The 57,671-nt window shown below is 42.0% G+C and carries 54 protein-coding genes, 1 other RNA gene and 1 pseudogene; 21 read left to right on the top strand and 35 right to left on the bottom strand.

All coding sequences use genetic code 11. From position 1 onward, the window contains the following. Positions 1-181: 181 nt before the first annotated feature. Positions 182-2,011, top strand: coding sequence for an NAD(P)/FAD-dependent oxidoreductase (locus CXF81_RS10500; RefSeq protein WP_198556379.1), 1,830 nt, complete (start codon positions 182-184; stop codon positions 2,009-2,011). Positions 2,012-2,163: 152 nt separating this feature from the next. Here CXF81_RS10500 and CXF81_RS10495 read toward each other — a convergent pair whose 3' ends face one another. From CXF81_RS10495 to CXF81_RS10485, 3 genes are all read right to left on the bottom strand, one after another. Then, complete coding sequence (locus tag CXF81_RS10495) at positions 2,164-2,448, bottom strand: pyrimidine/purine nucleoside phosphorylase (protein WP_101181314.1); 285 nt, start codon at positions 2,446-2,448, stop codon at positions 2,164-2,166. A gap of 131 nt (positions 2,449-2,579) precedes the next feature. Further along, positions 2,580-2,966: a DUF4389 domain-containing protein gene (locus CXF81_RS10490; RefSeq protein WP_101181313.1), complete on the bottom strand. Its 387-nt coding sequence runs from the start codon at positions 2,964-2,966 to the stop codon at positions 2,580-2,582. 234 nt (positions 2,967-3,200) lie between these two features. Further along, positions 3,201-3,959, bottom strand: a complete 759-nt coding sequence (locus CXF81_RS10485) for an SDR family oxidoreductase (protein ID WP_101181312.1) — start codon at positions 3,957-3,959, stop codon at positions 3,201-3,203. Between the two features lie 233 nt (positions 3,960-4,192). Between CXF81_RS10485 and CXF81_RS10480 the strand changes: the two genes are divergently transcribed. Next, a complete protein-coding gene (locus CXF81_RS10480) occupies positions 4,193-4,900 on the top strand; it encodes a TIGR02466 family protein (protein ID WP_101181311.1) in 708 nt (235 codons plus the stop codon). A gap of 15 nt (positions 4,901-4,915) precedes the next feature. Here the strand turns inward: CXF81_RS10480 and CXF81_RS20685 are convergent, their stop codons facing one another. From CXF81_RS20685 to CXF81_RS10405, 15 genes are all read right to left on the bottom strand, one after another. Then, positions 4,916-5,107, bottom strand: coding sequence for a heavy metal translocating P-type ATPase metal-binding domain-containing protein (locus tag CXF81_RS20685; protein ID WP_157825549.1), 192 nt, complete (start codon positions 5,105-5,107; stop codon positions 4,916-4,918). Then, positions 5,100-5,525: a Fe-S cluster assembly sulfur transfer protein SufU gene (gene sufU / locus CXF81_RS10470; RefSeq protein ID WP_101181309.1), complete on the bottom strand. Its 426-nt coding sequence runs from the start codon at positions 5,523-5,525 to the stop codon at positions 5,100-5,102. The genes CXF81_RS20685 and sufU overlap by 8 nt, the downstream gene beginning before the upstream one ends. Then, positions 5,525-6,808 carry an aminotransferase class V-fold PLP-dependent enzyme gene (locus CXF81_RS10465; protein WP_101181308.1) on the bottom strand — a complete coding sequence of 428 codons (1,284 nt, stop codon included), beginning with the start codon at positions 6,806-6,808 and terminating at the stop codon, positions 5,525-5,527. The genes sufU and CXF81_RS10465 overlap by 1 nt, the downstream gene beginning before the upstream one ends. 3 nt (positions 6,809-6,811) lie before the next feature. Beyond that, positions 6,812-7,663: an XdhC family protein gene (locus CXF81_RS10460; RefSeq protein ID WP_101181307.1), complete on the bottom strand. Its 852-nt coding sequence runs from the start codon at positions 7,661-7,663 to the stop codon at positions 6,812-6,814. Between the two features lie 41 nt (positions 7,664-7,704). Beyond that, the gene (locus tag CXF81_RS10455; RefSeq protein ID WP_157825548.1) at positions 7,705-8,349 is read right to left on the bottom strand and encodes an NTP transferase domain-containing protein; all 645 of its coding nucleotides are present in this window, start codon (positions 8,347-8,349) and stop codon (positions 7,705-7,707) included. 8 nt (positions 8,350-8,357) lie between these two features. Next, positions 8,358-9,245: an XdhC family protein gene (locus CXF81_RS10450; RefSeq protein WP_101181305.1), complete on the bottom strand. Its 888-nt coding sequence runs from the start codon at positions 9,243-9,245 to the stop codon at positions 8,358-8,360. A 19-nt stretch (positions 9,246-9,264) separates the two neighbouring features. Next, positions 9,265-10,464, bottom strand: coding sequence for a VWA domain-containing protein (locus CXF81_RS10445; RefSeq protein ID WP_101181304.1), 1,200 nt, complete (start codon positions 10,462-10,464; stop codon positions 9,265-9,267). Between the two features lie 14 nt (positions 10,465-10,478). Beyond that, the gene (locus CXF81_RS10440; protein ID WP_006009539.1) at positions 10,479-11,372 is read right to left on the bottom strand and encodes a MoxR family ATPase; all 894 of its coding nucleotides are present in this window, start codon (positions 11,370-11,372) and stop codon (positions 10,479-10,481) included. A gap of 15 nt (positions 11,373-11,387) precedes the next feature. After that, positions 11,388-11,972 carry an SRPBCC family protein gene (locus tag CXF81_RS10435; protein ID WP_101181302.1) on the bottom strand — a complete coding sequence of 195 codons (585 nt, stop codon included), beginning with the start codon at positions 11,970-11,972 and terminating at the stop codon, positions 11,388-11,390. A gap of 83 nt (positions 11,973-12,055) precedes the next feature. After that, complete coding sequence (locus CXF81_RS10430; RefSeq protein ID WP_101181301.1) at positions 12,056-14,458, bottom strand: aerobic carbon-monoxide dehydrogenase large subunit; 2,403 nt, start codon at positions 14,456-14,458, stop codon at positions 12,056-12,058. Positions 14,459-14,469: 11 nt separating this feature from the next. Then, positions 14,470-14,946 (bottom strand): (2Fe-2S)-binding protein, encoded by a 477-nt coding sequence (locus CXF81_RS10425; protein ID WP_101181300.1) that lies wholly within the window; start codon positions 14,944-14,946, stop codon positions 14,470-14,472. A gap of 2 nt (positions 14,947-14,948) precedes the next feature. After that, positions 14,949-15,812 carry a xanthine dehydrogenase family protein subunit M gene (locus CXF81_RS10420; protein ID WP_101181299.1) on the bottom strand — a complete coding sequence of 288 codons (864 nt, stop codon included), beginning with the start codon at positions 15,810-15,812 and terminating at the stop codon, positions 14,949-14,951. A 287-nt stretch (positions 15,813-16,099) separates the two neighbouring features. Continuing rightward, positions 16,100-16,819: an OmpW family protein gene (locus CXF81_RS10415; protein ID WP_101181298.1), complete on the bottom strand. Its 720-nt coding sequence runs from the start codon at positions 16,817-16,819 to the stop codon at positions 16,100-16,102. A gap of 470 nt (positions 16,820-17,289) precedes the next feature. Further along, positions 17,290-18,525 (bottom strand): gephyrin-like molybdotransferase Glp, encoded by a 1,236-nt coding sequence (gene glp / locus CXF81_RS10410; RefSeq protein WP_101181297.1) that lies wholly within the window; start codon positions 18,523-18,525, stop codon positions 17,290-17,292. A gap of 166 nt (positions 18,526-18,691) precedes the next feature. After that, the gene (locus CXF81_RS10405) at positions 18,692-18,991 is read right to left on the bottom strand and encodes a MaoC/PaaZ C-terminal domain-containing protein (protein ID WP_232771886.1); all 300 of its coding nucleotides are present in this window, start codon (positions 18,989-18,991) and stop codon (positions 18,692-18,694) included. 271 nt (positions 18,992-19,262) lie between these two features. On the opposite strand from CXF81_RS10405, the gene CXF81_RS10400 reads away from it, so the two are divergent. Then, complete coding sequence (locus tag CXF81_RS10400; protein ID WP_101181296.1) at positions 19,263-19,847, top strand: CIA30 family protein; 585 nt, start codon at positions 19,263-19,265, stop codon at positions 19,845-19,847. 686 nt (positions 19,848-20,533) lie between these two features. Here CXF81_RS10400 and CXF81_RS10395 read toward each other — a convergent pair. The 8 genes and pseudogenes from CXF81_RS10395 to zapE all read right to left on the bottom strand — a co-directional run bounded on the left by CXF81_RS10395 (position 20,534) and on the right by zapE (position 28,399). Beyond that, positions 20,534-20,935 (bottom strand): carboxylesterase family protein, encoded by a 402-nt coding sequence (locus tag CXF81_RS10395; RefSeq protein ID WP_101181295.1) that lies wholly within the window; start codon positions 20,933-20,935, stop codon positions 20,534-20,536. 636 nt (positions 20,936-21,571) lie between these two features. Beyond that, positions 21,572-22,675: a GTP 3',8-cyclase MoaA gene (gene moaA, locus CXF81_RS10390; protein ID WP_101181294.1), complete on the bottom strand. Its 1,104-nt coding sequence runs from the start codon at positions 22,673-22,675 to the stop codon at positions 21,572-21,574. Between the two features lie 40 nt (positions 22,676-22,715). Then, entirely contained in the window at positions 22,716-22,850 is a 135-nt protein-coding gene (locus CXF81_RS20490) for a hypothetical protein (RefSeq protein WP_255409445.1), read from the bottom strand. 134 nt (positions 22,851-22,984) lie between these two features. Continuing rightward, positions 22,985-24,354, bottom strand: a pseudogene (locus CXF81_RS10385) (IS3 family transposase). Between the two features lie 340 nt (positions 24,355-24,694). Beyond that, positions 24,695-25,660 carry a tyrosine-type recombinase/integrase gene (locus tag CXF81_RS10380; RefSeq protein WP_198556378.1) on the bottom strand — a complete coding sequence of 322 codons (966 nt, stop codon included), beginning with the start codon at positions 25,658-25,660 and terminating at the stop codon, positions 24,695-24,697. A gap of 368 nt (positions 25,661-26,028) precedes the next feature. Further along, an RNA gene (rnpB, locus tag CXF81_RS10375) (RNase P RNA component class A) lies at positions 26,029-26,388 on the bottom strand. A 14-nt stretch (positions 26,389-26,402) separates the two neighbouring features. Beyond that, entirely contained in the window at positions 26,403-27,119 is a 717-nt protein-coding gene (locus CXF81_RS10370) for a YebC/PmpR family DNA-binding transcriptional regulator (RefSeq protein WP_101181292.1), read from the bottom strand. Positions 27,120-27,301: 182 nt separating this feature from the next. Continuing rightward, a complete protein-coding gene (gene zapE / locus CXF81_RS10365) occupies positions 27,302-28,399 on the bottom strand; it encodes a cell division protein ZapE (protein WP_101181291.1) in 1,098 nt (365 codons plus the stop codon). Positions 28,400-28,653: 254 nt separating this feature from the next. Here zapE and CXF81_RS10360 point away from each other — a divergent pair, with 254 nt between their 5' ends. The 3 genes from CXF81_RS10360 to CXF81_RS10350 all read left to right on the top strand — a co-directional run bounded on the left by CXF81_RS10360 (position 28,654) and on the right by CXF81_RS10350 (position 31,775). Further along, positions 28,654-29,115 (top strand): YhcB family protein, encoded by a 462-nt coding sequence (locus CXF81_RS10360; protein WP_101181290.1) that lies wholly within the window; start codon positions 28,654-28,656, stop codon positions 29,113-29,115. Between the two features lie 70 nt (positions 29,116-29,185). After that, entirely contained in the window at positions 29,186-30,556 is a 1,371-nt protein-coding gene (locus CXF81_RS10355; RefSeq protein ID WP_101181289.1) for a DegQ family serine endoprotease, read from the top strand. 133 nt (positions 30,557-30,689) lie between these two features. Continuing rightward, on the top strand, positions 30,690-31,775 hold the full coding sequence (locus CXF81_RS10350) for a trypsin-like peptidase domain-containing protein (protein ID WP_101181288.1): 1,086 nt from the start codon (positions 30,690-30,692) through the stop codon (positions 31,773-31,775). A 68-nt stretch (positions 31,776-31,843) separates the two neighbouring features. Here the strand turns inward: CXF81_RS10350 and murA are convergent, their stop codons facing one another. The 7 genes from murA to CXF81_RS10315 form a co-directional block, all read right to left on the bottom strand. Continuing rightward, the gene (murA, locus tag CXF81_RS10345) at positions 31,844-33,106 is read right to left on the bottom strand and encodes a UDP-N-acetylglucosamine 1-carboxyvinyltransferase (RefSeq protein WP_101181287.1); all 1,263 of its coding nucleotides are present in this window, start codon (positions 33,104-33,106) and stop codon (positions 31,844-31,846) included. 53 nt (positions 33,107-33,159) lie between these two features. Continuing rightward, entirely contained in the window at positions 33,160-33,411 is a 252-nt protein-coding gene (locus tag CXF81_RS10340) for a BolA family protein (RefSeq protein WP_101181286.1), read from the bottom strand. Between the two features lie 18 nt (positions 33,412-33,429). Continuing rightward, positions 33,430-33,738: a lipid asymmetry maintenance protein MlaB gene (locus CXF81_RS10335; RefSeq protein ID WP_101181285.1), complete on the bottom strand. Its 309-nt coding sequence runs from the start codon at positions 33,736-33,738 to the stop codon at positions 33,430-33,432. A 13-nt stretch (positions 33,739-33,751) separates the two neighbouring features. After that, positions 33,752-34,363 carry a phospholipid-binding protein MlaC gene (locus tag CXF81_RS10330; protein ID WP_232771896.1) on the bottom strand — a complete coding sequence of 204 codons (612 nt, stop codon included), beginning with the start codon at positions 34,361-34,363 and terminating at the stop codon, positions 33,752-33,754. A gap of 89 nt (positions 34,364-34,452) precedes the next feature. Beyond that, positions 34,453-34,941, bottom strand: coding sequence for an outer membrane lipid asymmetry maintenance protein MlaD (gene mlaD, locus CXF81_RS10325; RefSeq protein ID WP_006009512.1), 489 nt, complete (start codon positions 34,939-34,941; stop codon positions 34,453-34,455). A gap of 8 nt (positions 34,942-34,949) precedes the next feature. Further along, the gene (gene mlaE, locus CXF81_RS10320; RefSeq protein WP_101181284.1) at positions 34,950-35,726 is read right to left on the bottom strand and encodes a lipid asymmetry maintenance ABC transporter permease subunit MlaE; all 777 of its coding nucleotides are present in this window, start codon (positions 35,724-35,726) and stop codon (positions 34,950-34,952) included. Next, positions 35,723-36,526, bottom strand: coding sequence for an ATP-binding cassette domain-containing protein (locus CXF81_RS10315; protein WP_101181283.1), 804 nt, complete (start codon positions 36,524-36,526; stop codon positions 35,723-35,725). The genes mlaE and CXF81_RS10315 overlap by 4 nt, the downstream gene beginning before the upstream one ends. A 591-nt stretch (positions 36,527-37,117) precedes the next feature. On the opposite strand from CXF81_RS10315, the gene CXF81_RS10310 reads away from it, so the two are divergent. The 12 genes from CXF81_RS10310 (at position 37,118) to mgtE (ending at position 46,587) form a co-directional block, all read left to right on the top strand. Beyond that, the gene (locus CXF81_RS10310) at positions 37,118-38,074 is read left to right on the top strand and encodes a calcium/sodium antiporter (RefSeq protein WP_101181282.1); all 957 of its coding nucleotides are present in this window, start codon (positions 37,118-37,120) and stop codon (positions 38,072-38,074) included. Between the two features lie 89 nt (positions 38,075-38,163). Continuing rightward, the gene (locus CXF81_RS10305) at positions 38,164-39,138 is read left to right on the top strand and encodes a KpsF/GutQ family sugar-phosphate isomerase (protein WP_101181495.1); all 975 of its coding nucleotides are present in this window, start codon (positions 38,164-38,166) and stop codon (positions 39,136-39,138) included. Continuing rightward, positions 39,138-39,692 carry a 3-deoxy-manno-octulosonate-8-phosphatase KdsC gene (gene kdsC, locus CXF81_RS10300; protein ID WP_101181281.1) on the top strand — a complete coding sequence of 185 codons (555 nt, stop codon included), beginning with the start codon at positions 39,138-39,140 and terminating at the stop codon, positions 39,690-39,692. Before CXF81_RS10305 ends, kdsC begins: the two co-directional genes overlap by 1 nt. Then, positions 39,689-40,252, top strand: coding sequence for an LPS export ABC transporter periplasmic protein LptC (lptC, locus tag CXF81_RS10295; protein WP_101181280.1), 564 nt, complete (start codon positions 39,689-39,691; stop codon positions 40,250-40,252). The genes kdsC and lptC overlap by 4 nt, the downstream gene beginning before the upstream one ends. Beyond that, positions 40,221-40,778: a lipopolysaccharide transport periplasmic protein LptA gene (gene lptA, locus CXF81_RS10290; RefSeq protein ID WP_101181279.1), complete on the top strand. Its 558-nt coding sequence runs from the start codon at positions 40,221-40,223 to the stop codon at positions 40,776-40,778. Before lptC ends, lptA begins: the two co-directional genes overlap by 32 nt. Further along, positions 40,775-41,500, top strand: a complete 726-nt coding sequence (lptB, locus tag CXF81_RS10285) for an LPS export ABC transporter ATP-binding protein (RefSeq protein WP_101181278.1) — start codon at positions 40,775-40,777, stop codon at positions 41,498-41,500. The genes lptA and lptB overlap by 4 nt, the downstream gene beginning before the upstream one ends. Before the next feature lie 57 nt (positions 41,501-41,557). Next, entirely contained in the window at positions 41,558-43,036 is a 1,479-nt protein-coding gene (locus tag CXF81_RS10280; RefSeq protein ID WP_101181277.1) for an RNA polymerase factor sigma-54, read from the top strand. Positions 43,037-43,059: 23 nt separating this feature from the next. Continuing rightward, on the top strand, positions 43,060-43,347 hold the full coding sequence (hpf, locus tag CXF81_RS10275) for a ribosome hibernation promoting factor (RefSeq protein ID WP_101181276.1): 288 nt from the start codon (positions 43,060-43,062) through the stop codon (positions 43,345-43,347). Between the two features lie 13 nt (positions 43,348-43,360). Then, positions 43,361-43,804, top strand: a complete 444-nt coding sequence (gene ptsN, locus CXF81_RS10270; protein WP_101181275.1) for a PTS IIA-like nitrogen regulatory protein PtsN — start codon at positions 43,361-43,363, stop codon at positions 43,802-43,804. Positions 43,805-43,868: 64 nt separating this feature from the next. Further along, entirely contained in the window at positions 43,869-44,762 is an 894-nt protein-coding gene (rapZ, locus tag CXF81_RS10265) for an RNase adapter RapZ (protein WP_101181274.1), read from the top strand. After that, positions 44,759-45,031: an HPr family phosphocarrier protein gene (locus CXF81_RS10260; protein WP_101181273.1), complete on the top strand. Its 273-nt coding sequence runs from the start codon at positions 44,759-44,761 to the stop codon at positions 45,029-45,031. Before rapZ ends, CXF81_RS10260 begins: the two co-directional genes overlap by 4 nt. A 197-nt stretch (positions 45,032-45,228) precedes the next feature. Beyond that, complete coding sequence (gene mgtE / locus CXF81_RS10255; RefSeq protein ID WP_101181272.1) at positions 45,229-46,587, top strand: magnesium transporter; 1,359 nt, start codon at positions 45,229-45,231, stop codon at positions 46,585-46,587. A gap of 61 nt (positions 46,588-46,648) precedes the next feature. Here mgtE and CXF81_RS10250 read toward each other — a convergent pair whose 3' ends face one another. Further along, a complete protein-coding gene (locus tag CXF81_RS10250; protein WP_101181271.1) occupies positions 46,649-47,263 on the bottom strand; it encodes a YigZ family protein in 615 nt (204 codons plus the stop codon). 41 nt (positions 47,264-47,304) lie between these two features. Continuing rightward, entirely contained in the window at positions 47,305-49,656 is a 2,352-nt protein-coding gene (gene arcB, locus CXF81_RS10245) for an aerobic respiration two-component sensor histidine kinase ArcB (protein ID WP_101181270.1), read from the bottom strand. 560 nt (positions 49,657-50,216) lie between these two features. Between arcB and gltB the strand changes: the two genes are divergently transcribed. The 3 genes from gltB to CXF81_RS10230 all read left to right on the top strand — a co-directional run. Beyond that, complete coding sequence (gene gltB, locus CXF81_RS10240; protein ID WP_101181269.1) at positions 50,217-54,683, top strand: glutamate synthase large subunit; 4,467 nt, start codon at positions 50,217-50,219, stop codon at positions 54,681-54,683. A gap of 15 nt (positions 54,684-54,698) precedes the next feature. Beyond that, positions 54,699-56,114, top strand: a complete 1,416-nt coding sequence (locus CXF81_RS10235; RefSeq protein ID WP_101181268.1) for an FAD-dependent oxidoreductase — start codon at positions 54,699-54,701, stop codon at positions 56,112-56,114. Between the two features lie 437 nt (positions 56,115-56,551). Further along, positions 56,552-57,671, top strand: a 1,120-nt coding sequence (locus CXF81_RS10230; protein WP_157825547.1) for a hypothetical protein, incomplete at its 3' end; no start/stop codon positions are given.

The raw sequence follows: 57,671 nt of genomic DNA, 5'->3' as shown, positions 1-57,671 counted from the left end.
ATTAAAAATAAAAGAATCTAAAAATCAGATAGCTATCATCCTAAATAAATAAGCACCGGCAGTCAGGCACAGTTACTGCACTATCCTTTCAGACAACCCACTACAGGTTTAATTATCAAGCGGGTAACGAAAGTAATAGCCTTAACGCTATCACAAAAAATAATCTGCATTGGAGATACTGATGAGCAATACCCCATTAAAAAGTCCCGAACTTGACTCGGTTCATTCACCAACGCTTTTAGCACAAATGTGGTTAGAAAAATTAGCCGCTAAACTTAGTTCAGCTACCCCAACAGATGCCGCTGATTTGTTTGAAAAAACAGGCTTCTGGCGTGATCTAATCGTTTTTACATGGAATATAAAAACGCTTGAAGGAAGCGATGCTATTAGTCATATGATCGCGGCAACAATAGATAATGTCCGTCCTTGTAACTGGAAAATTGAAGGAGATGCTACTGAAGCTGACGGCGTTATCGAAGCATGGATCACCTTCGAGACCGTCGTTGCAAAAGGACGCGCATATGTGCGCTTGCGCAATGGACTCGCATGGACATTTTTAAGCACGATGACAGAGCTAAACGATTACCCGGAAAAACGTAATAAACTGCGCCCCAAAGGCACAGAACATGGCGCCAATAAAAACCGTCAAACGTGGCTAGAAAAACGCCAGCATGAAGAAGCTAATCTTGGCTACACGGAACAACCCTACTGCCTGATTATTGGTGGTGGACAAGGGGGCATAGGATTAGGCGCTCGCCTACGGCAACTGGATGTCCCGACAATTGTTATTGACGCCCTACCTAAACCGGGTGACACATGGCGTAATCGCTATAAATCACTTTCGCTGCATGATCCAATCTGGTATGACCACATGCCTTATCTACCTTTTCCTGAAAATTGGCCTGTATTCACCCCAAAAGACAAGGTCGGCGATTGGTTAGAGATGTACACCAAAGTAATGGAGCTAAACTTTTGGGGATCAACACGCTGTACTCGCGCTCAATATGATGAAGAGAAACAAGAATGGACGGTAGATGTTTTTCGCGATGGAGAGAACCTTACACTCCGCCCTAAGCAGTTGATCTTGGCGACTGGCATGTCTGGTATACCGAGTACACCCGACATACCGGGAATGGATACCTTTGAAGGAGAGCAACATCACTCTAGTAAACACCCCGGTGGCGAAGCCTTTAAAGGTAAAAAATGTGTCGTACTAGGCGGCAACAACTCTGCGCATGATATCTGCTGTGCGTTATGGGAAAACGATGCTGACGTAACTATGGTCCAGCGTTCATCCACCCACATTATAAAATCTGACTCGCTGATGGAACTGGTATTAGGAGGCTTATATTCAGAAGAGGCGGTTGAAAGTGGGATGACAACCTATAAAGCCGATTTAACTTTTGCTTCATTGCCTTTCCAGATTATGCCACAGTTCCATATACCGGCTTATCAAGCAGTTGCAGAACGCGATGCTGAATTTTATCAACGTTTAACTGATGCGGGTTTTTTACTCGACTTTGGTGAGGACGGTTCCGGACTGTTTATGAAATATCTGCGTCGCGGTTCAGGTTACTACATTGATGTTGGTGCATCAGACCTAGTCGCTGATGGCCATATTAAACTTAAATCCGGCGTTTCTATTGAAAAAATTAAACCAAAATCGGTGGTATTAACCGACGGAACCGAGCTAGCAGCTGATTTAATTGTTTACGCTACTGGCTATGGTTCAATGAACGGTTGGGCGGCCAAGATAATCTCTCAAGAGGTGGCCGATAAAGTTGGGAAATGCTGGGGTATGGGGTCTGATACGAACAAAGATCCTGGTCCATGGGAAGGTGAACTACGCAATATGTGGAAACCCACGCATCAAGAGGCTCTCTGGTTTCATGGAGGTAACTTGCACCAGTCCCGACACTACTCTCAGTACCTGTCACTGCAGATAAAAGCACGTATGGAAAACATTGATACACCGGTTTACGGAATGGAGCCTGTACACCACCTAAGCTAATGCCGTAGTCCATGAGCAGATATAAATAGGTAGCTTACATAAGCTACCTATTTGTCACGATGCTAGCTTTTTATTGCAATTACAATTGCATTCAGAGGACTGTCGCTCCATCATGTATCCTAAGCAGAAGGCAAAAAAATTCAGCCAACAAATCACTGACCATAAGTACAAAGATAAGCAGTATCGACGGTAGTAGTGACCTTGAATTTTTTATTTGCCTCAATCGTAAACACCTCTGAAGCTGTAAACGTTTTCCACTCTTGTTGTTCTGGTAGTAACACCGTTAATGCCCCACTAACAACCGTCATAGTTTCAAATTCGCTAGTACCAAACTCATACTCACCCGGAGCCATAACCCCAACCGTTGCAGACTGAACAGCAGTATTAAAGGCAATTGATGCTACCTTGCGCTCAAAATATTCGTTTACGTTAAACATATTTATCTTTCCAATTCAAAACTAAAGACCCAGTAGTCTACATTTTTGCGACCTGACTGTAAGCAATGGCAATTAATTTAATTTATTCGAGCACCCATGCTAGCTTCCTTTCGCTCTCTTTATCTGTTTCTTTATTTTTTGATATCGTCATCTGTTACATCAACAGTTTCTTCATCACTTTTCGTCCTAGTTTGCGCAGTGGCGACGTTTTCCGTGTTAAGCCCATTGTCCATTGATGCCGGTGTTCCATCTGGGAAAGCAACAAAAGGAAACGGCATTTCGTTAGTTTTGAAGGTTAAAAATAAGGTGATTTGATAGATATAAGTACTCAAATTTTGACCAAAAGGTATCACTGCTTGATTTACCTCTCCTTTAAACAGAAGTGTCAGAAATTGAAAAATTGCCGTCAAGGATACGATAAATTTTGCCACACCTGAAAATATGCTGAACAGAACCATGAATAAGCCTCGCTTCCACGTATCCACATTAGTTAATCTTGCTTTAATTTTTTCGTCCATTTAATTCTCCTAAAAACAGTATTGTAAGTTGTTCATTCTTCTTAACTATAGCAATAATAAAGCCAATAATATTTACAATTAAATCATATAGTTAAGTTTAATCTTTGACAATAAAATACAAAAATAACGAATTATTGTTTTTTATCGCCACATTATGACGAAAATCACCAACATCATAACAAGCGTAAATTCTAACAAAATTAAGGTCGACCAAGCATCTAACAGAGCACCATTTTAAATAGCGGTTGAGCCCCCATCCACTGGCAGAGCGACTCCTGTGGTAAAGCAGGCTAAGTCTGAACACAAATATAACACAGCCCCAGCGACTTCTTCAGGTTGACCAATACGTCCAACGGGATGGAGATTTTTTACATACTGCTGTTTTTGCGGATCGTTCTGTGTTGCCCGCTTATACATATCGGTATCAATAACGGCCGGACAAACGGCGTTAACACGTAGACCTTTTTTACCATATTCGACAGCGGCTGATTTGGTTAGCCCAATCACAGCATGTTTGCTGGCGCAGTAAATACTCATTTTCGGTGCTGCACCCAAACCAGCAATAGACGCCGTATTTACAATGGCCGAAGATGGTTGTAGCAGCATCGCCGGAATTTGATATTTCATGCAGCGCCAAACGCCTTTGACGTTGACGTCCATTATTTTGTCATAAACAGCTTCGTCGCCATCGGCCAATTTACTTTGTTCAATTTCGATACCTGCATTATTAAAGGCGATGTCTAATTTTCCGTAGATTGCTAAGGTGCCATCAACCAGTGCTTTAACATCTTGATCTTGTGTTACATCGCAAAGAATGAATGTAGCAATGCCGCCGGCTTGAGTGATTTTCGACGCTGTTTCTTCACCATCGGCTTGATTAATATCAGCTACCACCACACTGGCACCTTGTTGCGCAAATGCTAGGGCCGTTGCGCGACCAATACCGTTACCAGCACCCGTTATTAAAACTACTTTATTATTAAAATTATTCAACGCATTAACCCAAATGTATGTAAGTCCCTAGACCTTAGAGTGTTTACTCAAATAGTGGAAATTATTTACTTTCATGGGAGTCTATTAGTCTGAATAATTATGAATAGTCCGCGCAGTCGAACGCTGAGATGCAGACCTTTGCAATGCTGGATTGGATCAGCGCTTTGCATCACTAGACATTGGTAATGTGGCTGAGTATCCTATACCTAATCCAACACTAAATTGATATTGTTATGACCGATACTCAACACAACCCAGACCTTCATTTATTGTGGCCGACGCCATTTCTGCGAACCAAGTTCGCTGATAATGTCGAAGTTAATAAAGCACTGGTAACACTTTTTGTTGCGCATCGAAATAATAATGACAAGCTAAAAGCGCCTGTTTATTCTAGTAGTGACGACTTATTAATGCGCTATAGCCATCCAGAACTGAACGCATTATTTACATTTATTTCTGACCAACTATTTCAGATGTCGACTCAAGTGAACGCTAAACTTTGGCAGTTCAGTTCCTCTAAAAAGCTACAAATGAATGTTGTTGGCGCTTGGTTTCAAATCCAAAATGGTCACGGTCTTCATGAGACGCATAATCATGGCAATTGTGCTTGGTCTGGCGTTTATTATGTGCAAGTTGATGATGAAGAAAGTCGTGTCGCTAATAAAGAATTGGGTGAAATGAATGGTGTAACCCGATTTTATGGTCACCAAATGGATATAATTGGTGGAGGCTATATGGATTCGGGCAATCTATACCTGCAAGACAATAGTTTTGACTCGCCACCTGAAGAAGGCGTTTTGTGCATTTTCCCCTCACACCTGAAACATATGGCAATGCCCTATATTGGTAAAAAAGACCGAATTGTTGTGTCGTTTAATGTCCAGGTACATGGCGACCAAGGGGATGGCTTGTTTGACCATAGCTTTACCAACAAACTGTAAATCGACACTAATAGGCTATGGTGTTTTGGCATAAAAGTCTGAATAATATAAGCCAACAAGCATTTCCGCCGCATAGACGCATCCAAGGCAGCACATTGACAACTCTTGGTCATGGATTACAACGGTTTCGGTTGGTTTTCCATGGCTGATCAGCTTGCAGTGAGCGCACTCATAACTTAGCGCTCTGCATGCCGATGTATTAGACATTGCATTCATCCATACCTTCGACTAGTGCATGCCAGGCCAGCATCACGCATTTTTTCCGCGCAGGATGTCGGCGCACGGCCTCGAGTGGTAACAGCATATCAGGTATATTGACGTCTTCTCCGGCTATCCATCGTTGCATTTGAGCAGCTATACTTTTTACATACTCAGCCGACTGTCCTTTAGTGGATTCAGTCATCATTGAAGCCGACGCGATGCACACGGAACAACCTCGACCTCTAAATTGAATCGAGTGTATAATATTCCCAGTCAGGCTAAAACCAACTTCAATGTCATCCCCACAGCGCGGATTAGAGCCTCTTTTAACAATTTGCATTGTGCTTAACTCTCCGACTACTTTATTTCGAGGTTTCTTAAAGTGATCCAGCAACTGTGCTTTATATAACTGCGAGTCTGACATTAGGCAAAGACCTTCTCAGCGTACTCTAGTGCATTCACCACAGCCCTAATATCATCGTTAGTGTTATACACAGAAATACTGATACGCAATGTTGAGCTGACTCCCAGATGTTTTAATAGTGGTTGAGCACAATGGTGACCAGCTCGAACAGCAACACCAGAGTCGCCCATAATTTGGGCAAGGTCATGAGCATGGATCACATCATGATAAAAGCTAACAATGCCTGAAGACAGATGCTTGGCAGGTGAAACTAGGTGCAGATTTGGATAATGTGATAGTTGTTGATATAGACTACTCGCCAATTCTCCAATATGCGTCTTAATGTTTGCTTGACCCAAGGACTCGACAAAGTCGCACGCTGCTGCAAAACCAACGGCACCCACAAGATTAGGTGAGCCCGCTTCAAAACGATGCGGCGCTTCACTCCAAGTGGTGTCAGCGATGTGGTCGGCGGCAAAGTCGACCATACCTCCTCCTAGTCTTACTGGTTGCACTTGATCAAGTCTATCTGGCGCTATATACAGCAGCCCAATGCCAGTTGGTGCAAACATTTTATGTGCAGAGAAGACCAAAAAGTCACAGCCAAGCTGTTGCACATTAATCGTATTACTCACCACCGCCTGAGCGGCATCAATGAGAACCGGGATATGCATTTGCTTGGCTTGCTTGCAGATGGCTCCTACATCATTGGTCGTGCCCAATACATTGGATGTTTGGGTCAGTGCAATCATCGCTGTCGTATCAGAAAATATATCAAGGTGTCGGTCTAGGTCTAATTCGCCAGCACTGTTGAGCTCGATTATGCGCAGATTCGCCCCCGATTTTTCACACACATCTTGCCAAGGTAGATAGTTTGAGTGATGTTCCATGCGTGTTACCCACACATTTTGTCCTGGTTTTAAGCGCGCTAGCAAAAAGCCTTGTGCCACTTGGTTGATACTGTCCGTTGCTGAGGCAGTAAAAATCACTGATGTATCAGTTTCAGCGCCTATAAAACTTTTGAGTCGTTCTCGCGCTTGTTCATATCGCGTCGTTGTTTGTTCAGCCAAAGGATAAAAGCCGCGGTTAACAGGGCTATGAAATAGCCGCATGGCATCATCCATTGCCTGCATCACCACCTCTGGTTTTTGCGAGGTGGCTGCGTTATCTAAATAACTCAAGTTTCGCGTTAATTCATTATTTCTAAAAATAGGAAAAAGCGCTTTAACACGTTCAGGATTAATCCGCCCGCCTAGGTTACTTTGCTTGTCAGTCCGGGTCTTAGATAAAGTCGCAGAATTCATTTTTTATTCACCAGCCGCCAGTTTATGAGCTTGGTGTAGTGTCGCGACCGCCCCGCCCGCATCTTCCACCAACAATTTATCTCTGTTTCTTATGCCTGTGCCACCGCGACGCAACAATGTAATTTCACTCAAAATACACAACGCAATTTCTTCTGGTGTTTGCGGACCTAAATCTAAGCCTGAGGGTGCAACGACGCGACTAATCTCATCTTCACTAACGTGTTCTTCGCGTAAATAATCCAATACCAGTCTTGCACGCTTGCGGCTAGCTATAAGCGCTATATAACCCGCATCGCAACTCAGTGCTTGTTTAATAGACTCATGGTCGCCTTTATGTTGTGTCGCTATTATTACATAGTCATTTGGCTTAGGTGTTAATTGACTATAATCTAGATCATCGGTAATGATATGCTCGGCAGCAGGAAATTTATCCCGCGTAGCACCAAGGTCATTTACGATCACTCGATAGCTTAGTATATCGCCCATAGCACAAATTACTTCAGCTACTTTGCCATGCCCCATAACCCATATAGTAGGCTCCGGTAACACAGGCTCTACATAGACTTTCATACCGCCTCCACAAGGCATTCCTGCACCCAACATTTCATCATCTAAGTCAATTTCCATCATCGCTGTTTGATTTGTTTCAATACATTCAATGGCCTTTTCGCAAGTGCTTGATTCGGCACAGCCCCCTCCTATCCAGCCGCTGACGACTCGACCCTGAGCATCAATAATAGCTTTGGAAGCTGTTTTTGCTGAAACTGAACCATAGGTGTCTACAACCGTTGCCACAGCAAATGGTTCTTGCCTCTGTTGCATATCATTCATGATGTCGAAAATACTACGAGCCATAATTATTTCTCTTTAAGTACATACTTATTTATGCATTACGGTCATGCATTGCGAGCACGCGGTTGTTTTGTATCATACTCTTTGTGCTGCAATCGTTGCCTGACATTCTGCAGTGCTTCCGGCGTATCTAAATCAAAGGTAACGTGGTCGTTTTGAGCTTCAAATACAGTGACTTCTTGAGGTTGTTTTTGGATTAACTTACGACACCCCAAGTTTTTCTCACCGTTGAGGATAGCTTGACGCTGCGAATGATCCAAAATAATCGGATTGCCCCTTTCACCTAAATATTGTGGAACCAATATCGATGTTGTACATTTATCAAACGCTAAGTGCATTGCGTATAAATCTGCCTTATCAAGTAATACTAAATCTGCCAGGCAAATAATAATGCCGTCTGTATTTTTAGTTAGTGATTTTATACCAGTATACACGGAAGTCATTTGGCCTTCACGATAGTCGTGGTTTTCTACTAAACTGACAGGCAAATCAATTAACTCACTGGCAACTAACGTAGCTTCGTGTCCAACAACCACGACAATTTCATCCAGTCCGTAGTCAACCAATAATTGTGCCGTTCTGCGAACCAGTGATTGTCCTTCGATATTGATTAGCAGTTTATTTTGTTCTCCCATCCTCGACGAAAGGCCGGCGGCCAATAACACGCAAGATAATCGTTTTGAAGTCATTATATTTGTCATTTAGATGAGCAGCAACTGCTCGATTCAGGCGGCTTGGCTGCTAACTCAGAATTCGTATTAGCGCTCTCGTTTTGTATGTCAGGCGGAGTATACATACTCTCGCTTCTAGCATTTTTAAACTGTATAAGCTCAGCTAACAGCGCAACAGCGATTTCTTCTGGCGTATTGGCTCCGATTTTAAGGCCTGCTGGATACCGAACATTGTTGATTGCGTCCGACGAAAACGTTGTCACAGCCACCTTTTCTAATAGCTTTATCGCTTTTTTTGAACTAGCCACCAATGCAGTATAGGGTGACGCGATTTTCAATGCCGCTTTTAGGCCCGCTTCATCCCGTTTTCCTTGAGTTGACACAACAACGTATGGCATACGATTAAAATGTCCGTCCGATATTTCAAGGCTGTCGAGCACACTCACCGCACTGGAAAAAAGCGCATTAGATGTGTCTTCTGCCGCAACAGTAACCTCAAAACCAGACATAGAGGCAATTTTTGATAAGGCTTGGGCAACCGGAGAGGCCCCTATAATTAACAATAATGGTTTCACAGTAATTGGCTCTATAAATATATCTAAGGTCCCACCTGAGTGGCACGCCATATTAAATTTGACGATACCATCTTCCAACGCAGTTTGATGCGTCGGGGTGACTCTAATCAGCTGTGGTTGTCCTGTCTTAATGCATTCTCGTACGGTTTTAATAACAGCTGGCTGTGCACAACCGCCTCCTATCCAACCAAAAATGTCCCCTTCAAAAGTAACTATTGCTTTTGCCCCCGGTTTTGCTGACGTTGGTGATTCGCAACGAACTACTGTGACCAAAGTAAAGTGCTTCCCTTGTTGAAGTAATTGTTCTGCTTTTAGTTCCAGTTCGGTTGAATTAATCATGCTGTTTTTCCTTAACGTGCTACCAAGTTTTAGTTAACGCACCTTCAAGTGCAGCCAGTGATTCTAGGTTGTTGGCTGGAGCGAATAAATCAATAAAAGGCAACGCTGCAGACATACCAGCAGCGATTGGTTCATATCCATCATGGCCTAGTAATGGATTTAACCAGACAATTTTTCTGCAACGTCGTTTTAGTATTTGCATCTCGCTGGTAAGCTCTTCGCATGGACCAGCGTCAAGGCCATCGCTAACAATCATGACTAAAGAGCGTTTATTAACACTCTGCCCATATTGTTGATTAAACTTATGCAGACTTTCGCCAATTTTAGTGCCCCCAGACCAATCATCCGACATCATCGCTAGGCTATTTCTAACTCGCATTAAATCGGTTTGTTTTAAGGCATTGGTGATTGGCAAAAGCTGTGTGTTATAGGCATAAGCTTGGACATCTTTAAACACATTAATGAGTCCCCTTGCAAAACGTAAAAACAAAAAACTATACATAGCCATTGAGCGACTCACGTCGACAATAATAATGAGTTTCGGCGTCTGTGGCTTTAGCCGTTTTTTGCAGAGTTCAAGAGGTGTACCCCCGTAACGTAAACTCTTGCGTATGGTTCTGCGAAGGTCGATTTTGCCTTTGTTTGCCTGATATTGGTAACGTCGGGAAATTCGTTTTTTCATTTTTTTCGCTAGACGTTCTATCAAGCGCTCCATTTTACGCATTTCATCGGGATCTTTTATTGAATGAAAATCTTCCTTGGCAAGATTTGCTCGTGAGCTTGCACCTTCTTTGGTGCCGCTCGCTTCTGGCACATCCTCGCCTTCTTGCTCAGCGGCTGTATCGGCTGACGATGGTTTAGGCGTTTGCTTTCTATCTCCTTCAGATTGTTGCTTTTGCTGCTCAGGTGACTTTTTCTTCGCCGCAGGAGATTGATTTGCTTGAACGAATTGTTTGGTATTTGATGACAACCAATACGCATTAAAAACCTCATCGAATTTTTTCCAATCATCTTCATTCGAGCAAATTAATGCTTTTAAGCCTAATTTAAAGGAATATTTGTCGCTTATATAACAATACTCAGCAACTTTGAGTGCGTCGACTTGCTCAGCAATACCAACGCGAAAATTATTGTTACGCGCATGACGAATGAACTCAACAACCCGGCGAGTTAAATGTTCAGAAAACTCATCACAATATACTTTGTTTGATTGTGTCATCAATCAGCTCTAAATTAGACTGCGCGAGCGATCAGTCGCTCTATTTCAAAAGGCTCTAAGCGCATCGAATCTTCTCGTGTTTTTAATAGACAAACTAAGCTGTCTTGAATGACCTCCATATCCTCGTCTAAGCTAGTAATACCTAAATTCAACAGTGCAGCAGCCCAATCGAGTGTTTCCGCAACTCCGGGCACTTTTTGTAAATCAATCTTGCGTAAATCCTGAATGAAAGCAACCACCTGCCGAGCAAGTTGAGGACCAATTTCAGGTACGCGTTTATTGACAATTTGAAGTTCTTTATCGAAGCTAGGGTAGTCAACATAATGATAGAAGCACCTACGCCGAAGCGCGTCGCTCAACTCTCTTGTACCGTTCGATGTTAATACCACGAAAGGAATAGATTTGGCCTTTATAGTTCCTATTTCAGGAATACTCACTTGAAATTCTGAAAGTAGTTCTAACAAATAAGCTTCAAATTCTTCATCTGCTCTGTCAATTTCATCGATCAGTAAAACAGGTGACTTTTCTTGCATGATAGCCGCTAGCAACGGCCGCTGTAATAAGTATTTTTCACTAAAAAGCTCACTCTCCATCGAGCCATTTGGGTTATTCTGCTGTCGCTCTTCGAGCATTTTAATTGAGAGTAGCTGATGCTGATAATTCCACTCGTAAACCGCCGAGTTAACATCTAGACCTTCATAACATTGCAAACGAATGAGAGGACAATCATAAAGCTGAGAGATAACCCTCGCTATTTCAGTTTTACCAACACCCGCATCGCCTTCCAGCAATAATGGACGTTTCATATCTGAAAATAGTAAGAGACTTGCTGATAAATTACGTTCGGCTATGTAGCCAAGCTCCGACAATTTCCCCTGAAACTCAGCGATGCGATTAACTTTAGTCATCAGTATTTAATCACTCTATTTTTTCGAATTAAAAAGACTACCAAACCAACCCACAAAAACGGACCAAGCGAATGCGAGTCCATTTAATTCCGCAGGTTGCTCTGCAATTTTATCCCGCGCCATTTCAGCTTCTTCACCTTCACCCATGCTGGCAACATTATTGGCAAAACTTTTTCCAAATTGATTTAGCATTTGATCCGCAACTTGGGTCATCATTCGACCTCCTAGACTGGCCGCTTTGCCATTTACGGTTACTGTTGCAACACCTTGAAGAACACTTTTACCATCGTCACTGTCTTCTACCCATGCTCGTAAATCCATGGTGGCAGAGGATGAACCTTTAGTGTCCTGTCCTTTCCCAATCATATGCAATTCACGTTTTGCGGCATCTATATTTTGGATAATAATATCGCCATTGAAGGACATAGTTGCCGGTCCAATTTTTGCCTTAACTTTACCTTTATAATTTCCATCGCCTAGGTCTTCCGTAATCTCAGCACCGGGCATACAGCTAGCAACACCTCTAATATCTTGCAAGAAAGTCCAGGCTTGGAGGCCAGTACCAGGCAGTGAAAACTCTTTGTTTAAATCGACTTTCATTTTTTAATAATTCCAATATAAAGAAAATAACAAACCAGTCCTGATAGCTATCAGGACTGGTTTGAGACGGGCTAACGAATTAGCTAATTGTCTAGTAATCCAAGTGCTTTAATTTGCTTCCAAACGCGATAGGCATTGTGAGGCATATCCATGTGAGTGACGTCTAAATGCGCAAAGGCGTCAACCATAGCGGAAGTGAAGGTTGGAATACTGCCAACATGGGGTGACTCAGCGACACCTTTGGCACCAATTGGATGGTGTGGTGAAGGTGTAACGGTATAGTCTGTTTCCCACTTGGGTGTTTCAACGAAGGTTGGTAAAAAATAATCCATTAAGGTATTACCTAGCAGGTTACCTTCCTCGTCGTATGGCATTTCTTGTCCCATTGCGACAGCATATCCTTCAGTAAGACCACCATGAATTTGGCCATCAATAATCATCGGGTTTATGCGTGTACCGCAGTCGTCTAGGGCATAGAATCGACGTATGTCAGTTACGCCGGTGTCTTTGTCGATGTCGACAACACAGAGGTAGGCACCAAATGGAAAAGTGAAGTTTGGTGGATCATAGTAATCAACCGCTTCAAGACCAGGCTCCATTCCTTCTGGTACATTATTATATGCCGCCCATGCGATGTCCTTCATGGTTTTTTCTTGACCCGGAACACCTTTCACTTTAAAGCGATCAACTTCCCACTCAAGATCGTCTTCACTTACCTCTAGTAGATGAGCCGCTATTTTCTTTGCTTTCGCTTTAATTTTACGCGCAGCTACCGCTGTTGCAGCACCACCTACAGGCGTAGAACGAGAACCATAGGTTCCCAGTCCATAGGGTGAAGTATCGGTATCACCTTCCTCAATTGCAATTTCGTCAGATGTAATACCCAATTCAGAAGCAATGATTTGTGCATATGTTGTTTGATGGCCTTGTCCTTGGGTAATAGTGCCCATGCGGGCCATCACTGAACCTGTAGGATGAACCCTAATTTCAGCACTATCGAACATACCAACGCCCAGAATATCGCAAGATTTAGAAGGCCCAGCACCAACCACTTCAGTAAACGTGACTAAGCCAATACCCATTAACTCGCCGTTCGCTCGTTTTTCTTCTTGTTCTCGCCGCAGGCCTTTATAATCGACCGCATCGAGCACTTTCTCCAGCGCAGTATGGTAGTCGCCCGAATCCAACTCGAAACCTAAGCAAGTTGTATACGGAAATTGTTCTTTTTTAACGAAATTACGGCGACGGATCTCTGCTTTATCAATACCAAGTTTCTGTGCTAGAACATCAATGGTGCGCTCAATAACGTAAACCGCTTCAGTCACACGGAATGAGCATCGATAAGAAACGCCACCCGGGGCTTTGTTTGTATACACGCCATCGACATTCAAATGCGCGACGGGAATATCGTAAGAACCCGTGCATATATGCATGAACCCGGCAGGAAATTTAGATGGATCAGCACATGAATCAAATGCACCATGATCGGCTAACACGTTGACTCGCAAAGCTTTGATGATACCGTTGCTGTCTGCAGCGAGTTCGCCACGCATATGATAGTCACGGGCAAATGCCGTAGTCGAAATGTTTTCCATACGGTCTTCGACCCATTTAACTGGGACGCCCAAGACGATAGAAGCGACGATAGAAGCCACATAACCCGGATAGATACCGACCTTATTACCAAAGCCGCCGCCAATATCAGGGGAAACGATGCGTACGCTGCTTTCAGGAAGACCAGAAAGCATAGATACCACGGTACGAACAACATGTGGTGCTTGTGATGTTAAATAAACCGTTAGCTTGCCGTTTATTTTATCCATCGACGCAACACACCCACAGGTCTCTAATGGACATGGATGTACTCGATGATAGACCATATCCTGTGATACGGTCACTTCTGCGGCATCAAAAACACGGTCAGTTGCATCTTTCTCACCGGCTTGCCAGTTAAAGATATGGTTGTCATGTTTACGCGTGCTGTGCGCGCCTTCCATTTTGCCAACAAGATCTTCACGTAAAATTGGAGCTTCCGTGGTCATTGCCTTGTGTGGGTCAACCAACACGGGCAATTCTTCATATTCTACTTCAACGAGATCGATTGCGTCGGCAGCAATGTAGCGGTCATCGGCAACAACTAAAGCGACTTCTTGATATTGGAAGTGGACTTTTTCGTCGGCTAAAACAGCTTGCACATCACCCGCCAAAGTTGGCATCCAGTGAAGATTAAGGGGCTTCAAATCTGCTGCGGTTAAAACAGCGTGTACGCCGGGTAACGCTAATGCTTTTTCTGTATTAATGCTTATGATTCGGGCATGAGCATACGGACTTCTGACCATATCTGCGAACAACATACCAGGCATTTTAATGTCGTCGGTATAATTGCCTTTACCTTGAATAAAACGAGCATCTTCTTTGCGTTTGCGCGAGCAACCAACACCATTTAATGAGTCTTCGCGTTTTTGCTTATCTGCTACTGTATCCATTACTCAGTACCTCACGCTTGCTGTAAGTTTTTAGCGGCTGTTTTTACCGCATTGATGATGTTCTGATAGCCAGTGCAACGACATAAATTACCAGACATGCCCCAACGAATTTCTTCATCGTTAGGATCTGGGTTCTCTTGCAAGAACCGATAGGCGCGCATTAGCATGCCGGGAGTGCAAAAACCGCACTGCAAACCATGTTCATCAACAAATGCTTGCTGAATAACATGAAGTCCATCGGCAGTTGCCATACCTTCCACACTTTTGACGTCAGAACCAGCGGTTTGAACAGTCAATAATGTGCACGATTTAACCGATTCACCATCAATATCGACAGTACATACGCCGCAGTGTGACGTTTCACAACCAATGTGTGCGCCTGTTTGGTTTAAATTTTCTCGGAGCGTATGGATCAATAGCTCACGTGGCTCAACGAGTACGTCAACGGTTTTGCCGTTGAGTGTAAATGAAACTGCTTGCTTAGCCATGATTACTCCTTTGCGTTTTCGATAGCTTGGATAATTGCTCGGCGAGCCATGATGGCTGCCATATGAGACTTGTACTCTTCATCACCGCGCAAATCGACGGCGGGATCACATGCCGCAACAATCGCTTTTTCAACGGCCTTTAACAAAACGTCGTCAACTCGGTTGCCTCGAATTAAATCTTCAGCGGCTTCGGCACGAATTGCCATAGGAGCAACGTTGGTTAATCCAATCCGAATATCACGCACAACATCACCGTTCATTTCAACCACTACGGCTGAGCCTGCGACTGCATAGTCACCGGTTTTACGTTTTAGCTTATGATAACCATGCCCAGTGCCCGACTTTAATGCCGGCACTTTGATAGCAACCAAAATCTCGTACTCGTCAAGAGCAGTCCAGTAGGTTCCCAAGAAAAAACCATTTGCTGGGATCGTTCGTTCGCCATCGGGGCCATGAATAACCAGCTGCGCATCCAATGCTAGCATGACGGCTGGATGGTCATTTCCGGGATCTCCGTGCGCGACATCGCCACCAATAGTGCCTTTATTTCGAACTTGAGGGTCAGCTACGAGCTTTGCAGCCTCCACTAGCAGTGGACAATACTGTTGCAACGTATCCGATCTGATCAGTTCACTTTCTGTGGTCATTGCACCAATAGTAATGGTGTCACCATCGATACTAATGCCCTTTAGACCCTCTATACCATTGATGTCGACTAGATAGGGTGCTTCAGAAAAACGTAACTTCATCATAGGAAGCAAGCTGTGCCCACCGGCAAGTAGCTTAGCATCCTCATTGTCCTGTAGTTTCGCGATGGCATCAGCGATGCTAGTCGCTTTGTGGTATTCAAAACACGATGGAATCATGTAGACCTCACATTGTTGAGTTGCTATTAATCGAAGGAGTCAAAACGTGAACCTTTATTTTTTATTTTTATATGCTTTTTAGAGTAAAACACAAATTGTTAAAAAAAAACCTAAATTGTTAATAAAAACTTAATTATTAATAACTTAATTTTAACATTCGAGAAAAGGCGTCTTATTTAAGAGAAAACGTTTCTCTTTATTTACGAGAGAATCATTATTCATAAAATAAGCACTCAAAGTGCTTTCTAGCGAACGATTCCCCAGCTTAATTTATTATCAACAGCCGTCTAAAATTTATATCCTACAGATACCGTGTAAACCCAAGGATCGATGTCTACAGTGACATTACCCGCGGCATTATCTGCACCTAAAGTCACATTATCTAGAGTAAAGTTAGCGTCCGTACTAATGTCAATGTAACGAACGGAGGCATTAACAAACCATTCGTTATCAATCATGTAATCAAAGCCGACTTGCGCAGAAATACCAAAAGAGGCGTCTAAATCTAAATCGCTAAAACCAAGTGATTTATTAGCAGCGGTAAATTTTTCATCAAAAAAGATTGTGTAATTTAGACCAACACCAACGTAGGGTTGAAACGCAGCGCCGCTATCAGCAAAGAAGTAGTTTGCCGTAACCGTAGGCGGCAAATGCGTGACCTCGCCAAGTTGGGCTAAACCTAATGGGTTGGTGTTGACATTAACATCGTGCGTGAAAGGCGTTGCCGCGAGCACTTCTATATTCCATTTATCGGTAACAAAATAAGCAAAATTAAGCCCCACTTGCGTATTGTTATCAACGTTTAAAGCAAATCCCAAGTCACCACCGCCAACAAAAATATTGGAGCTCGATTCGTCTGGTGCAACCGTCGTTAAACCGATGCGAACGAGCATATCGCCTTTTTCATGAGCTTTTGCGTTAGGGCTAAACAAGGCGGTAGCGCTAAAAAGTGCGGTAGCACCAAAAAGAGCAGTTGCAGCGGATAGTATTGGTATTGATTTTTTCATATGTTGTGTTCCCTAAGTAAATGGTGACCATCATAATGAAGTTACACATCCAAAATACTAAACGTTAATATTTTGTTAATAACCGAGCTCGAGTATAAGAAAAAATTATTAATATAGTCAACGGGATAACACAAACAAGGTTACAAAAAATTTCCTATTGATGCGAAATATGATGTTTAGCAGTGGTCTTTTAGACGGAACACAGAGAGTGAATGTCGAACACAATTAAGTTGATTTCTGTGCTTTAGGAACTGTGTAACTTGACTTTATTGGTCTATTGCAAAGGTTGGTAAAGAAGTGCCCGCGTGAACGGAGATTACTAGACAGGTAAAGTTAACAATCATTCGTGTAAAGCTGAATGTACAGTTTTGATGTTAACTAGCATCAACATCAAGGCAAGTGGGACCTGCGTGGTTTTCATAAGGGTTAGCTATAAGGTAAGTTTTCTTACCTTATTTGCATTTTTTGCATCAGAGTAGAGTGAAGTCAAAAAGTTGAATTTGCACCGTTTCACCCGCTTGAACATGGCCTCGGTCTGTTTCTAGGACAATATAGCAATTGCTGTTTGCGAAGCTTGAAAATACACCAGAACCTTGCGCCCCTGTAGACTCTACTGCTAATTGACCAGATTTATTGATGTAACATTTTCCTCTTTGATAGTCTGTCCTGCCAGGCTGTTTTTTGAGTTCCCCAACACTAACTGCAGGTAATATATGAGCTAAACTGACTGTTTCACCCGCCATTTGTTTTAATGCGTCAGTCGCTATTTGATTAAATGTGACGAAAGCTGATACTGGATTGCCGGGTAATCCAAAAAATATGCTGTTTGGTAAACGACCAAAAGCGAGCGGTTTCCCAGGTTTGATCGCAATTTTCCAAAAATCTACTTGTCCAAGTTCAGCTAATATGTCTTTAACAAAGTCAGCTTCTCCTACCGAAACACCACCGGACGTGATCACACAATCGGCTTGAACATCGGCTTGCAGAACAATTTTTCGTAATTCATCTTTGTCATCGGCCACTATCCCGAAATCGATTATTTCACAATGCATTTTTGTCAGTAGTGCGATAATAGCAGGACGATTGCCGTCATATATCTTATGTGCTTGATAATCATCGCCAGCTCGCATTAATTCGTCGCCGGTGGAAAATACAGCGACTTTAAGCTTCCTATAAACTCGGACCAAATCACACCCTAACGAAGATAATAGGCCAATATCAGACGCGGTTAACTTTTTACCGATAATGGATACTAAACTATTCTTCTTAATATTTTCACCCGCCAATCTAAGGTCATTTCCTTTTTTAGGGATCTTAGTAAACGAGACTTGGTCACCTTTGGCAATTGCGTTTTCTTGCATCATTATGGTATCAGCGCCACTAGGCACTGCGGCCCCCGTCATGATGCGCACGCATTCGCCCTCGCTAAGGTGTTTGAGATATGGACTGCCAGCAAAGCTTTTTCCAACCACCGTTAATGTGGATAACTCTATTAGGTCTTGCAACCTAAAAGCGTATCCATCCATTGCAGAATTGTCATAACCGGGGACGTCAATTGTAGAGTAAATATCTTCTGCTAACACTCTACCTAAAGCTCGTTCAAGTTGAATCTGCTCTGTTTGAGTTACACTATTTACTAATTGTGAAATTTGGGCTTTAGCTACTTCTATTGACATTAGACCTGGTTGGTCACACGAAACTGACATTAATAGTGTCCTGTATTAAATAAATTTACAATTTGCCTAGTTTTTTCTACACCTAAAAAAGGCATTTTAGTCTAGTGTCATCACGGTGATGTCATCTTGATTTACAATCTCATAACTCACGCAAATTAAACCAACGCCTGGTTTACTCTGTGACAATCTGCATTGCTTAACACACACTCTGACACTCAGAATATACCGTTTTTAACCACTTGAGATTATCAATACCAGGTGAACCGAGTGACCCATGTTCCTCCCCCAATTTGTCAACTAACATGCGCATGAACATCGCTGCAGTATGCCATCCACTGGCACATAAACCACCGAACAGCGATTTTTTAGCCGCCTCATTGTCTAAATGAAAGAACTGGGGATCATATTTACTGGCAAAGTCTTTTATCTCAGTTTCAGTTACCTGATAAGCGCCAAAATCTGACGTTTGACCCGGTTGATAATCTTCAAAATACATATGCTATCCTGACTTCAAATCAAGCGATTGCGTCGCTCTCTGTTATAGAAATTGTAGCAAATTGGTATGTTATTATATTAATACTAGCTAGCGAACTTTTTGTAAACGGCATTAAGTTAACGGATTAAACGCTATCATATACGACAACACTGAACAATTGTCAGCTAACAACGAAATACCTGTTTCACCAAACATATTTTCTTTATTGATCATTTTACTTGTTATTTGCATATTAATGTCAAAGTATTGGTGCTAAATCAAGGTAAATGAAATGCGTTTAATAACTAAATCAATGTTGACACTGGGTATTAGTTTACTTGCTTTCTGCTCATGGGGTATTCAAAACAACACAATGGAAAAGCGTATAGATTTTACTAATCCTAAAGAAGCCCAAAATTGGGTCATCGTTAACGATACTGTTATGGGTGGTCGCTCAAGAGCAGGTTTAGGCATTGAAAAAGACATGCTGATTTTCTCCGGCGATTTATCATTGCAAAATAATGGTGGCTTTGCCTCAACCCGCCGAATATATGAGCCCTTAAATTGGAACAGCAGTGAGACCTTCGAAATAAAAATGCTCGGTGATGGACGAAGCTATCAGTTTAGGCTGCGCACTAACCGCAATGCAGATGGGGTAGCTTATGTAGCTAACTTCACTACCAAAAAAGACCAGATTCAAAGCATACAGTTCAATATTAACGACTTTACAGCTCAATTCAGAGGGCGTCTTGTGCGCGGCGCACCAGCATTAAATTTTTCAGATATTGCGCAAATGGGCTTTATGTTGGCTGACAAAAATCCAGGCAGGTTTGTGTTACAAATTTCGCATATCAGGCAGATCCCGGAGATCATTTAATATCACGCTGTCAATACGCCTTGAGTACGGAGCTAACCACCATTTTCAACGCGATAGGATAGACAGCGACATTGCTGTTTGCTTAACATCATTTAGGTAATTTTTATTTGTACGTTTAGACATTTTGACGCTTCAGAGTTGAAATGTATCCTTTATTGAAGCGTCCTGCTAATTCAACCACAACACTTTATAACTTCCATGACTAATTCACTTTCTACAGCTAAAGACAAAGTTTTAAATCCAAAACTTACGCATCAAGGTAATCCTCTTTCTGAACCTGAAAGGAAAGAAATGTTAAACAGCATAGAGACATATCCAAAAAGTATTGAGGACGCGAAGAAAGTCATTTCTTCAAGCTCTGAGGTCGCTTCTATGATCGATTTTGTCTACACGAATTTACTGTTTCAACCAGTAAAAAATTAAGTATAAAATAATGGCTATAGAGTTTTTTAAAGATGCAAACTCATCCACTCATGCATCTAACAAGAAAAAATGATCGCCTTTCTCATATTATGGCTACGCTTCCTAGTACAACGCAAGTGAAGTCAGTATATAGAATAGATATGGAAGAATATCATGGTTGGAAAATCAATTCTGTACAAAAAAGAGACAATTAACAAGACACCCATGATAACGAGTAGCCAAAAAAATAGTTTTGCGATTTATTACGATGGGTGTCTTGTTAATTAACGAATAGCACCTTTGGCGTCTCGAATTGCAGGGTATATAGCCTTCACTTGGTCGCGTGAACTTTCCGATAAATTTAGTATAGCGTCAATTGCATTGAGCAAAGTGTCCGGTAATGTTCCGTAATCCCTTAGTAGTCGATAGTTGATGGAGATGCCGATAAAACCGCGCTCCGCAAAATATGTAAGCGTATCAAAAGCTGCGGCCATTGACTTATCGCCACCTATAAAGTCTCTACCATGAATAAAAACAACAGCTGGTTTTAAAGGTTCTTCATTATTTGGTTTATAAATATCCAATAGTAGATTTTTTGAATCCGAAGACTCTGTATTCCAATAGGCGTGACTTAAACCTTCGCCATATTTAACATCGGTAGTTAAATCGACAGAGAAGTTCGCCAATTTGTAAACTTCTGCGGTACTCGTAACCGCAGGATTAGGCTGTTGTTTAGTTGCTTCAGTTGGATTTTGTGACGGATCGCTGCTGCTACAACCACTAATTATTAGAAAAAGATAAAAAATAGGTATGTGTATTGAGCGGACTTTTGACCTTTATCTTTTCCGCTATTGAACAATATTTTTGGCCGAGTAAAACTGTGATGTTATGACTTTTCCCTTGCCCTGCTCCTGCAATAGTCAGGCTTAATAATCTGCTCTACACTAAAAACTAACGTACTTGATAACAGCAAGACATTTACGATTACAATGAGCGACATCGGATTTGAAGTATTATAAATTGCATTACAAGACGTAGTTGAAAAACAGCAACTTATCGAAGAAGAACTAAACGCATTGTCAGAAAAATCAAAGGTACGCAAACTCGTTGTAGAATAATTCCATCTTTTTGAAGGTTCACTAACCCTTTTGAATCGTATTGCTTAATCACGAGTAGTATTACATCTTTGGGAACTGAGACGCTGCTTTCAAGAAAAACCAAGGTCTGGTTTTGGCACGGGTCGTTTGAAAAGTCGAATTCTTAATAGTCGGTATAAGACCCGCCCCCTATGTAAGAGTGCAGATTGGGTGCAGCTGAAACTGTCAACCGCCGATATAAGACATCTCAACTTTTTTGTGTTTTGTCGTCTCTGCTGTGCGAAGTTCCGAATACCGATCCTCTCGCTGGTTCCAAATCAGCCCTATAGCATTGGTAATTTGCGTATCGCTTTTACCTGAACGCATAAGTGCGCGTAAGTCATGGCCTGACTCCGCGAATAGGCAAGTGTACAACTTGCCATCAGTTGAAACACGGGCGCGTGTGCAGGTAGAGCAGAAGGCTTGCGTAACGCTTGATATAACGCCGATTTCGCCGCTTCCATCTGCATAAGTCCAGCGCTGGGCGACTTCACCGCTGTAGTTGGATGGTAATTCGATGAGCGGCATCTCTGCGTTAACCATGCGTATAATCTCGGCTGAGGAAACGACATCGTTCATACACCAGCCATTGGAGGTACCCACGTCCATGAATTCGATAAAGCGTACAATGTGACCGCTACCTTTAAAATGCCGCGCCATGGCAACGATATCTTTATCGTTGACACCCTTCTTGACAACCATGTTGATTTTAATGGACGTAAAGCCAGCGCCGTGTGCCGCGTCGATACCCTTTAACACATCAGCCACGGGGAAATTAACATCGTTCATAGCCCGGAATGTCACCTCATCGAGAGAATCAAGTGAGACAGTCACTCGATTCAGGCCTGCAGCCTTGAGCGCTTTGGCCTTCTTGGGTAATAACGTGGCGTTCGTAGTAAGGGCTATATCAAGTGGCTTCCCATCTTGCGTTTTGAGGGTGGTCAGCATTTCGACCAACACCTCGAGGTTTTTACGCAGCAGGGGCTCACCTCCCGTGAGACGAACTTTCGTAACACCGTGTGCAACGAACAGCCGCGCCGTGCGCGTGATTTCCCCGAAACTCAAAAGTTCAGATCGTGGCAGGTATTGGTAATCATTCCCGAAGACTTCCTTCGGCATACAATAGGTACAACGGAAGTTACAGCGGTCGGTTACTGAAATGCGTAGATCGCCCAAGAGCCTGCCGCGTGTATCTGAGGTTTGGCCACTAGGAGCAGCCGCGTTCGCTGGAATCAGCGGCACTTGGCCAGCAGATAGTAGGTCAATAATAGGGATTATCTTTATAGTCATTGAGCACCTGGTATGGATAAATTGATTATTAAGCGATAAGTTATGACAAGCAGCTATAGTAAGATAATCCACCGGTTTCAAAGAACTCTAACGGCTTCAGCCGATAGTAGTTTTCTTCCACATCGATTGTTTGCTCGGCATATTGCTGCGTCATTACTTCCTGCAACTGTCGCACTAGGGAGTAACTCCTTATGCTCGCTTACCGAAACCATAACACTGCTAAAGTAGTTTTCAATCGCTACTATAATAACAAAAACCATAAATATAAAATACATAACGGTGTTTGTCAAACTAGTTGTCGCGATTAACCTACTTTACACCTTCAATTTCAATCCTATCGCGTGCAGGATTTAAGTGTACTTTGTCGACCAGCTCCCAGTTGCGGGTTTGGCCACTCCATCGCTCTGGATTTTTATCCTTAGCTTTTTGATATACGTCTTTTCTCTTTACCAATACTTCTTTGGCTAAACCTGCGTGACGTTGATGAGGAGTTACGAATTTCAATCCACTATGTTTATGATTAACGTTGTATCAATGACTAAATTTCAGCACCCAATCACGCGCCTCAGCGATGCTTAAAAAACCTTTATATGGATAATCAGGTCTGTATTTACACGTTTTGAGTATCGACTCAGAATAAGCATTATCGTTGCTTACTCTTGGACGACTAAACGATGTTGCAATGCCCAACTGATATAAGGTCTCTAGCATCGAAGCACCTTTCATTGGACTCCCGTTATCTGAGTGCAATATCAGTGGTTTATCTCTAATATCTTCACGTAAATGAGTGCGCCTAATAAGTGTTGCCGCGTGAACGGCAGACTCTTCATCATGTATTTCCCAACCCACCATTTTTCGACTAAACACATCCAAGATTAAATATAAGTAAAAGTGAACGCCTTTCGCAGGGGCTGGCAACCACGTAATATCCCAACTCCACAATTGGTTAGGGCCACTAGCACTATGCGTCGTAGCGACCTTCCTGTCGTTAATTTGACCACGGCCACGACGATGCTGCAACTTCTCTTCATGCAACACGCGGTAACATGTGGATTCTGACGCTAGATAAATGCCTTCATCGGGTAAAGCCGCCACCATTTGGCTCGCGGGTAAGCTTTTATATGCCTTGCTATTCATTGTATCTACTAGTTGTTTGCGCTCCGTTAACGTCAACTTGTTCTTAGGTATAGGCCGCACTGAGTCTGGTCTTCCATCGCTTTTGATAACGCCAGCAGCCATCCAACGCTGATACGTTCTAATCGTTATGCCCAGCTCTGCGCAAGCCTTATATTTCGCTGCACCACTTAACACCGCTTCATCAATTAATGTCGCAGCTTGTGAGCGATCTGCGTCGAGGATCATTCGTCCTCGGCTTCCCCCCAGCATGCTGCTATTTGTTCAACAAACAGCCCCTTTTTACGACAATAAAGCGCTAACTCTGCCTCGTTTAGCGTAGCCGTTTCTAACACTGCTGCAAACTTATTGGCTGAATACCATTGTTCAGCGTTTTTTCTATTACCGGGCATAACTTGCCCCTTATCTTTGGCTTGTTTACGCCAATAATACAGGGTTGCTTGGGTGATCCCCATATCTAATGAGAGTTTTGTAATAGAAATATTATTAGGCGGCCGCATCTTCTTTAGCGCCGACTCTTTCGTTTCAGTTGAATAATGTTGCATTGTCACTCCGTGCCCTCAACTTAACTATAGTGGTTAAATTTTAAACGCGACAGGTAGTCTGACAGAGAGGGATACCCAAATAATTATTACCTCTACCCTAAAGCAAGAAAAATACATAGAAGATAAATATGAGTCGTACAAGACGTCTGTTGCCATAGATTATAGCAACCATCAGGATAGTCATATTTTGAATTCGAATCATTTACCTTCATTTATTGAGATTTGTAATTCCTTTAATATTTCAGATCCTTAACAGAATGACATAATTAGTTTCAAGTATGATTTCAGTCATCTGTTACCCCAAACTAAAGCTATCAACCACCGCAATTATATAAGTCATTTACTTAATTCTATGGGTATATTGATCTGTCGTTTTGCCCTGCTGCAACTTGTGCCCAACGACTTCTTGTACATGGTGAAGATTAGGGTAAGCGTTTCTCACTTTCGTTATAAAGCTGTGTCTGAAACTGTGAAATGACCTTACGTTTCCATATTCATCGTTGCCTGCAACATTGCAGTTAGTCACAAATCTAGAAAACCATCCAGTAACAGCACGAGCCTCAATTTCCTCAAATATTTTGCCTTCCTTTTCATTAATCCAATCCATAAAACCTAAGCTCAAAACGCTTCGGTGAATAGGTATCTTCCTTACCGAATTAGCATTCTTAACATTTTGTTCAGTCACTAAAGACCTAACAAAAAAGAAAGGCCTTTGTGTTTTTGAGTCGAGTTGGATATCTTCCCGCCTAAGCTGGCATATTTCTCCTCTTCTCATACCGTGATACATGGCAATTAGTGTTACCCATTTGTGCCATGACTTTTCGGGATTCACGACCCCTTCTTGCATTAACTTCAACTCACCATCATCAAAGTAACCTTTGGTTGCGGCTTTAAAGTCTCGCTTAATAGTGCAGGAATTTTTCTCAATGTAACCAATCTCTTCATCACATGCGAAAGCGAATACACTTTTTAACCACGTATAAATTGCCCCCACTGATTTTCTAGAGACTTTATCGGACTGGTCACTAACTTTGCATTTAACGCTTTGTTTCCATGACATGCGGTTGTAGGGAGATTTATTTGAGGCTGGAAGCTGAAAGCATCGGTCAATGGCTTGGCCTATCTTTCTGGTGGTGTATTGGTCAATTGGCTTATCTTTAACCATATGAGTCCATATTTCCAAGTTGCGCTCATAACCTTCTAGCCCCTTTAAACTCGCCTTGCTGCGCAATATGGACTCTTTAGCTACCTGTGAAAACTTGGGTTTGGGAGATGTTTGTTCTGCTGGTGGACTTACTGAGGGCAATACCTCGTTTAAATCCAGATCCTTTTGGAGGCTTACACATGCAAAAGAAATTAAGGCAGCATCTATTTTTTGTTTAATTGTGAGTAAAAAGTTTGATAACTGGCAGGAATTTAGTTTTGAAATAACTAATGTATTGACTAGAAGTGATTTTATTTGTGACCTGATATGGACTGCTATGTCCAGAGAATCAGTCTTAAGGCTTATCCAAATCTGCTTATTTTGAATAGTTAAGCGGAGGTAGTAACGCTTATTACGACAATATAGATATGAAAAATTGGCTACAGCAAGCATAAGATTTCCTTATTTCACTGTAGCAGTTTTTGTAGCACTAAATCTCTAAAATAGAGATAAGTGCAACAAAAACAATTAGTTCGAGTTGGCCGGTAAGCCGGGTTCTGTCTTGGACAATCATTCCTCTAGGCCAACAATCGCTCATTGGCTCAAGCAACCTACCCGTTCCCAACGCGGGCCGCGCCATAAGGGAACCTATTTGGTCTTGCTCCGGGTGGAGTTTACCTTGCCATCCACTGTTGCCAGCGATGCGGTGCGCTCTTACCGCACCCTTTCACCCTTACCAAGTGTAAACACTTGGCGGTCTCCTCTCTGCTGCACTTGTCGTCGGCTTGCGCCGCCCAGACGTTATCTGGCACCCTGCCCTATGGAGCCCGGACTTTCCTCCCCTCTAAACATATAAATATGAATGGAGCGGCGATTGCCTGGCCAACTCGGGCGGGAGTATAAACTAAACGTTGGCGTTGTGATATACGTTTTGCACGTCATCACAGTCATTCAACATATCCATGAACTTTTCGTACATAGGCATATCTTCTTCGCTAATCTCTTTGCTGTCTTGTGGCACCCACGTAATTTCTTCAACATCCATTTCCAAATCAGGAAACGCGTTACTCAATGCGGTTTTGCATTTAAAAAATTCAGTGTGCGGAACAAAAACAGTCACAATACCGTCTTCAACTTCAACGTCAGATACGTCAACATCTGCTTCCATTAATGGTTCGAGCACAACTTCGTCGTCGTCACCTTTAAAGCCAAATACGGCATAATGGTCAAACATAAATGCTGACGAATTCTGCGCACCAATTTTACAGTTAGTTTTGGTAAAACAGTTACGCACATCAGTAATGGTTCTGTTGGCGTTGTCAGAAAGGCAGTCAACAATCACCATACAACCACCAGGGCCGAACCCCTCGTAGCGCATGGGTACAAAATCTTCACCAGCACCACCAGCGGCTTTTTCAATAGCCTTCTCGATAACATGACTTGGTACTTGGTCTTTTTTTGCTTTTTCGATAAGTCGACGAAGCTGCAAGTTGGCATCAGGATCGGGACCACCACTTTTAGCGACAACGTAAATTTCTTTGCCGTAGCGTGAATAAACCTTGGTTTTTGCACCGGCTGTCTTAGCCATTGAGACTTTTCTTACTTCAAACTTTCTACCCATTTTTAGTTCTCTTTTTTATGGATTTTGTATATTCGCATCACCACATCGGCCCAGCGCTTTAATTCAATACACAAGATTGTACTGTTTTTAGCTTGCGCTGTCAGCGTTGTCTCTTTCTTACAACTAATTGCTTTGCTACTGTATAAACAGCTAAAATTATTGATTAAATGGCTTATGTTAAATCAGGCGATGTGCTGCGAAGCCAAATACTCTGTCGACTGCATTTCTTGTAATCGACTTAAACAACGTTGAAATTCAAAATTTAACCGACCCTCAGAATACAAGTTCTCCAAGGGCACTTGCGCCGACATAATCAACTTCACCTTGCGCTCGTAGAACTCATCAACCATGGCAATAAAACGCCGAGCAATGTCGTCTGTATTGCTACTCATCTGTTCAACATTGGCTATCAAGACAGAGTGATAACACCGGCTTATCTCAATGTAATCAAATTGGCTCCTGGGTCCGTCACATATAGCACGAAACGTAAACATAACCACGCCGTCAGCGTTTCGCATTGCTGGAATATTTCTACCCGCAACATTAATATTGACATCAAAACTACCTTCCTCTGGTGCCAGTTGAGTGAAGTATGTTTGTAAATTAGTGGTTGCATCATCATCTAAGGGATAATGATATATTTCGGCTTTTTCAAGCGTTCTAAGGCGATAATCCACACCACTATCAACGTTGATCACGCGTGTGTTTTGATTAATTAATTCGATAGCAGGTAAAAATCGAGCGCGTTGTAGTCCGTTATGGTAAAGCTTATCAGGAATGATATTAGAGGTTGCCACCAAAACAATACCATGACCAAATAGTTCTTCCATCAGCGTGCCTAAAATCATAGCATCGGTAATATCGGACACGAAAAACTCATCAAAACAAATAACTTTTGCTTCAACGGATAGCTTCTTTGCAATAATTTTTAACGGATCTTCTTTACCGTTTAATAACGTTAATTCTTCATGCACTCTATGCATAAAACGATGAAAGTGTACGCGCATTTTATTCTCAAACGGCAAGCATTCATAAAATGTGTCAACAAGGTAGGTTTTACCACGCCCGACGCCGCCCCAAAAATATATACCCTGTATACTGGGCTTCAACATTCCCTTACCGAAGGTTTGCTTAATTTTTACGCGCCAAGAAGGCTTGCGTTTGGGGTTCGTTAGCTCATCATATAAGCGCTGCAACTCTTTGACTGCATTTTCCTGTGCCGCATCGTATTGAAAATCAATGAGCGACAAATCATCTTGATATTTTTCCCAAGGGGTCATTAAAGTTCCAAAAAATTATTTCGTATGGGTTGAAAACAAACTCAACAGCCTATACTAATTTATGTATAGAGAAGATGCGCTGTGTTTGTCTACGTAAAAAGATGGCGCATTGGTTTTTTTTGCAGTATACAGTCCTTAGACTAACTTGAAAATCGCTCCGATAGCCTTATCACTATCTTTTACGAATAAGCGCTTGCATGGAATCGATGAATAGCTGATCATTTACACTCAGAAAGCCTCACTTTGGAGACAACATGGAAATAGGCACATTAATTACTGGCATCTTTATCGGGTTGATCCTTGGCGTTATTATAGGCTTTATTGCAGTTAAAAATATGCGCTCAAATTCACAGAATAAAGTTAACCACACAGAAGCTGAACTTAAAGCTTTATTAGCAATACAGGCTAGACAACACTTGGACATCTCAAGACAAGCGTTAACTGATATCCAAAATAAAACAGCTGCGTTGGCAACTCACTTAAATGAATATGAAGAATCACTGGCACAAGCGACGATGAATGCGACTGATTCTAAAGATTCGTTTTTTGGTGAACATGCTAGCGTATTTTTACGTAACAGTTTAAATGCACACAAAAGTGACCTTGCATTAGCACAACCAGACACTCAACCACGTGATTTTGCAAACAGTGGCTCAGGGGTGTTTGTTGGCGTTGAAGCTAAGGCGCCAAAAGAGAATAAATCAGAAGGTCAGTGAACTTATGTTGTTTTTCACTAGTCTTTGGTAAGTATTCAACGTTATAGATATATTTGGAGTATCAAGATTAATGAAAGTATTTCTTCGTAAAGTAGCTGTCTGTCTAACTGCAGGCTCTATTATTTTTGTAACCTTGTCCAGCGCTAACGCTGCACTTCCTTTCTTCTCGACGAAAAAAGATGAAGTGCCTTCATTAGCACCTATGATCGAACGAACGTCGCCAGCCGTTGTTAGTATTTCAGTAGAAGGTACTCAGGCAACGCGCCAGCAAGTTCCAGAAATGTTTAAGCGATTTTTTGGCGCACCCGATGAGCAAGTTAACGAACAGCCTTTCCGGGGCATGGGCTCCGGGGTTATTATTGACGCAGAGAAAGGTTATGTGGTCACCAACAATCACGTTGTAGAAAACGCGGATGAAATAATTGTTAAATTAACCGACGGTCGTGAATTCACCGCGAAAAAAATAGGTGCTGATGAGCAGAGCGATGTCGCATTACTACAAATAACTGCGAATGATTTATCGCAGATAACCTTAGCTGATTCTGATAAATCACGTGTGGGTGACTTTGTCGTCGCTATCGGCAATCCATTTGGACTTGGCCAAACGGTCACTTCTGGTATTGTGAGTGCGTTAGCTCGCTCCGGCTTAAACATAGGTGGTTTTGAAAATTTCATACAAACTGACGCCGCCATTAATCGAGGTAACTCGGGCGGCGCATTGATTAACCTAAACGGTGAATTAATTGGTATTAACACGGCAATATTTGGACCAAATGGCGGCAACGTCGGCATTGGTTTCGCTATTCCAAGTAATATGATGAAAGGCTTAATTGACCAAATTGTCGAGTTTGGTGAAGTAAGGCGCGGTTTACTCGGTATTCAAGGCATTAATGTTGATGCTAAGCTTGCCGAAGCCATGCGCTCCCCTAGTAACAAAGGCGCTTTTATTAGAGAAGTGATCCCTGATTCTGCAGCGGCTAAAGCCGGCTTACTATCCGGCGACATCATTATGAGCTTTGATGGCAATGAACTCAGTAGCTTTGACGAATTACGCGCTAAGGTTGCCACTATGGGAGCCGGCGCTAAGGTCACCTTGACCATTGTGCGCGAAGGCAAAAAACAAGACATAAACGTTGTATTGGGTGATGCAGTAATGCCTGTCGCCGCAGCGAAAGATATACATCCGGCGTTTGAAGGCAGTGAGATGGACAATGGAAAAGACACCGAGGGTAACGACGGTGTTGTTGTTACTGATGTGCAACCTCGCGCACCAGCGGCACGAATTGGTCTTAAATCGGATGACGTTATTGTTGGATTAAACAGACAACGTGTGACTAATGTTGCCGACCTTCGTCGACTTGTCGAAGAGAGTGAAGGGAATGTAATGGCATTGAATGTAAAACGCGGTACATCTACTATTTACGTCGTTATTCGGCAATAACTGGGCAACACGTTCTATCGTTCCATGCGCCGCTTTTTGAGTGGTGCATGGAATGTTTATGTCACGATGCTGTAACACGATTGATTAATTTGGTATTATTCTCGACTAACTACTAGCATCGAACTTATTTGATATGCCATCACTGCAACGTTTTTTTACCGCTCTTCTGAAACCAATCATCCTTGGCTTAACTGTTGCAGCTATTCTACTTATATTTATTCCAGAATTTCGTCAAGGCAGCGGTCTAAATGTCCATTGGCTACAAAAGCAAGACAATCCCCCTAAACGTCTTAGCTATCATGATGCGTTGAGTAGAAGTGCACCCGCTGTTGTGTATATTTATGGGGTGAGTATAGATAATCCGAATCCCAATAGTATCTTCAGGGGTAGAACGACAGAGCGCGCTAATTTGGGCTCCGGCGTTATCATGAATGAAGATGGTTATATAATGACCTGTTATCACGTCATAAAAAATACCGATACTATATTTATTCGCTTACAAGACAGTCGAACACTGGAAGCACAAATTGTCGGGTTTGACGCGGAAACAGACTTAGCTGTATTAAAAGTCGACGCTGACGACTTACATGTGATGCCTCAAGTCCCTAAAACAGGTCTTAGAGTCGGTGATGTGGTTATGGCTATCGGTAATCCACTCGACTTAGGTCAAACCATTACGCAAGGAATTGTGAGCCGAATTAGTCGTAACAACCTTGCCAACTATTTTGATTTTATTCAAACCGATGCTGTTTTACATCCAGGCAATTCAGGTGGAGCACTGGTTGATAGCAATGGATATTTAGTTGGTATCACAAATGCGAACTTTAAAACAAGAGGACCCACTGGCAGTGGATTAACCACCGTCGACGGCATTAACTTTGCTGTTCCGTATGAGCTAGCAAAAAAAGTAATGGAAGAGATTATTGTATCGGGGACTGTTGTGCGCGGACAATTGGGCTTCACAGGAAACGCACTGATAAAACGCAAAGGCATGATTGTAACGGCTATTACTCGTGGCGGTCCGGCTGATGACGCGGGGTTAAAGCTGAATGATGTTTTACTTTCTATCAACGGTTTTGAAATTGAGCAAAATGATAATGGCCAAGCTTTGAATATGGTCAGCCAAACGGTCCCCGGAACTGAAATAACCTTAAAGATTGAACGCAATGACGAACTCATTACACTGAACGTAATTGTTGGTTCTTCAGCGTCCTCATAGACAACATCAACGCAGGAACCAAAGCATAAATAGGCACTATCCTGCGTTTATAATAAGTGGTTAGCTCGTTATTCTTTCACACGCTTAATATTAGCACCCAGACCGCCCAACTTATGTTCAATCGCTTCGTAGCCTCGATCTAAGTGATAAATTCGATTTACAATTGTCTCACCTTCAGCCACTAAACCAGCGATAACTAAGCTTGCCGATGCTCTGAGATCGGTTGCCATCACTTGTGCGCCTTTTAGTTTCGAATTGCCCTTCGACAGGGCACTGTTGCCTTCTAGTTCTATTTCCGCGCCCATGCGCTGTAATTCTGGTACATGCATAAAACGATTTTCAAATATAGTTTCAGTGATAACGCCTGAACCTTGAGCAACCGCATTCAAGGTCATAAATTGAGCTTGCATATCTGTAGGGAAACCGGGATGTGGTGCCGTTTTCAAATTGACCGCTTTGGGTAATTTACCCTGCATATCCAATTCAATCCAGTCATCTCCGATAGTTATTTTTGCGCCCGCTTGTTCAAGCTTACTGATCACAGCGTCCAATGTTGATGGTTCCGCGTTTTCACAACGCACGCTTCCACCAGATACTGCTGCAGCAACCAGAAAGGTCCCGGTTTCAATGCGATCAGGTAGCACACTGTAATTGCAACCTTTGAGACTTTTCACGCCAGTAATTTTAACACTGTCAGTACCGGCACCAGTAACTTTCGCACCCATGCTATTCAAACAGTTGGCTAAATCAACAATTTCAGGCTCTCTAGCGGCATTTTCAAGGATCGTATCGCCGTCGGCTAGTGTCGCTGCCATCATTAAGTTTTCGGTTGCACCGACGCTGACAATATCCATAAATATGCGAGCGCCCTTTAAGCGTCCATCTACCTCTGCTCGTATGTAACCTTCGTCCACTTCTATCTTGGCGCCCATTTTTTCAAGGCCAGCCAAGTGCAAGTTAACAGGACGGGCACCAATGGCACAACCGCCCGGTAATGAAACGTTTGCTTTGCCATGTTTGGCTAGCAATGGTCCTAAAACTAAGATTGAAGCACGCATCGTGCGCACTAAGTCATAAGACGCGGTAACACTGTTTAAGTTACTTGCATCAATTTCGACGTGATTTTTATCGACTTGGTTAATACTTGCACCAAAGTCTTTCAACAACAGCAACGTGGTGCTGATGTCTCTGAGTGCGGGCACATTCTGAAATGAACAAGTTGCATCAGCCAATAGACTCGAAATAAGTAATGGTAGTGCGGCATTTTTTGCACCAGAAATTGTAACTGAGCCAGATAATGGCGGGCTTTTAGTAATTACCAACTTGTCCACGGATACTCTCTTTTATATATATTTTTTTATTATTATTATGCTTTCAAATCGTTTTAAGAGTGAAACAGTTTCTCTCGTCGCCATTGGTCAACAGTAAATGTCTTGATTGTGATAGCGTGCATCGTTCCATCCGCAATTTTGGCAGAAAGCGGCCCATAAATTAGCTGCTGTTTTTTTACTCTTGGCATTGTTTCGAAGCGGTTGTCGACAGCAATAATCTGAAAATGTGAACCTTCACTCTTCACTTTAACATCCACTAAAGTCAGTTCAGACTTCAATAAACTCGCAATTTCTTCATTTGTCATTCTTTTCTCTATTCTTATTTAAACTAGGAAGCTGTCAGCATTACTTAATTTTGCCAACGCAATTAATTTTGTAGGTGAGTCATGAATACTAACATCAACATTGTTATGTTTTAAATCACGTTTAAGATTAATTAACCAAGCAAGACCTGCACTATCCGCTCTATCAACGTCATTGAGGCAGACCATTAAGCGGGCTGCGCCTTGAAGTTGCTTTTTAGCATTGGCATCGATCGAGACCCAATAGTCTTTCGTTAGCGTCAGTTGATCAAGGTCACCTTTTATGACTAGCGTTAGAACTTTGTCTCGCAGTTCGAGTTCAGCTTGCATTTATGGTACGACCTTATTTATCTAGTTTTTCGTTAAGTTTAATAGGCTCAGCAATGTTTTTTCTCATTAATTCAATTACCTTATCAATGCCATCCTGACGCAAAATAGATTCAAATTCAGTGCGTTTGCTAGATAATAAACTAATACCCTCTGCAACCATATCATATACTTGCCACTGATCAGATTTGCGGTCTTTACGGACCTTAAATGCGACTTTAATATCAGGACGATCGCCATCCTTGATAATAGCACGTACTGTTACATCCGAACGCCCGTCAAATTCTAGTGCTGGAGCAAACTCAACTAGTTGGTCGTCATAATAGCCCAATGCAACAGCATAGCTAGTAATTAAGTATTCTCTGAAGACCGACACAAATTCTAATAATTTTTCTCTGGGTACTTTACTTGCATATTTACCTAACACTTTGAATGCTGAAAAGCGGTAATCGATATACGGTAATAATTCTTCTTCCATGACCGTACGCAACAGCTCAGGGTTCTTATTAATTTGTTCTTTCTCACGTTTCATGCGGTCAAAAGTTAATGAAGCAACTTCATTAATCATGATGTACGGATCGCTTTGCTCTGATGCATTTGCTATCGTCGCTGGCACCATAAAAATCATGGCTGTTAAAATTGAAAGAACCCATTTATTTAGGCTATCAAGATGCTTATTCACACTATTCTCCTTTCCTGCTGTTGCTGTCTTAATTGTCATTTTGAATCTTTGCCAAACAAAAATTGACCAATCAGGTCTTCTAATACTAACGCTGATTTTGTATCAACGATAAATTTTGTTTCACCTTCTTGATCACCAATATAAATGGGGTCTTCACCTGGAAATACAAACCCCGGTGTTAAGCCAATATATTGTTCACCTAGCAAGCCAGCTGTGAGTATTGATACCGAGCTGGTTTCAGGAAATGTTCTAGCATAATTTGACGATATTTCCATCTCGACAACAGGAATAAGCTCTCTTTCATCTAAATATATACGCGATACTCTACCAACAATAACACCCCCTACTTTTACGGATGATCTCGCTTTTAATCCACCAATATTGTCAAACTTAGCGCTAACTTTGTAAATCTCACCACTGCCGCTCATACCTTGATTAGCAACTTGCAAAGCCAGTAACAAGGTTGCTGCTATTGCTAGGGCAACAAATATACCGACCATTAATTCTGTTTTTTTGCTTGTCATTTTATTTCCTAATTAATTCCAAACATCAGTGCTGTAAGCACGAAATCTATACCTAAAATGGCCAACGAAGAAAACACTACGGTTTCCGTCGTTGCCTTACTGATACCCTCTGATGTTGGTATCGCATCGTATCCTTTGTAAAGTGCAATCCACACCACAACTAAAGCAAATACAATACTTTTAATAACACCATTGATGACATCTTTGTCCCAATCTACCGTTGACTGCATAATCGACCAGTAGCTACCTGAATCGACACCTAACCAATCAACACCAACCAAATGCCCACCTAAAATGCCGACTGCACTAAAGATCAAGGCCAATAAAGGCATTGATATTACGCCAGCCCAAAATCGTGGCGCGATAATGCGTCGCAACGGGTCAACAGCCATCATTTCAAGACTACTGAGCTGCTCGGTCGCTTTCATCAGACCAATTTCTGCTGTCAATGCTGACCCAGCTCGGCCGGCGAACAGCAATGCGGTAACAACGGGCCCTAATTCTCTCAGTAGAGACAAAGCAACCATAGGACCGAGGCTTCCCTCCGCTCCGTAGTTGACCAGAATAGTATATCCCTGCAATGCCATGACCATACCAATAAACAAACCTGACACGATGATAATGAGCAGACTCTGCACACCTACAACATAGACTTGCTGGATAATGAGCGGAATATTCTTCAACCTTGGAACAGCAAACAAACCGCCCCATAACATCAAAGATGCATTACCGATGGCACTTAGCCTAGATAGCGTGTTGGCGCCCAAATTAATCAACCAATTCACAATTCAGCCCCCATAAAGGCGTCTTGAATAGACGATGCAGGAAAGTGAAATGGCACAGGACCATCAGCGTTACCTTGCAAAAATTGCTGCACTAACTCAGATGAAGAGTTGCGAATTTCTTCCGGCGTACCCGCACCAATAATTCGCTTATCAGCAAGAATATATGCATAGTCCGCGATAGTGAGTACTTCTTTTACATCATGAGTAACCACGATACTTGTCAAACCTAAGGCTGAGTTAAGCTCTTTAATTAACTTAAGCAGTACGCCCATCGATATCGGATCTTGCCCGGCGAAAGGCTCATCATACAAAATCATGTCAGGGTCCAGCGCAATTGCTCTTGCTAGCGCCGCCCTTCTTGCCATACCACCCGACAACTCGTTTGGCATTAAATGAGCAGCACCACGCAAACCAACCGCCTCTAGCTTTAATAACACGATTGTTTCAATCACATCCTCGGACAGCTTTGTATGCTCCCTTAATGGAAACGCCACATTGTCAAATACTGAGATATTCGTAAACAACGCCCCACTTTGAAAAAGCATACTCATTTTGCGACGAACATCATATAAACGTTTGCGGCTCATTTGATGAATATTTTCGCCTTGAAACAGCACTTCGCCACTATCTGGGTAGAGTTGACCACCAATCAGCTTTAACAGCGTCGTTTTGCCGATGCCGCTCGGTCCCATGACCGCGGTGATGCCGCCCTTTTTAACTTGCATCGAGATGCTGTCATAAATGACCCGACCTCCTCGTTGGAAGTGCATTTTGTTAATATCAACTAAAATCTCTGACATTCGATTTTTTTGATCCCTATTTGAATGATTTTTATTTTTAATAACGTATCCATACTAAATTCTACTAAGACTTATTTTTTTAACTTGGTTCACCGCGTTACTTTATATTACCAGTCTTACACTACCAGATTGCAATACCAACCTGTATTAACAGTTTTGGGCTAACAACCTACTGTGTAAGTCAATATTTTAATCATTGCGTTGGTCTAACGATAAGTTAATTTTCTCTTCCTAAAGACGGACGTGTAACTCTAAAAGTTCATTACATTACCAACATTTAATGACTACGAGCTGAACAGGACCGGATTTTTTTGGTTTTTATTCCATTTTTTGTACTTTTATACAAATCTACATAAAACAAACGTACTGTTACGCGGATTATAACGTATTAACTAGGCTATAGTGTTACTGATTCACACTATTGAAGAGCTAAAAAGGCATAAATCTGTAACAAAAAATATAAAATAGGAATTGACGACTGAGCGAAAGCATTAAAAAAGTATATTTGAGTGATATTTCTCGCTTTTTTAGTGTCAAACCGGTGGGCTTTTTGAGACAATAGAAAACCATTTAGAAGAGATTTAAAACTACGTGATTACACAAATCATTATATTTTTAATAGGTTTAGCCGTGCTGAGTTGGAGCGCGGACAAATTTGTTTATGGTGCTTCAGCACTTGCGAAAAACTATGGCGTGTCCCCTATGATGATAGGGCTAACCATAGTCGCTATGGGTTCAAGTGCGCCTGAAATTGTTGTTTCCGCAACCGCATCGTTAAATGGTAATCCAAACACTGCCGTGGGTAATGCAATAGGGTCAAATATTACGAATATTGCGCTTGTCCTCGGCATAACAGCACTTATCAAGCCCCTGTTAGTTTCATCTACGACCCTAAAACGCGAATTACCTGTTCTACTGTTGGTAACGCTTATTGGTGTGTACTTTCTTTCAGACAATTATCTTAGCCAAACTGAAGGTGTCATATTAATCACTTTATTCGTGTTGGTACTCGCAATTATGGCTTGGTTGTCACTCAAAGTTGAAAAGAACGATCCCCTGAATGCTGAAACTGCCGATGAAGTCCCCAATAATATACCGACAATAAAGGCGGTAATGTGGGTGGTAGTAGGCTTAGTCATGCTTCCGTTAAGTGCTCACTTTTTAGTAGAAAGTGCAGTTTATATAGCACGTTTCTTTGGCGTCAGCGACCTCGTCATCGGTTTAACAATTATCGCATTAGGCACCAGTTTACCTGAGCTTGCGGCAAGCATTGCAGGTGTCCGCAAGGGTGAAGATGATTTGGTCATAGGAAACATCATTGGTTCGAATATTTTCAATATTTTAGCTGTACTCGCCATGCCAGGATTGATTATCCCCACCGTGTTAGATATGAATGTGTCAGCGCGTGATTCTTACGCCATGTTAGGGGTAACCATATTATTATTCCTGTTTTGTTTTAATTTGCGCGGCACTCGGCGAATTAATCGATACGAGGGTGGTATTTTAGTGATGGCGTTTCTTTTCTATCAATATTGGTTATTTAAGTAAAATTCCACATATACGATTCAGGCAAAATTCATGTAAGGTAGTCTATGCTGACTATTAGTATGAATAAAACACAAGGTTGCTGTCATAGCATGAGCGAACGGATTAGTTTTTTAGAAACCGCACAAACCGTCTTCCAAAACGAAATTGAGGCTTTACAAAAGCTGCAAATCAGTTTGAATGGTAGTTTTAACCAAGCCTGCGAATTAATGCTTAACTGCAAGGGCAAGGTAGTCGTATGCGGGATGGGAAAATCTGGTCACATTGGTAACAAAATTGCCTCAACGCTGGCGAGTACAGGCACTCCCGCTTTTTTTATGCACCCCGGTGAAGCCAATCATGGTGACTTGGGGATGTTAGCCAAAGGTGATGTGCTCATTGGCATATCTAACTCAGGTGAGACTCATGAATTAACCGGCCTTTTGCCCGTTGTTAAACGACTGGGTGTGCCAGTTATTGCGATTACTAACAATCCAAAGAGCACATTAGCTAAGTTCTCCGATGTTGCTTTAGATATAAATGTTGAAAAAGAAGCCTGCTCACTCGGTCTTGCGCCAACCACAAGCACAACTGCAACGCTGGTATTAGGCGATGCATTGGCCGTTGCATTACTTGAAGCGAAAGGATTTACTGCTAACGATTTTGCATTGTCTCACCCAGGTGGTTCATTGGGTAGAAAGTTGTTGCTCACCGTTGACGAAATAATGGCGGTTGAACAGGAACTCCCTCTCGTCACTCATTCTGCAACTGTGATGCAAGCTTTGTTAGAAATATCTGACAAAGGCCTAGGTATGACCGGAGTGATTGATAGTGATAACAATTTACTCGGTGTTTTTACCGACGGCGACTTGCGCAGAGCGTTGGACAGACGCATCGATATTCACAAATCGACAGTTGAACAGGTCATGACCCCTCATAGTATTACAATGATCCAAGGCAAACTGGCGGTAGATGCACTAAATCTGATGCAAAAACACAAAATTAGTGCGATGTTTATTGTCAATGATGCAAGAAAACCAGTTGGCGCGATTAAAATGCACACATTACTTAAAGCGGGTGTCGTTTAATGTCAAAAATCGAAACCTTATATGGTCCAATTGATGCAGATTTATTCGAGCGCTTTAAGGCAATTGAATTACTCGTATGCGATGTTGATGGTGTTTTTTCTGATGGCACTATATTACTGGGTAATCAAGGCGAAGAACTTAAAGCATTCAATACCAAAGACGGCTACGGTATTAAATCGTTAGCTAGCATTGGCGTTAAAGTTGCCGTTATTACTGGACGTGAATCAAGTATTGTCCAGCAACGTATGACGGCGCTGAACGTTGATCATATTATGCAGAATAGAGAAGACAAACTCGCTGCCATAAATGAATTGATAACCGAGTTTGGTTATATCAATGCGACAATTGCAAGTATTGGTGACGACATGCCTGATTTAGGCATGTTTAGCGCAAGCGCGATTGGTATTGCTGTTGCTGATGCTCATCCTTTGGTTAAACAAAAAGCCACATTTTGCACGACATTACCCGGCGGTCGCGGCGCCGTGCGTGAGGTCTGTGATATTATTCTGCAGGCGAAGGGCAATCTTTTTGATATCCATGGAGCAAGTATATGAATAGACTCGTTATCAGTATTGTCTTAATATTCAGTGCTGCATTCGCATTATATCTACCAACCTGGCTAGCTGACGATAAAAAAGTTATTGTCAGTGACAAAGACGCTGCCTTATTACCCAATTACGAAGCTAAAAACCTTCGCAGTAAATTTTTTGACAACAATGGTACTTTGACCCATCAAGTCAGTGCAGAGAAAATGGAACATTTTGACATACTCGGATTTGTTAATTTTACGCAACCCGAGTATACAATTTACCTGCAGGGAGATGGCTCACGTTGGCAACTCAATGCCGATGAAGGTACTTTTTACGATAATAATACAATTGAATTAGTCAGTGATGTACAAATCCGTAACTTACAACCCGAAGACTATATTCAAACAATATCGACTGATTTCATTGAAATTGATCTGTTGACCAAGACAATTACTTCCGATCAACCCCTAGTTATTTCTGGTGCAAACGTTATCATTAATGGCATCGGGTTCGAAGCCAATTTAGAAACCCAAAAATATGAGTTAAAAAACCATGTTCAAACTAAATACTTACCTGCTCGCTAGCCTCCTTTTTGTGGCCGGCGCGAACTCGTTAAGTGCACAAGAAGTTGTCAAAAAAGCAGATTTTGACAAACCGAGTACGGTGTCATCAGATAAGATTTTTGGCGATGGCAAAGAGAAAGTCGCTGTGCACGAAGGCAATGTAAAGATTACTCAAGGTACTTTGGAAATCAAAGCGGACAGATTAAAAGTATCAGCTGCACTTGGCAAAGATAAAGAAATATTTGAAGCCACTGGCAATCCGGCAAGCTATACCCAACAGCTTGCCGACGGCACCATGGTTGTTGCCAAAGCGAATAATATTCGATACGACAAAGCCACTAAAACCATCTCGTTGAAAGGTAACGCAGAGCTATATCAAAATGCCTTTAGTATCAAAACCGACTCGATTGTTTATGATATTTTAAAAGAACAATGGCAAGCGCAAAAAAATACAGATAGCCAAAAACAAGTTGTTACGGTATTTGATGGCGCGGCCTTGAAAAAAACGAAAGAAGCGATTGAAAAGCAAAAGGAAATCACAAAGTGAGTACGCTGGTTGCCAAACATCTCGCCAAGTCATATAAAGCAAGACAAGTTGTCAGGGATGTAAGCATAGAAGTATCGACAGGTCAAATTGTGGGATTGTTAGGTCCTAATGGAGCAGGTAAAACAACCACTTTTTATATGATTGTAGGGTTGGTTCCGCTTGATAAGGGCGAAATTTTTATTGACCAATTGGACATGTCAATTCAACCCATGCATGAACGAGCGCGCCATGGTATTGGTTATTTACCACAAGAAGCATCTATTTTTCGCAAACTAACCGTGTACGAAAACCTAATGGCTATTTTACAGACCCGCAAAGAATTAACCACAGATCAGCGAGAACAAGAGGCTGATGACCTTATGAATGAGTTTAATGTCAATCATATAAGAAATAATTTAGGAATGAGCTTATCGGGTGGAGAGCGCCGCCGCGTTGAAATTGCGCGAGCTTTAGCGGCAAATCCAAAGTTTATTTTGCTCGATGAACCTTTCGCCGGTGTTGACCCAATTTCTGTTAATGATATAAAGAAGATAATTAAGCAGTTAAAAGAACGCAATATCGGTGTGTTGATTACAGATCATAATGTTAGAGAAACACTAGACGTCTGTGAAAAAGCATATATTGTGAGTCACGGTGAACTGATTGCATCAGGAACGGCTGATGAGGTATTAAGTAACCAAAAAGTAAGAGATGTATATCTCGGCGACCAATTTGTATTATAGGTGTATCATGTTTAGTAACAGGCCTTTTGCGCAGCTAGAAATCAGTGTAGGACATCAATGAAGCCCTCATTGCAATTAAAATTTAGTCAACAACTAACAATGACGCCTCAACTTCAGCAGGCGATTAAATTATTACAGCTGTCTACTCTAGACCTTCAGCTAGAAATTCAAGAAGCTTTGGATTCTAATCCGCTATTAGAAATTGACGAAACTGAGCATAACACCAGCAATCCAGACCACGAATCAGAACCTCAAGACTATACTGACAAAAAGTCACTGAGTGCCGAAAACTCAGACAACGTTGATAGCCACGACGCACTGGAAAACAATCAAATTCCAGATGACTTACCCCTCGACAGTTCTTGGGAAGATTATCTGAGTGCTTCATCTGCACCGGCCAACATATCAAATGGTGCAGCGGAGGACGACTATATATTTCAAGGCGAAACCACCGAAAATATTCAAGACCATCTTATATGGCAGATGGAATTAACTCCTTTTTCAGACATTGATCGTTCTATAGCCATCGCTATCATCGATTCAATTGACGAGTCTGGCTATCTGACCGTGAGCTGTGAAGAAATTTTAGATAGTTTACAAAATGAAGAAATTGAATTAGATGAAGTTGAGTGCGTCGTTAAACGAATCCAAATGTTTGACCCCATTGGTTCAGGCTCTCGCAATCCGCAAGAATGCCTAATGATCCAATTGGCACAATTTGACCCCGCTACACCTTGGCTAGCCGAAGCTCGTCTTTTGTTATCTGAGCATAGCGATTTATTAAGCAGCAAAGATTACAGAACGTTAATGCGTAAAACGCGGCTCAAAGAGGACCAATTACGTGAAGCAATGCGCCTACTACAAACCCTTAACGCGCGTCCCGGCAGTGCGATTGCAGTAAAGGATGCGGAATATATTATTCCTGATGTTACGGTTACAAAAAAGAATGGTCGCTGGACTGTCGAACTAAATGGCGACTCATTGCCACCGTTGATAGTTAACAAAGAGTATGAAGCACTCAGTAAAAGCACAAAAAATACGAACGATTCACAATATATTAAGTCACACTTACAAGAAGCTAAATGGTTTATAAAAAGCTTACAAAGTCGCAACGAAACACTTTTAAAAGTGTCTCATTGTATTGTTCAGCAACAAATGGGCTTTTTTGAGCATGGGCCTGAAATGATGAAACCCATGGTTTTAAACGACGTTGCTGAAATGGTAGATATGCATGAATCGACTATTTCACGGGTGACCACTCAAAAGTATATGCATACACCTAGAGGCATTTTTGAACTCAAGTACTTTTTCTCTAGCCATGTTTCAACCGAATCTGGCGGTGAATGTTCCTCTACTGCGATTAGAGCATTTATCAAGAAACTGGTTGCAGCTGAGGTTGTTAGTAAACCACTTAGTGATAGCAAGATTGCGCAATTATTAGCCGAACAAGGCATTCAAGTTGCTCGACGAACAATTGCGAAATATCGAGAATCGCTCTCGATCCCCCCGTCGAACCAAAGAAAAAGTCTACTGTAGACTACACAATAGGACGTAAAATTATGCAAATAAATCTAACTGGTCATCATATTGATATTACCGATTCACTAAAAGCATACGTCGACACTAAATTCGAAAAATTAGAAAGGCACTTTGACCATATTAGTAATGTACATGTGGTGTTAAATGTAGAAAAAATAAATCAAAAAGCAGAAGCAACACTGCACCTGAAGGGTGAAGTCGTTCACGCGAATGCCGAACATACCGATATGTACGCCGCTATTGATGGATTGATTGACAAGTTAGATCGCCAAGTCATTAAGCACAAGGAAAAATCGAAACGACATTAGTCGCCTGAGTATTATGATTATATCTGATATTATTTCGCTCGACCGCACTGAATGTGCGGTTGACTGCCATAGCAAAAAAAGAATTTTTGAAGTCATTAGCGAAATTGCAGTGAAGGGAAATCCGCAACTAGATTTAAATGATGTCCTTTCAAGCATGCTGGCTCGCGAAAAAATGGGAAGTACCGGTATCGGTAATGGAATTGCCATTCCACATGGCAGAATTGAAGGTATCGAAGACATAGTTGCAATTATTGTAACGAGCGAAGAACCTATCCAATTTGATGCAATAGACGACAAACCTGTCGATATCTTTTTTGCATTATTAGTGCCCCGTGAGCAAACTCAAGAACATCTTCAAACACTTTCTTCTATCGCGAAAAAACTCAGTGATAAAAATATTGTGAAGGCAATTAGGAATGCAGCAAACAAAGACCAAATTATTTTAGCGCTAGCATAAGCAAACTGCAGCTGCCTTGTCTGGCGCTTAACAACTGTTATCAACCCCGAAAGGACATGTATACGTGAAACTCTTGATTATCAGTGGTCGCTCTGGCTCGGGCAAATCAATTGCTTTAAGAGCTCTAGAAGACCTAGGTTATTATTGCGTTGATAACATACCTGTAAACTTACTGCCTACACTGACTCATGCTCTTGCTGACGAAAGTGAAAAAGTGGCGGTTAGCATTGACGTAAGAAACATGCCTAAGATGGCAAATGAACTCAGTGAAATAGTCGATTTCTTACCTAGTATATGGGACGTTACTATTCTTTACCTAGATGCCAGCGATGATGTGTTAATCAAACGCTATAGCGAAACAAGACGCCTTCATCCCTTATTTAAGCTAAACAAATCACTTGCCGAATCAATTGAAGCGGAACGGGAAATACTGGTTCCGGTATCAGAAAAGGCAGATTTACATATCAATACTGATAATCTGTCACTGCATGAACTCTCTGAATTGATCCGAGAACGGGTGTTAGGTAAAAAAAGTACCAACCTAGTTATGGTTTTTGAGTCATTCGGTTTTAAATACGGTATTCCAAGAGATGCAGATTACGTGTTTGATGCTCGTTTTTTACCTAACCCACATTGGGAACCCGACTTAAAGCCGCTGAATGGACTCGATGGACCCGTACAATTATTTTTAGGAGCACAACCGCTTGTCACCAAGTTTATTTGGCAAATCCAAAACTTGCTATCAACTTGGTTACCACACTTGGAAAGAAATAACCGCAGCTATGTCACCGTCGCTATTGGCTGCACAGGCGGACAACATCGTTCTGTATTTGTATCTGAGGCACTTGCAAATAGCTTCCGTGCAAGCCATGGCGACGTGCAAATTAGGCATCGTGAATTGAAGTTAGTTAAGCTGGAAGACACTGAGCCTAATGCTCAAGAAAGGCCTAAAACATGATACTAGAAAAACAACTCACCATTGTTAACAAGTTGGGCTTACATGCGCGTGCAGCGACTCAGTTAGCGACCTTAGCTAATCAATTTGATGCGACCATAACGATGCATCAAGGTGATAAAGAAGCATTTGCTAACAGCGTCTTGGCGCTAATGATGCTTGAGAGTAGTCAGGGTAAACAAGTTCTCTTGCGCTGCGATGGCAGTGATGCAGAGAGTGCGATGCAAGCTATTGAAAACTTGATCGTAAATAAGTTTAACGAAGATGAATAATTACCGCGCGTATTAACCTCTAGTATGCTCTATTCTGCTTTTCTGTTGATTTATCTATTCTAACATTGCACCTAAACTACCTAATAGTTGCAAAGTTGATGTTATACTATCAGCCGTAACCAAAAATAAACTCACAAGTCGCTTTATCTTCATTTCGGTTTTCAATTCAGGTATGGCGTCGACAATAATAGGGCCTTATGGCTGAAACTTTTGAATTAAAAAATGTACAAAATCAATTATCTTCGATAAGCGAATCACTTAGCGACGGGACTTTTGTGCAGGTTCGAAAGTTACTGCATGATCTTCAACCGGGTGACGTTGCTCTTTTATTAGAATCCAGTCCAAGCAAGACCCGTAATGAACTTTGGCAACTTATTGATGCTGACTTTCATGGTGATGTACTGGAAGAATTATCGGAAGATGTGCGTAATGGCATTATTTCTAAAATGGTACCTTCGAGTGTCGTTGATGCACTCGAAGACATGGATACCGATGACCTAGCTGAAACCCTAAGCTCCCTTCCTGATACAGTCCTACAAAGCATTTTAAAATCAATGGACGCACAGGATCGTTTGCGCGCAGAAAAAGCCCTATCCTATGGTGAAGATACTGCCGGTTTCATGATGAACACCGATACCATTACTTTGCGGCCAGATGTCACTATTGACGTGGTACTGCGCTATTTGCGCTTAAAAGGTGAATTGCCTGAAAACACTGATACCTTATATGTTGTTAATCGTCATGATAATTTACTCGGCACAGTGCCGGTCACCAAATTACTTACGTCATCTCCTGATATCAGCGTAAATGAAATCATGAATGAAGACGCAAAAACCATTCCCGTCAACATGAGTGATAGTGAAGTTGCGGGTATGTTTGAACGTTACGATTGGCTTTCAGCCCCAGTCATAGATGCGAATAAAACCCTCGTTGGTCGTATCACAATTGATGATGTTGTGGATATTATTCGTGAGGATGCCGAACACTCCATGATGAGTATGGCGGGCTTAGATGACGAAGAAGATACTTTTGCTCCTGTTGGACAAAGTACAAAGCGCCGCTCCATTTGGCTTGGCGTTAATTTAGTAACCGCTTTAATGGCTGCCGCGGTGAGCGATTTATTTGAAGCAACACTAAGCCAACTGGCGGTATTAGCAATTTTGAATACAATCGTACCAAGTATGGGCGGTGTCGCTGGTAATCAGACACTTACCCTAGTTATTCGTGGTATGGCTTTAGGCCATGTCAGTCAAAGTAATGCGGTCTGGCTGGTCAAAAAGGAACTGGCAATTGGTTTTTTAAATGGCATTATATGGGCTACCCTTATCGCCTCAGTTATTGCGTTATGGAAACAAGACTTTATGCTGGGTGTCGTGATCGCTTTTGCAATGTTAATGAACATGATTGCCGCAGGTTTGGCTGGCGCGACTTTGCCGATTATCATGAAGAGATTAAATATCGATCCCGCGCTCGCTGGCAGCGTTATATTGACTACCATCACAGACGTTGTCGGTATATTTGCCTTTTTGGGCACCGCTACCTTATTCTTAATTTAATTTATCGCACTCGCTGCTAATGTCACTCGAAAAATCAGCCTATTCAATAAATCATGAAGGTCTATTGATCCAGTCCAAGAATAACAATATTGTCAGACGTGATATCAATCAACTCGTCTTGCAATGCCGGCGCATCACTGACAGCGACCGCGAAATTGTGCATAACATTGCTATGATAAGTAGCCTCAATATCCTGCACAGCATAGCGTTGCAATAGTCGAGCGATTGCTCCTTGAAAGCGATAGTCATATTCAATTTTGAATCTAATACGACTCACTTTTAGCGATAGTGGTAAATTTTCTAATACTTGAACAACAGCATCAGTATAGGCCCGTTGTAAGCCTCCTGTTCCTAGCTTTGTGCCACCAAAATATCTGACAACAGCAACCGCTATATCACCTAGCCCGCTATATTGAAGTACTTTTAACATAGGCATTCCGGCTGTGCCGCTAGGCTCACCATCGTCACTCATTGAGCGCTCAGTGGTGTCAGGAGAGCCTGCAATATAAGCCCAGCAAACATGATTAGCTTGAGGGTTAGTGCTCTTTAAATGCGTCACAAAAGCTTCCGCTTGTTGCCTATCACTAACGTTAATCGCATAGGCAATAAACTTGCTTCGTTTTATTTCTAGCTCGACTTTATTGGTGCCGGCTGGTATCGAGTAACTTGTCGTCATTTCTATTCTCGATGCCTATCTATATTAGTATCAACTCGTGTTTAGTCGTCTATCTTGTTTTCATTTACCCACTCTAATAAGTGATCAACGTCCTTTTCGATCGCCATTTCTAGCTCTGCAACCCAATCATGAACATTTTCCCACCAAGCAGGGTGCTCACCTTCTTGAATTCTATTGGCTATTTGAAGCACACGTAATAGGCCAACAGACCCGGCTGCGCCTTTAATTTTATGAGCTTGAGAACACACTTCAGCCTTTTCATTTGCGGCAAGGGAGACATTCAATAATTCCATATACTCGGGTATTTTTTCTTTGAACATACCTAAACTAGTGCGCACCATGTCTTCACCAATAGTCTCAACCAGCATCTGCAACATATCAACATCTAGTGTTTTATCTACTTTAGGAATACTCACGACTTCACTTGTCAGGCATCTTTCGTCGTGCATTTGTTGTGCACCAAACAATTCGTTAAACACGTCTATCACCCGACTCTTTTTGATCGGTTTAGTAATGATATCGTCCATGCCATTTTGCAGATACTCTTCACGTTTTTTAATCACGTTTGCGGTCAATGCTACTATCGGAGTTTGTAACACTAACTCTTCGTCATGGAGCACTTTTGCGACGTCAAAGCCGGTCATATCGGGAAGTTGGATATCAAGTAAGATTAGGTCATATTCGGTTTTTCGGGCCATTTCAATTGCTGCGGTGCCGGTCATAGCAACATCAACTCGTTGTCCTAATTTTTCTAATAACGCTTTAGCCACTAACACATTTAATTCTATATCTTCAACTAACAAAATATTTAAGTTGCTGACTTGTAATTCAACTAATTTGGCTTGTTTCTGACTAATGGCCACTGGTAACACAATTTCAAAGCACGTACCCTGGCCAACTACGCTGTGTAAAAGAATTTCACCGCCCATCTTGTCGACCATCTGCTTACAAATCGCAAGCCCAATACCAGTTCCAGTAGCCGATTTGTGATCGGGGTGATCAACTTGATAATACATAGCAAATATTTTATCTAACTCACCCGTAGGGATACCGACGCCAGTATCCGTGATTCTGAAGGTAACTTTTGCGTTACCTGCGCCTTGATCAACCGCTTCTACCGTTAGCTTCACCTCACCTTTTTGAGTGAACTTAATCGCATTAAACAAAAGATTCCATAGTACTTGACGCAACCTTGTTCCATCAGCTTCTATGGCAATAGGAATTGGCTCTATAATTTCAGATTTAAATCTTAGATTTTTTTCTTGTGCTAATAAGCTAACAATACTGCTAATTTCGTTGGTAAACTCGCGCATGTTGACTGTTTTTAAATCGATTTCAACTTTATCCCTATCAAGCTTATCAAGGTCAACAATATCGTTGAAAATATTACCCAGAGTAATAGAGCTAGCATAGATAGTGCTTACCCAATCGAATTGCTCTTTAGTTAATTGCGTGTCCCGCAGCATGCGGCTCAAACCAACAATGCCATTTAATGGTGTGCGCAATTCATGGCTAATAGTGGCAATGAACTTAGTTTTGTCTTTGCTCGCTTGGGCTATTGCGCTTTCCGCTTGTTTGCGATCGGTCATATCACGACCAAACGCTAACAAACCCAAGCGATGTCCATCTTGATCAAAAAATGGCACTTTACGCATTTCAAAATAGCGTCTGCGACCGTCTGCGTACTGCAGCCATAACTCTTCGGTCAAGCTAGCATTTGTCTCTAGTACTTCATGGTCACTCGCGGCGACTTGCCTAGCAAGTTGTTCATCGTAAACCTGATGTGGCGTGAGCCCTAGTAGTTCAGCTTCTGTTTTACCGGTAACTTCCTCGGCAACTCGGTTACAACCAGCAAACCGCCCTTCTTCATTGCGGTAATATATCAAGTCAGGAGACGCATCAATAATGGAACGAGTAAGCGTCGATAGCCTTCTTGCTTGCATTTCTTGTTCAGATTTCTCTTTTATTTCTCGCTCCAGCTCCTCAAAAACAAGCTCGCGCTCTAACTGCGCGTTACGACGCTGTTCTATTTCATGGTTTAATTGACGGATATTATTCTGTAATTCACGATTTAGAATGACATCGTGCTTGCGCAAACGCTCTAACTGACTCACGGCTTCTTCTAAATTAATTCGACTATGCTCAAGCTGTTTAATTAATTTACTGAAAAAGTATAACAACCAAGGAGCACTCAACAGGGTCAGTACCAGAGGACTAATGAAGTCTACCGTTTCAATTTGACTACCTAAGCTAGTCCTTACTATATAGGACCCAATCAATGTGAATAAAAGTGTAAATATGACAAACAAAATACTGATTTTTAGAGTACCAAAGCGGTCAACAAACTTTGCAAATTTGATCGCCCAAGAATCGTTTGGCGGTATTAAATACATAAAAAGAGTTCGTCTTAGACATGAGATAGGACGCATGCTAACAAAAATGTAAAATAAGTGACAATAAAGAAATAAATTGACAAGCAATTTCATACAATTTGGTTTAATACTTATGTAGTTAATTTTACATTTTCATTCAAAAAAATCGACTGTAACGAATTTAAAAATCAACATTCATGCCACAATTTACAGCTCAACATTTAATCTTATTTTTTCAAATAAGTAAGCATTTGGTTTGAGTCAAATGTAGTAAGTCCATATCACCCTTATTAAACTTGGTGTAAAGAGCCATTCACGAAATAAATATTGATATTATTTGTATTTATAATTGATTTCTTTGTTAAGAATAGGTATTTTATGAATCCCGCTTTTGAATGCATAAACATTCTAAATAACTGAATGTCAAAACGGCTCAACATTTCGGTCAAAACCGACAGCAAAAAAACTCAAATAATAATAACAATAAAATGAAATACAGCGACGGTGTCGTTTTTTTAACAAGTATCACGCTTGTTCAAGGACAACGTGCCTCGGTCAGTTATGCCGTGGAAGGAGAAAACATGAGTTTGTATCATCAAAATGATTCTAAAGATAATTGTGGTTTTGGACTAATTGCACATACAACAGGTCAGGCGAGTCACCAGTTAGTTAAAACTGCAATTGAAGGGTTAGATCGCATGCAGCACCGTGGAGGCGTAGCCGCCGACGGTAAAACAGGAGATGGTTGCGGACTCTTATTGCAGAAACCCGACGCTTTTTATCAAAAGATTGCCCAAGACAAAGGCTGGAAATTAACCAAAGACTACGGCGTGGGTATGATTTTCTTGAGTCAAAACCCGACATTAGCCGAGCAGTCTCGCCAAATTCTTAATGAAGAAATGGAACGAGAAATGCTGCCTATTTTAGGCTGGCGAGTAGTTCCTGTTGATAAGACTGTCCTAGGCGACTTAGCGTTGACCGGCGTTCCACAAATTGAACAAGTCTTTGTTAACTGCCCAAATGGATGGCGGACAGATGATCTAGAGCGTCGTTTATACATGGCAAGACGCCGCGCAGAAAAGCGTTTAGAAGATGACCCTGACTTTTATGTTGCCTGTTTGTCTGCGTTGGTAACTATATATAAAGGCTTAGTCATGCCGAAGGACTTGCCTGCATTTTATCTTGATCTTGCCGACGAAAACCTACAATCAAGTATTTGCGTATTCCACCAACGGTTTTCAACCAACACATTGCCTAAATGGCCGCTTGCACAACCATTCAGATACTTAGCACACAACGGTGAAATTAACACAATCAAGGCCAACCGCGATTGGGCCGCGGCTCGTGAAAGTAAGTTTGCGACACCACTAATACCGGATTTAATGCAAGCAGCACCGTTTGTAAATAACGACGGTTCTGACTCAAGCTCGCTTGATAACATGCTCGAACTATTCTTGGCTGGCGGAATGGATCTATTCCGCGCAATGCGTCTCCTAGTGCCACCGGCTTATCAAAACAACAAAACCATGGGTGAAGAATTACGTTCATTTTATGAATTTAACTCAATGCACATGGAACCATGGGATGGCCCAGCGGGTATCGTGTTAACTAATGGTCGCCATGTCGCGTGCAACCTAGATAGAAACGGATTACGCCCAGCTAGATATGTGATCACAAAAGATGGCCTTATTACGCTCGCTTCTGAAATTGGCATTTGGGATTATAAGCAAGAAGATGTGATTGAAAAAGGCCGTGTAGGCCCCGGTGAGATGCTAGCGGTAGATACCTACACAGGTAAAATTTGGCGTACCAATGAAATTGATGAAGACTTGCAATCACGCCATCCATACAAAGAATGGCTAGACAGTCATATTAAACATCTTGTTACGGTTGAGAGTGCTGACCACAGTAAAATTGGGATACGCGCCTTTGACGATAACAAAATGGCGACCTACCATAAACTGCACGGCTACAGTTACGAAGAAATGCAGCAAATAATCAAAGTATTGGCAAAAGATGGCCAAGAAGCGGTAGGTTCAATGGGCGACGACACGCCTATGGCAGTTATGTCGTCCAATAGTCGCACTCTATATGATTACTTTAGACAACAATTTGCTCAGGTTACCAACCCACCGATTGATTCATTGCGTGAAAACCACGTTATGTCGTTAGCTACCTGTATTGGTCGTGAACAAAACGTATTTAACGAAACCAGCGGCTATGCAAACCGAGTTCTGTTTGAATCTCCTATTCTTATGTATACAGACTTAAAACAGCTTCGCGAACTCGATTCAAAGCACTATCACAACGAACAAATTCAACTTAACTATCGCCTTGAAGAAGGTCTTGCCGCCGCAATTACCCGCATTTGTGATGAAGTAGAAGAAGCGGTTAGAGAACGTGGTGCTGTTTTTGTGGTGCTTACAGACCGAGATATTAGTCCAGACACGCTACCTATACCTGCAGCCATGGCAGTTGGCGCAGTCCAGCGCAGACTGATTGATAAAGCCCTGCGTTGCGATGCGAATATCGTTGTAGAGACCGGTTCAACAAGAGATCCGCATCATTTTGCGGTACTAATTGGGCTTGGCGCAACCGCCATTTATCCTTTCTTAGCGTATGAAACTATAGAGCAAATGGTCGAAAAGAAAGAATTAGATATTAGCTCTATGCAAGCTCTATTGAATTACCGTAAAGGAATTAATAAAGGCTTGTATAAGATAATGTCTAAAATGGGCATTAGCACGATTGCAAGTTACAGAAGCTCTAAATTATTTGAAGCTGTCGGCATTAATAGTGAAGTCGTAGCACTTTGCTTTAAAGGCGTACCAAGCCGTATTCAAGGTGCCTCATTTGTTGATTTTGAGCAAGACCTTACAAATCTATCAAGAATTGCCTGGCTAAAACGCAAAACAATTTCCCACGGTGGTTTGTTAAAATATGTACACGGTGGCGAATACCATGCTTATAATCCAGATGTAGTGACTTCACTACAAAAAGCAGTTGTTAGCGGAAACTATGCAGATTATAAAATGTATAGCAGTTTAGTCAATGACAGAGCTCCTTCGCACTTACGCGATCTAATGGAAATAAAGAGCTTTAAAGAAGCCATTCATATTGATCAAGTTGAGCCTGCAGAAAAGTTATATCCACGCTTTGATACTGCAGCCATGTCAATGGGCTCACTTAGCCCAGAGGCACATGAAGCGCTGGCAATAGCAATGAATCGTTTGGGCGGACAGTCAAATTCGGGCGAAGGTGGCGAAGATCCAGCGCGTTTTAATACCGAGAAAAACAGTAAAATCAAACAAGTTGCTTCAGGTCGCTTTGGCGTAACGCCACATTACCTAATGAATGCGAGCGTTATTCAAATTAAAGTAGCTCAAGGTGCTAAACCCGGTGAAGGTGGCCAGCTACCGGGCGATAAAGTTAATAAATACATAGCTGATTTGCGCTTTTCAGTGCCCGGCGTGACGCTAATTTCACCGCCACCGCATCACGATATTTATTCAATTGAGGATTTAGCGCAGCTTATATTTGACCTTAAACAGGTTAACCCGAAAGCATTGATCTCAGTAAAATTAGTGTCTGAACCGGGTGTAGGTACCATTGCTACCGGTGTGGCTAAAGCTTATGCCGACTTAATTACAATTTCTGGATATGATGGCGGCACAGGAGCCAGCCCATTAACATCAGTTAAGTATGCAGGCAGCCCTTTTGAATTGGGTTTAGCCGAGACACAGCAAGCACTGGTTGAAAACGGATTACGCCACAAAGTTCGATTACAAACTGACGGTGGATTAAAAACAGGCTTGGATGTAGTTAAAGCTGGGATTTTAGGTGCTGAAAGCTTTGCCTTTGGCACTGGCCCTATGGTTGCTTTAGGCTGCAAATACTTGCGTATTTGTCATTTGAATAATTGTGCAACAGGTGTTGCAACCCAAGACAGATTTTTGCGTGACAATTACTTCATCGGTTTACCTGAAATGGTCATGAACTACTTTAAGTTTCTCGCCGAAGAAGTACGCGAAATTATGGCCAGTATCGGTGTTATTAACTTTGAAGATTTGGTCGGTAGAACGGAGTTATTGACCTTATTGGAAGGACAAACTGCAAAACAACAACGGCTTGATTTATCCCCCTTATTGGTTAAACCAGAAGCAGGCAAACACACTCGTTTGTTTAGCGCTGGAGCGACCAATGAGCCTATTGATAAAGGCTTATTAAACAAACGGATCTTAGAAGAAAACAAACATGCTGTTGAAAGTTTAAAAGGCGCACAGGCAGCCTACAAAGTTCGGAATACAGACCGCAGTATCGGTGCAACCTTATCGGGCTACATTGCCAGTAAACATGGTAACCAAGGTATGATAGATAGTCCTATTCAACTTACATTGACCGGCACGGTTGGCCAAAGCTTTGGTGTTTGGAACGCAGGCGGCTTGAACATGCGCTTAATCGGTGATGCTAATGATTACGTAGGTAAAGGCATGGCAGGCGGAAAGCTGGTCATTCACCCACCGCGTAATGTGACATTTGACACTCACAACAGCACAATTATGGGCAATACCTGTTTATATGGCGCAACCGGCGGAAAGCTTTACGCTGCGGGTCGTGCTGGTGAACGTTTTGCTGTGCGTAATTCAGGTGCAGTGGCGGTTATAGAAGGCATGGGCGACAACGGTTGCGAGTATATGACCGGTGGTATTGTGGCTTGTCTTGGTGGCATCGGGATTAACTTCGGTGCCGGTATGACCGGTGGTTTTGCTTATTTGTATGATGAGTTTAATGACATGGATAATAGGGTAAATGAGGACCTCGTTGATATTATGAGCGTTGATGATAAAGTTATTTTATCTGAACATTTACGTGGACTTATCAATCGTCATTATGAAGAAACAGGTAGTGAGCACTCACTGCATCTTTTGACTAATTATGCTGAAGAAAGTAAAAACTTTAGGTTAATTAAGCCAAAAACCAGCGACGTCAAAAACTTGCTTGGTCATATCAGTCGTTCCACCGCAGAACTACGCGTACAAGCGCAATAGTAAGGAAGAAATATTATGGCTAAAAATGTATATCAATTTGTAGACGTTGAACGCATCGATCCGGCTAAAAAACCGATTATGATTAGAAAAGAGGATTTTGGTGAAATCTATCAACCTTTATCTAAATCGCAAACAGAAGGACAGGCTGACCGCTGCTTGGACTGCGGCAATCCTTATTGCGAATGGAAATGTCCAGTTCATAACTTCATACCACAGTGGCTGGCGCTAGCCAATGAAGGCAAAATTATTGAAGCTGCAGAGCTTTCACATAAAACCAACAGTCTGCCTGAAGTTTGCGGTCGTGTTTGTCCGCAAGACCGCTTGTGCGAGGGAGCTTGTACTCTAAACGACGATTTTGGTGCGGTAACAATTGGTAGTATTGAAAAATATATTACCGACACTGCATTTAAGATGGGGTGGCGCCCTGACATGTCTGATGTTGTTTGGACTGATAAAAAAGTGGCTATTGTTGGCGCAGGACCCGCCGGTCTGGCTTGTGCAGATGTTCTAGTGCGAAACGGGGTTAAGCCTGTTGTATTTGATAAGTATCAAGAGATAGGTGGGTTACTCACTTTTGGTATTCCATCTTTCAAGCTGGAAAAAGAAGTGATTAAACTACGTCATCAAATATTTTTGGATATGGGTATTGAATTCGTTTTAAACACCGAGGTTGGAAAGGACCTTCAATTCCAAGATTTAATTGACAGCTACGATGCCGTTTTCTTAGGAATGGGTACGTATAAGTCAATGAAAGGAGGATTTGATAATGAGAACGCCCCTGGCGTTTATGAAGCACTGCCCTTTCTTATTGCTAATATTAACCGCGTAATGGGCATAGAAAAATCTGCCGCTGATTTTATTGATATGAAAGGTAAAAAAGTGGTGGTACTTGGCGGTGGTGATACCACCATGGATTGCGTTAGAAGCTCCATTCGCCAAAATGCTGAATCGGTGACTTGTGCATATCGTCGAGATGAAGAAAGCATGCCAGGTTCAAGACGTGAGGTGGTAAATGCCAAGGAAGAAGGTGTGCAATTTCAATTCAACCTGCAACCGCTCGATATTGCAGTGGATGAGAAAGGCAATGCTATTGGCGTTCGTGTAGTTAGAACCGAAATGGGCGATCCAGATTCCGCAGGGCGTCGTCGTCCAGTCGAAATCCCTGGCTCAGAGCATATTTTGGAAGCTGATGCAGTCATTATTGCTTTTGGTTTTCAGCCGAGTCCTGCCCCTTGGTTTGGTGAGTACGGCATTATGCTGGATGAAAGAGGCAGAGTAAGAGCGCCCGCAAAAGGTCGCTTTGCATTCCAAACATCTAATCCTAAAATATTTTCAGGTGGTGACATGGTGCGAGGTTCAGATCTTGTCGTGACAGCAATAGATGAAGGTCGCAGAGCGGCAGATGGTATACTCGACTATATGGAAATTTAGTTACGTTAAAACAGAGAAAAGCCAAAGTGATTAGGCGAGTGTGCAGTAAAGAAAAGGAGTTATTTGGCTGCACACTGGTCTTTTTGTGTCTTTTAACTTTATTTAAAAGAGCATAGAAGTTACTTAAAAATCGAATTGAAACGTCTTAAAGTTCGTCAACATGCCCTATTAGGTTATTACTTACCATACCTAGCTATTATCTAGCAGACTACAAACCTTCAGCACAGCTAGTATCCTGCCGATGTAACTCATATAGTCTGAAGCGAAAAACTAGACTTTCGTTTGTATTGCATTGTCAGTTAAAAATTGGCTACGACACAGCTTACCCAAAAATGCGAATGCAATGTAAATCACTACCGCCAGTCTGTATTGGTAGCGCAAAACAGCAATTTAGCGAAAGTTAGCATTTAAGGCAGGTCAACACAGTGAAAAATTCAATGAAAGCAACAAATTATCCGAACACACCATTGGCTAAACTAATACCAAGCTTAGTAGCATGTGTCGTCATTGCTTCTTTATCCGCCACTCTATCTGCTTCCGCGACAGCCAATCAAGTTAAGCCAAAAGCAAAAACGCCAGCTCAAGTCGAGCAAGCACTGACTGCCCTTTTAAATTCTAGGGAAGCTAACATTCAATTAGCAGCCTACACAGGCAAGCAGCCATCAAATAGCATCAACGATTTAGTTGCTAGACAGGCACCTGCGGAGACAATAGACCATTCACAAAAATCTATTGCTGAGCTTGTGCTCGCCGGCTTAGCTATTACTAACGCAGTCAAAGACGAGTTATCATCGCCAGTAGCATTGAGCGAACCAACACCACCTCCTCGAGATTATGCGGTGGCAGATATTGTCAGTGTCGAAGAATTGAATACAGCAACTAATGACGGTGTGAATAGTATTATTCAAAGCGCAAAACCAATTCACTCTGATACACAAGAAACGGTATTTGCCGAGGTTAAAGTCGCTGTTGAAGTGTTGGCTGCAGAAGACGATGTATTAGTTGAGGCTGTATTGGATGAGGTTGTATTGGATGAGGCTGTATTGGATGAAGTAGGGTTAGTTGAAGCAGTGGCAAATGAAGCAGAAGTAGATGTAGATCGAGGATCAGCTGAACTGCTCACCGATACGTCCCAGTTTAGACCCATTGAAGAAACCGTTAACTTATCTAGTCAGTTAAGTGATCAGGTTTCTAGTAACATTACCGAACCATCAGAAAATGCAATCCCAGCGTTACCTGCGCCAATTGTAAAAGAACTAAACAAAGAGCTTGAAATTGCAGAGATTGAAGCTGTAGAAACTGAAATTGCAGCGACCGACATTGTAGAAATCGACATTGCAGAGGTGGAAATTGCAGAAACTGAAATTGCAGAAACCGACATTGCAGAGGTGGAAATTGTAGAAACTGAAATTGCAGAAACCGACATTGTAGAAACCGACATTACAGAGGTGGAAATTGCAGAAACCGACATTGTGGAAACAGAAATTGTGGAAACAGAAATTGCAGAGGTGGAAATTGCAGAGATCGAGACTGTAGAAACAGAAATTGCAGAGGTGG

The organism is Glaciecola sp. 33A, assembly GCF_002836745.1.
Lineage (GTDB): Bacteria > Pseudomonadota > Gammaproteobacteria > Enterobacterales > Alteromonadaceae > Glaciecola.
The sequence above is the reverse complement of the archived record's forward strand: the minus strand, read 5'-3'. Positions and strand labels throughout refer to the sequence as shown.

Bases quoted from the DNA above. Each gene is read 5' to 3' on its own strand.
- CXF81_RS10500 (WP_198556379.1), top strand. From the start codon at position 182: ATGAGCAATACCCCATTAAAAAGTCCCGAACTTGACTCGGTTCATTCA.
- CXF81_RS10495 (WP_101181314.1), bottom strand. From the start codon at position 2,448: ATGTTTAACGTAAACGAATATTTTGAGCGCAAGGTAGCATCAATTGCC.
- CXF81_RS10490 (WP_101181313.1), bottom strand. From the start codon at position 2,966: ATGGACGAAAAAATTAAAGCAAGATTAACTAATGTGGATACGTGGAAG.
- CXF81_RS10480 (WP_101181311.1), top strand. From the start codon at position 4,193: ATGACCGATACTCAACACAACCCAGACCTTCATTTATTGTGGCCGACG.
- CXF81_RS20685 (WP_157825549.1), bottom strand. From the start codon at position 5,107: ATGTCTAATACATCGGCATGCAGAGCGCTAAGTTATGAGTGCGCTCAC.
- sufU (WP_101181309.1), bottom strand. From the start codon at position 5,525: ATGTCAGACTCGCAGTTATATAAAGCACAGTTGCTGGATCACTTTAAG.
- CXF81_RS10465 (WP_101181308.1), bottom strand. From the start codon at position 6,808: ATGAATTCTGCGACTTTATCTAAGACCCGGACTGACAAGCAAAGTAAC.
- CXF81_RS10460 (WP_101181307.1), bottom strand. From the start codon at position 7,663: ATGGCTCGTAGTATTTTCGACATCATGAATGATATGCAACAGAGGCAA.
- CXF81_RS10455 (WP_157825548.1), bottom strand. From the start codon at position 8,349: ATGACTTCAAAACGATTATCTTGCGTGTTATTGGCCGCCGGCCTTTCG.
- CXF81_RS10450 (WP_101181305.1), bottom strand. From the start codon at position 9,245: ATGATTAATTCAACCGAACTGGAACTAAAAGCAGAACAATTACTTCAA.
- CXF81_RS10445 (WP_101181304.1), bottom strand. From the start codon at position 10,464: ATGACACAATCAAACAAAGTATATTGTGATGAGTTTTCTGAACATTTA.
- CXF81_RS10440 (WP_006009539.1), bottom strand. From the start codon at position 11,372: ATGACTAAAGTTAATCGCATCGCTGAGTTTCAGGGGAAATTGTCGGAG.
- CXF81_RS10435 (WP_101181302.1), bottom strand. From the start codon at position 11,972: ATGAAAGTCGATTTAAACAAAGAGTTTTCACTGCCTGGTACTGGCCTC.
- CXF81_RS10430 (WP_101181301.1), bottom strand. From the start codon at position 14,458: ATGGATACAGTAGCAGATAAGCAAAAACGCGAAGACTCATTAAATGGT.
- CXF81_RS10425 (WP_101181300.1), bottom strand. From the start codon at position 14,946: ATGGCTAAGCAAGCAGTTTCATTTACACTCAACGGCAAAACCGTTGAC.
- CXF81_RS10420 (WP_101181299.1), bottom strand. From the start codon at position 15,812: ATGATTCCATCGTGTTTTGAATACCACAAAGCGACTAGCATCGCTGAT.
- CXF81_RS10415 (WP_101181298.1), bottom strand. From the start codon at position 16,819: ATGAAAAAATCAATACCAATACTATCCGCTGCAACTGCTCTTTTTGGT.
- glp (WP_101181297.1), bottom strand. From the start codon at position 18,525: ATGTCAGTTTCGTGTGACCAACCAGGTCTAATGTCAATAGAAGTAGCT.
- CXF81_RS10405 (WP_232771886.1), bottom strand. From the start codon at position 18,991: ATGTATTTTGAAGATTATCAACCGGGTCAAACGTCAGATTTTGGCGCT.
- CXF81_RS10400 (WP_101181296.1), top strand. From the start codon at position 19,263: ATGCGTTTAATAACTAAATCAATGTTGACACTGGGTATTAGTTTACTT.
- moaA (WP_101181294.1), bottom strand. From the start codon at position 22,675: ATGACTATAAAGATAATCCCTATTATTGACCTACTATCTGCTGGCCAA.
- CXF81_RS10370 (WP_101181292.1), bottom strand. From the start codon at position 27,119: ATGGGTAGAAAGTTTGAAGTAAGAAAAGTCTCAATGGCTAAGACAGCC.
- zapE (WP_101181291.1), bottom strand. From the start codon at position 28,399: ATGACCCCTTGGGAAAAATATCAAGATGATTTGTCGCTCATTGATTTT.
- CXF81_RS10360 (WP_101181290.1), top strand. From the start codon at position 28,654: ATGGAAATAGGCACATTAATTACTGGCATCTTTATCGGGTTGATCCTT.
- CXF81_RS10355 (WP_101181289.1), top strand. From the start codon at position 29,186: ATGAAAGTATTTCTTCGTAAAGTAGCTGTCTGTCTAACTGCAGGCTCT.
- CXF81_RS10350 (WP_101181288.1), top strand. From the start codon at position 30,690: ATGCCATCACTGCAACGTTTTTTTACCGCTCTTCTGAAACCAATCATC.
- CXF81_RS10340 (WP_101181286.1), bottom strand. From the start codon at position 33,411: ATGACAAATGAAGAAATTGCGAGTTTATTGAAGTCTGAACTGACTTTA.
- CXF81_RS10335 (WP_101181285.1), bottom strand. From the start codon at position 33,738: ATGCAAGCTGAACTCGAACTGCGAGACAAAGTTCTAACGCTAGTCATA.
- CXF81_RS10330 (WP_232771896.1), bottom strand. From the start codon at position 34,363: ATGATTTTTATGGTGCCAGCGACGATAGCAAATGCATCAGAGCAAAGC.
- mlaD (WP_006009512.1), bottom strand. From the start codon at position 34,941: ATGACAAGCAAAAAAACAGAATTAATGGTCGGTATATTTGTTGCCCTA.
- CXF81_RS10315 (WP_101181283.1), bottom strand. From the start codon at position 36,526: ATGTCAGAGATTTTAGTTGATATTAACAAAATGCACTTCCAACGAGGA.
- CXF81_RS10305 (WP_101181495.1), top strand. From the start codon at position 38,164: ATGAGCGAACGGATTAGTTTTTTAGAAACCGCACAAACCGTCTTCCAA.
- kdsC (WP_101181281.1), top strand. From the start codon at position 39,138: ATGTCAAAAATCGAAACCTTATATGGTCCAATTGATGCAGATTTATTC.
- lptC (WP_101181280.1), top strand. From the start codon at position 39,689: ATGAATAGACTCGTTATCAGTATTGTCTTAATATTCAGTGCTGCATTC.
- lptA (WP_101181279.1), top strand. From the start codon at position 40,221: ATGTTCAAACTAAATACTTACCTGCTCGCTAGCCTCCTTTTTGTGGCC.
- CXF81_RS10280 (WP_101181277.1), top strand. From the start codon at position 41,558: ATGAAGCCCTCATTGCAATTAAAATTTAGTCAACAACTAACAATGACG.
- hpf (WP_101181276.1), top strand. From the start codon at position 43,060: ATGCAAATAAATCTAACTGGTCATCATATTGATATTACCGATTCACTA.
- ptsN (WP_101181275.1), top strand. From the start codon at position 43,361: ATGATTATATCTGATATTATTTCGCTCGACCGCACTGAATGTGCGGTT.
- CXF81_RS10260 (WP_101181273.1), top strand. From the start codon at position 44,759: ATGATACTAGAAAAACAACTCACCATTGTTAACAAGTTGGGCTTACAT.
- mgtE (WP_101181272.1), top strand. From the start codon at position 45,229: ATGGCTGAAACTTTTGAATTAAAAAATGTACAAAATCAATTATCTTCG.
- CXF81_RS10250 (WP_101181271.1), bottom strand. From the start codon at position 47,263: ATGACGACAAGTTACTCGATACCAGCCGGCACCAATAAAGTCGAGCTA.
- arcB (WP_101181270.1), bottom strand. From the start codon at position 49,656: ATGTATTTAATACCGCCAAACGATTCTTGGGCGATCAAATTTGCAAAG.
- gltB (WP_101181269.1), top strand. From the start codon at position 50,217: ATGAGTTTGTATCATCAAAATGATTCTAAAGATAATTGTGGTTTTGGA.
- CXF81_RS10235 (WP_101181268.1), top strand. From the start codon at position 54,699: ATGGCTAAAAATGTATATCAATTTGTAGACGTTGAACGCATCGATCCG.